The sequence below is a fragment of the Oerskovia sp. USHLN155 genome, assembly GCF_037145535.1.
GTDB classification, from domain to species: domain Bacteria; phylum Actinomycetota; class Actinomycetes; order Actinomycetales; family Cellulomonadaceae; genus Oerskovia; species Oerskovia rustica.
In genome coordinates this window covers 113827-170829 of the sequence record NZ_JBBCXG010000006.1, presented here as the reverse complement: position 1 = coordinate 170829, position 57003 = coordinate 113827, and the positions used below count along the sequence as shown (strand labels likewise).

At 73.1% G+C, this 57003-nt stretch carries 53 protein-coding genes and 1 riboswitch (2 of these 54 cut by a window edge); of the genes, 17 read left to right on the top strand and 36 right to left on the bottom strand.

What is annotated here, in order from left to right; genetic code table 11:
- The 5 genes from WFH32_RS10380 to WFH32_RS10360 form a co-directional block, all read right to left on the bottom strand.
- Positions 1-1321: the 5' portion of a DUF58 domain-containing protein gene (locus tag WFH32_RS10380; RefSeq protein ID WP_191796869.1), read on the bottom strand. It extends 17 nt beyond the left edge of the window; 1321 of the gene's 1338 nt are visible here — the first part of the coding sequence; it begins with the start codon at positions 1319-1321; its stop codon lies off the left edge, out of view.
- The gene (locus tag WFH32_RS10375; RefSeq protein WP_336707299.1) at positions 1318-2307 is read right to left on the bottom strand and encodes an AAA family ATPase; all 990 of its coding nucleotides are present in this window, start codon (positions 2305-2307) and stop codon (positions 1318-1320) included. Before WFH32_RS10375 ends, WFH32_RS10380 begins: the two co-directional genes overlap by 4 nt.
- 71 nt (positions 2308-2378) lie before the next feature.
- Positions 2379-2918, bottom strand: coding sequence for a hypothetical protein (locus tag WFH32_RS10370; RefSeq protein WP_336707298.1), 540 nt, complete (start codon positions 2916-2918; stop codon positions 2379-2381).
- The gene (locus tag WFH32_RS10365) at positions 2915-3679 is read right to left on the bottom strand and encodes a DUF4129 domain-containing protein (protein ID WP_336707297.1); all 765 of its coding nucleotides are present in this window, start codon (positions 3677-3679) and stop codon (positions 2915-2917) included. Before WFH32_RS10365 ends, WFH32_RS10370 begins: the two co-directional genes overlap by 4 nt.
- Positions 3676-4848, bottom strand: coding sequence for a DUF3866 family protein (locus WFH32_RS10360; protein WP_336707296.1), 1173 nt, complete (start codon positions 4846-4848; stop codon positions 3676-3678). The genes WFH32_RS10365 and WFH32_RS10360 overlap by 4 nt, the downstream gene beginning before the upstream one ends.
- Before the next feature lie 119 nt (positions 4849-4967).
- Here WFH32_RS10360 and WFH32_RS10355 point away from each other — a divergent pair, with 119 nt between their 5' ends.
- From WFH32_RS10355 to lnt, 9 genes are all read left to right on the top strand, one after another.
- Positions 4968-5942: a helix-turn-helix transcriptional regulator gene (locus WFH32_RS10355; protein ID WP_225228276.1), complete on the top strand. Its 975-nt coding sequence runs from the start codon at positions 4968-4970 to the stop codon at positions 5940-5942.
- Positions 5935-6966 carry a helix-turn-helix transcriptional regulator gene (locus WFH32_RS10350; RefSeq protein WP_336707295.1) on the top strand — a complete coding sequence of 344 codons (1032 nt, stop codon included), beginning with the start codon at positions 5935-5937 and terminating at the stop codon, positions 6964-6966. The genes WFH32_RS10355 and WFH32_RS10350 overlap by 8 nt, the downstream gene beginning before the upstream one ends.
- Before the next feature lie 10 nt (positions 6967-6976).
- Positions 6977-7303 (top strand): hypothetical protein, encoded by a 327-nt coding sequence (locus WFH32_RS10345; protein ID WP_191796876.1) that lies wholly within the window; start codon positions 6977-6979, stop codon positions 7301-7303.
- Between the two features lie 46 nt (positions 7304-7349).
- Positions 7350-7547 (top strand): Sec-independent protein translocase subunit TatA, encoded by a 198-nt coding sequence (gene tatA / locus WFH32_RS10340; protein ID WP_036571710.1) that lies wholly within the window; start codon positions 7350-7352, stop codon positions 7545-7547.
- A 3-nt stretch (positions 7548-7550) separates the two neighbouring features.
- On the top strand, positions 7551-8339 hold the full coding sequence (tatC, locus tag WFH32_RS10335; RefSeq protein ID WP_404822042.1) for a twin-arginine translocase subunit TatC: 789 nt from the start codon (positions 7551-7553) through the stop codon (positions 8337-8339).
- Entirely contained in the window at positions 8332-9378 is a 1047-nt protein-coding gene (locus tag WFH32_RS10330) for a diacylglycerol/lipid kinase family protein (protein WP_336707291.1), read from the top strand. Before tatC ends, WFH32_RS10330 begins: the two co-directional genes overlap by 8 nt.
- Positions 9379-9426: 48 nt before the next feature.
- Complete coding sequence (locus WFH32_RS10325; protein ID WP_336707290.1) at positions 9427-12453, top strand: DEAD/DEAH box helicase; 3027 nt, start codon at positions 9427-9429, stop codon at positions 12451-12453.
- A 75-nt stretch (positions 12454-12528) separates the two neighbouring features.
- Entirely contained in the window at positions 12529-14193 is a 1665-nt protein-coding gene (locus WFH32_RS10320) for an amidohydrolase (RefSeq protein WP_336707289.1), read from the top strand.
- 363 nt (positions 14194-14556) lie between these two features.
- On the top strand, positions 14557-16164 hold the full coding sequence (gene lnt, locus WFH32_RS10315) for an apolipoprotein N-acyltransferase (RefSeq protein ID WP_191796880.1): 1608 nt from the start codon (positions 14557-14559) through the stop codon (positions 16162-16164).
- 204 nt (positions 16165-16368) lie between these two features.
- On the opposite strand, the gene WFH32_RS10310 is transcribed toward lnt, so the two are convergent.
- On the bottom strand, positions 16369-16713 hold the full coding sequence (locus WFH32_RS10310) for an RNA polymerase-binding protein RbpA (RefSeq protein ID WP_138824427.1): 345 nt from the start codon (positions 16711-16713) through the stop codon (positions 16369-16371).
- A gap of 428 nt (positions 16714-17141) precedes the next feature.
- Between WFH32_RS10310 and WFH32_RS10305 the strand changes: the two genes are divergently transcribed.
- Both WFH32_RS10305 and WFH32_RS10300 read left to right on the top strand, forming a co-directional pair.
- A complete protein-coding gene (locus WFH32_RS10305; RefSeq protein ID WP_191796881.1) occupies positions 17142-18227 on the top strand; it encodes a site-specific integrase in 1086 nt (361 codons plus the stop codon).
- A 377-nt stretch (positions 18228-18604) separates the two neighbouring features.
- The gene (locus WFH32_RS10300; RefSeq protein WP_336707287.1) at positions 18605-18871 is read left to right on the top strand and encodes a DUF1905 domain-containing protein; all 267 of its coding nucleotides are present in this window, start codon (positions 18605-18607) and stop codon (positions 18869-18871) included.
- An 84-nt stretch (positions 18872-18955) separates the two neighbouring features.
- Here the strand turns inward: WFH32_RS10300 and WFH32_RS10295 are convergent, their stop codons facing one another.
- Complete coding sequence (locus WFH32_RS10295; protein ID WP_336707286.1) at positions 18956-19894, bottom strand: patatin-like phospholipase family protein; 939 nt, start codon at positions 19892-19894, stop codon at positions 18956-18958.
- Positions 19895-20370: 476 nt separating this feature from the next.
- On the opposite strand from WFH32_RS10295, the gene WFH32_RS10290 reads away from it, so the two are divergent.
- From WFH32_RS10290 to WFH32_RS10275, 4 genes are all read left to right on the top strand, one after another.
- Complete coding sequence (locus tag WFH32_RS10290; RefSeq protein ID WP_336707284.1) at positions 20371-20817, top strand: iron chaperone; 447 nt, start codon at positions 20371-20373, stop codon at positions 20815-20817.
- 751 nt (positions 20818-21568) lie between these two features.
- Positions 21569-21901, top strand: a complete 333-nt coding sequence (locus tag WFH32_RS10285; RefSeq protein ID WP_336707283.1) for a hypothetical protein — start codon at positions 21569-21571, stop codon at positions 21899-21901.
- 201 nt (positions 21902-22102) lie between these two features.
- A complete protein-coding gene (locus tag WFH32_RS10280) occupies positions 22103-23248 on the top strand; it encodes a tyrosine-type recombinase/integrase (RefSeq protein WP_336707281.1) in 1146 nt (381 codons plus the stop codon).
- Positions 23249-23329: 81 nt separating this feature from the next.
- Entirely contained in the window at positions 23330-24583 is a 1254-nt protein-coding gene (locus tag WFH32_RS10275) for a phospholipase D-like domain-containing protein (RefSeq protein WP_318244187.1), read from the top strand.
- A gap of 17 nt (positions 24584-24600) precedes the next feature.
- Here the strand turns inward: WFH32_RS10275 and WFH32_RS10270 are convergent, their stop codons facing one another.
- Positions 24601-25440 carry an MBL fold metallo-hydrolase gene (locus WFH32_RS10270; protein WP_336707279.1) on the bottom strand — a complete coding sequence of 280 codons (840 nt, stop codon included), beginning with the start codon at positions 25438-25440 and terminating at the stop codon, positions 24601-24603.
- A 71-nt stretch (positions 25441-25511) separates the two neighbouring features.
- Entirely contained in the window at positions 25512-26072 is a 561-nt protein-coding gene (locus WFH32_RS10265; RefSeq protein WP_336707277.1) for a TetR family transcriptional regulator, read from the bottom strand.
- Between the two features lie 53 nt (positions 26073-26125).
- Here WFH32_RS10265 and WFH32_RS10260 point away from each other — a divergent pair, with 53 nt between their 5' ends.
- Complete coding sequence (locus tag WFH32_RS10260; RefSeq protein WP_336707275.1) at positions 26126-26938, top strand: SDR family NAD(P)-dependent oxidoreductase; 813 nt, start codon at positions 26126-26128, stop codon at positions 26936-26938.
- Positions 26939-27049: 111 nt separating this feature from the next.
- Here WFH32_RS10260 and WFH32_RS10255 read toward each other — a convergent pair whose 3' ends face one another.
- The 9 genes from WFH32_RS10255 to WFH32_RS10215 all read right to left on the bottom strand — a co-directional run bounded on the left by WFH32_RS10255 (position 27050) and on the right by WFH32_RS10215 (position 37032).
- On the bottom strand, positions 27050-30448 hold the full coding sequence (locus tag WFH32_RS10255) for a pyruvate carboxylase (RefSeq protein WP_336707445.1): 3399 nt from the start codon (positions 30446-30448) through the stop codon (positions 27050-27052).
- Positions 30449-30719: 271 nt separating this feature from the next.
- Entirely contained in the window at positions 30720-31310 is a 591-nt protein-coding gene (locus WFH32_RS10250; RefSeq protein ID WP_138824416.1) for a MerR family transcriptional regulator, read from the bottom strand.
- A gap of 243 nt (positions 31311-31553) precedes the next feature.
- A complete protein-coding gene (locus WFH32_RS10245; RefSeq protein ID WP_371415754.1) occupies positions 31554-32072 on the bottom strand; it encodes a bifunctional nuclease family protein in 519 nt (172 codons plus the stop codon).
- A 107-nt stretch (positions 32073-32179) separates the two neighbouring features.
- Entirely contained in the window at positions 32180-32989 is an 810-nt protein-coding gene (gene ftsR / locus WFH32_RS10240) for a transcriptional regulator FtsR (protein WP_318244188.1), read from the bottom strand.
- Positions 32986-33477 carry an FHA domain-containing protein gene (locus tag WFH32_RS10235; protein WP_191796890.1) on the bottom strand — a complete coding sequence of 164 codons (492 nt, stop codon included), beginning with the start codon at positions 33475-33477 and terminating at the stop codon, positions 32986-32988. The genes ftsR and WFH32_RS10235 overlap by 4 nt, the downstream gene beginning before the upstream one ends.
- Positions 33478-33660: 183 nt before the next feature.
- The gene (locus WFH32_RS10230) at positions 33661-35097 is read right to left on the bottom strand and encodes a DUF881 domain-containing protein (RefSeq protein WP_336707272.1); all 1437 of its coding nucleotides are present in this window, start codon (positions 35095-35097) and stop codon (positions 33661-33663) included.
- 8 nt (positions 35098-35105) lie between these two features.
- A complete protein-coding gene (locus WFH32_RS10225) occupies positions 35106-35438 on the bottom strand; it encodes a small basic family protein (RefSeq protein ID WP_030151349.1) in 333 nt (110 codons plus the stop codon).
- Entirely contained in the window at positions 35435-36370 is a 936-nt protein-coding gene (locus tag WFH32_RS10220; RefSeq protein ID WP_336707270.1) for a DUF881 domain-containing protein, read from the bottom strand. The genes WFH32_RS10225 and WFH32_RS10220 overlap by 4 nt, the downstream gene beginning before the upstream one ends.
- Positions 36371-36432: 62 nt before the next feature.
- The gene (locus WFH32_RS10215; protein WP_318244189.1) at positions 36433-37032 is read right to left on the bottom strand and encodes a CDP-alcohol phosphatidyltransferase family protein; all 600 of its coding nucleotides are present in this window, start codon (positions 37030-37032) and stop codon (positions 36433-36435) included.
- A gap of 477 nt (positions 37033-37509) precedes the next feature.
- On the opposite strand from WFH32_RS10215, the gene WFH32_RS10210 reads away from it, so the two are divergent.
- Entirely contained in the window at positions 37510-39432 is a 1923-nt protein-coding gene (locus tag WFH32_RS10210) for a DEAD/DEAH box helicase (RefSeq protein ID WP_191796894.1), read from the top strand.
- Between the two features lie 145 nt (positions 39433-39577).
- Here WFH32_RS10210 and WFH32_RS10205 read toward each other — a convergent pair whose 3' ends face one another.
- From WFH32_RS10205 to WFH32_RS10120, 18 genes are all read right to left on the bottom strand, one after another.
- Positions 39578-40054, bottom strand: coding sequence for a PH domain-containing protein (locus WFH32_RS10205; RefSeq protein ID WP_336707269.1), 477 nt, complete (start codon positions 40052-40054; stop codon positions 39578-39580).
- Between the two features lie 191 nt (positions 40055-40245).
- The gene (gene hisG, locus WFH32_RS10200) at positions 40246-41100 is read right to left on the bottom strand and encodes an ATP phosphoribosyltransferase (protein ID WP_191796895.1); all 855 of its coding nucleotides are present in this window, start codon (positions 41098-41100) and stop codon (positions 40246-40248) included.
- Between the two features lie 193 nt (positions 41101-41293).
- Positions 41294-41557: a phosphoribosyl-ATP diphosphatase gene (locus WFH32_RS10195; RefSeq protein ID WP_056651951.1), complete on the bottom strand. Its 264-nt coding sequence runs from the start codon at positions 41555-41557 to the stop codon at positions 41294-41296.
- Between the two features lie 129 nt (positions 41558-41686).
- Positions 41687-42154, bottom strand: a complete 468-nt coding sequence (ribH, locus tag WFH32_RS10190; protein ID WP_191796896.1) for a 6,7-dimethyl-8-ribityllumazine synthase — start codon at positions 42152-42154, stop codon at positions 41687-41689.
- A complete protein-coding gene (gene ribB, locus WFH32_RS10185; protein ID WP_191796897.1) occupies positions 42151-43545 on the bottom strand; it encodes a 3,4-dihydroxy-2-butanone-4-phosphate synthase in 1395 nt (464 codons plus the stop codon). The genes ribH and ribB overlap by 4 nt, the downstream gene beginning before the upstream one ends.
- Positions 43546-43553: 8 nt before the next feature.
- Positions 43554-44264, bottom strand: coding sequence for a riboflavin synthase (locus WFH32_RS10180; RefSeq protein WP_191796898.1), 711 nt, complete (start codon positions 44262-44264; stop codon positions 43554-43556).
- Complete coding sequence (gene ribD, locus WFH32_RS10175; RefSeq protein WP_336707265.1) at positions 44264-45532, bottom strand: bifunctional diaminohydroxyphosphoribosylaminopyrimidine deaminase/5-amino-6-(5-phosphoribosylamino)uracil reductase RibD; 1269 nt, start codon at positions 45530-45532, stop codon at positions 44264-44266. The genes WFH32_RS10180 and ribD overlap by 1 nt, the downstream gene beginning before the upstream one ends.
- A 113-nt stretch (positions 45533-45645) precedes the next feature.
- Positions 45646-45771, bottom strand: a riboswitch (FMN riboswitch).
- A 238-nt stretch (positions 45772-46009) separates the two neighbouring features.
- Positions 46010-46672: a ribulose-phosphate 3-epimerase gene (gene rpe / locus WFH32_RS10170; protein ID WP_191798318.1), complete on the bottom strand. Its 663-nt coding sequence runs from the start codon at positions 46670-46672 to the stop codon at positions 46010-46012.
- A gap of 99 nt (positions 46673-46771) precedes the next feature.
- On the bottom strand, positions 46772-48391 hold the full coding sequence (locus WFH32_RS10165) for an RsmB/NOP family class I SAM-dependent RNA methyltransferase (RefSeq protein WP_336707264.1): 1620 nt from the start codon (positions 48389-48391) through the stop codon (positions 46772-46774).
- Positions 48388-49341, bottom strand: coding sequence for a methionyl-tRNA formyltransferase (gene fmt / locus WFH32_RS10160; protein ID WP_336707263.1), 954 nt, complete (start codon positions 49339-49341; stop codon positions 48388-48390). Before fmt ends, WFH32_RS10165 begins: the two co-directional genes overlap by 4 nt.
- Before the next feature lie 86 nt (positions 49342-49427).
- Complete coding sequence (locus WFH32_RS10155) at positions 49428-50087, bottom strand: HAD family hydrolase (protein WP_336707262.1); 660 nt, start codon at positions 50085-50087, stop codon at positions 49428-49430.
- Entirely contained in the window at positions 50084-52369 is a 2286-nt protein-coding gene (locus WFH32_RS10150; RefSeq protein WP_336707260.1) for a primosomal protein N', read from the bottom strand. The genes WFH32_RS10155 and WFH32_RS10150 overlap by 4 nt, the downstream gene beginning before the upstream one ends.
- A 52-nt stretch (positions 52370-52421) precedes the next feature.
- A complete protein-coding gene (metK, locus tag WFH32_RS10145; protein WP_191798328.1) occupies positions 52422-53618 on the bottom strand; it encodes a methionine adenosyltransferase in 1197 nt (398 codons plus the stop codon).
- 65 nt (positions 53619-53683) lie between these two features.
- Positions 53684-54919 carry a bifunctional phosphopantothenoylcysteine decarboxylase/phosphopantothenate--cysteine ligase CoaBC gene (gene coaBC / locus WFH32_RS10140; protein WP_336707259.1) on the bottom strand — a complete coding sequence of 412 codons (1236 nt, stop codon included), beginning with the start codon at positions 54917-54919 and terminating at the stop codon, positions 53684-53686.
- Positions 54920-54995: 76 nt separating this feature from the next.
- Positions 54996-55268, bottom strand: coding sequence for a DNA-directed RNA polymerase subunit omega (rpoZ, locus tag WFH32_RS10135; protein WP_030151367.1), 273 nt, complete (start codon positions 55266-55268; stop codon positions 54996-54998).
- Positions 55269-55432: 164 nt separating this feature from the next.
- On the bottom strand, positions 55433-56047 hold the full coding sequence (gene gmk, locus WFH32_RS10130) for a guanylate kinase (protein ID WP_191798333.1): 615 nt from the start codon (positions 56045-56047) through the stop codon (positions 55433-55435).
- A 1-nt stretch (position 56048) separates the two neighbouring features.
- Positions 56049-56360: an integration host factor, actinobacterial type gene (gene mihF / locus WFH32_RS10125; protein WP_030151369.1), complete on the bottom strand. Its 312-nt coding sequence runs from the start codon at positions 56358-56360 to the stop codon at positions 56049-56051.
- Positions 56361-56488: 128 nt separating this feature from the next.
- Positions 56489-57003 carry the 3' portion of a tyrosine-protein phosphatase gene (locus WFH32_RS10120; protein WP_336707257.1) on the bottom strand. The gene runs 376 nt beyond the window's last position, so 515 of the gene's 891 nt are visible here — the last part of the coding sequence; its start codon lies off the right edge, out of view; its stop codon occupies positions 56489-56491.

Genomic DNA, 57003 nt, shown 5'->3' with positions numbered 1-57003 from the left:
GCTGGCTGTGGCGTTGACGGCGGGCCGCGAGCTCGAGCGCGGCACGGGCTCCACCCCTGTCGTTCGTCGAGGAGGTCCAGGGGACCACCAGGACGCCCTCGCGTCGGATCGCCTCGAGTCGCTGCTCGCGTTCGAGTCGCGTGATGCGCCACGCGAGCACCACTCCCGGTTCGTCCCGGGGGACGTCGACGGTCGGCAGGATGTCGACCGCGACCACGGGGTGTCCCGTCGCTCGCCAGGTCTGGGCGATCATGGCGCTCTCGTCGTCGAGGAAGGTCGAGAACATGTACACCAGCGCCGACGCCGGGATCTGCGGCGGGCGCGTGCGCCGTCGAGGCTCACCGATCGGGTGGGCAAGGGCGAGGGCGTGGACGATCCGCTGGAGCTGACGCTTGCCCGCAGCCGGCGGGAGCGGGCGACGGATCCACCCGAGGTCCTCGAACCCCACCCGGTCCCCGCCGTCGAGCGCGGTCTGGGCGACCGACGCCGCGGCGTGCCGGGCGATGTCCAGAGACGTCGGCCGGTCCATCGGCAGCGGGCCGCGCCCTCGCCACGTCGTGACGTCGGGACCCACCTCGTCCCGCGAGTCCAGGACCAGGACGATCGTCGCCTCGGCCGTCGCCTGGGTACGCCGGACGTACAACGTCTCGAGCCCGGGGGACCGGCGTGCGGTCGCCCGCCAGTCGATGCGGCGCAGGCGGTCCCCGGGGGCGAACGGGTGCACGTCCCGGAGCTCGGTGCCGTCTCCGAGGCGACGGGTCGTGTGCGGACCCGTGAGCCCGGCGAGCTGGCGCGGCAGGGGGAGGAGACCGAGCGGTTGGGCGGTCGGCAGGACCAACGTCCCCGGGGACCGGACCGCGTCCGGGACCGACTCGACGACGCCCTCGGGTCCCGACGCGACGTGGTCGACCCGGAACATCCGGTGCGGTCCGGTCCTCGCCGAGTGCGTCGTGAGGTCGAGGGTCCGGGACCGGTCGACCAGCACCGTGACGTCCGCGTCCTCGTTCCCGGGGCTGGTGACGCGCAGGCGGACCGGTGTGGCGCCGTCGGGCACGTCGAGGCGGAGCCGCGACCTGAGCTCCCCGGGACGCGCGTCGACGTCCACCGCCGGCTCGAACGTCGCGACCACGGCCTCGCCCCGCGGTCTGGCACTCCACCCCCACACCGCACCGAGCAGCGCAGGAGCGCCCAGGACGGCGATGTCCGCGCGACCCGCGAGGAGACCCGTGCCGAGGAGCGCCAGACCGAGAACCACGCCCGCGGCGAGGCTCGTCGTCTGCTGCCAGCGCGTCGGACGCGAGCCCGTGGCGAGGGAGGTCATCGCGTCGCGGTGGCGACCGCAGCAGGGCCGGGGACGCGGTCGAGGATGGCGCGGACGATGGACTGCGGCTGCGCGTTCGAGGCCCAGGCGGTCGGGGTCAGCGTGAGGCGGTGCGCGAGCACCGGGACCGCGACCCGCTTGACGTCCTCGGGCAGCACGTAGTCCCGGCCGTCGAGGGCGGCCACGGCGCGAGCGAGCAGCACCAGGTTCTGCGACCCACGGGGAGACGCCCCCACCTCGAGCTGGGAGTCGGCGCGCGTGGCCGCGACGAGGTCCACGCAGTACGTGAGGACGTCGGGGTCGACGTCGGTCGCCTCGACCCCCGCCTGCATCGCGAGGACGGTCCGTGCGTCGACGACCTGGCGCACCTCGGCCTGCTCCTGGCGACGGTCGAGACGCCGCCGCAGGACCTCGCGCTCCTCGTCACGGCCGGGGTACCCGACGCCGAGGCGCACCATGAACCGGTCGAGCTGGGCCTCGGGCAGCGGGTAGGTGCCCTCGTACTCGACGGGGTTCGACGTGGCGAGGACGTGGAACGGGCGCTGGAGCGGGTACGTGCTCCCCTCGATCGACACCTGCCGCTCGGCCATGGCCTCGAGGAGCGCCGACTGCGTCTTGGGCGCCGTGCGGTTGATCTCGTCCGCCAGGAAGATGCCCGTGAAGACCGGCCCGGGGCGGAACACGAAGTCGGTCGTGGCCGGGTCGTACACCGAGGACCCCGTGATGTCCGCCGGCAGGAGGTCCGGGGTGCACTGGAGCCTCGCGAAGTCGAGCCCCAGGGCGGTCGCGAGGCTGCGCGCAGCGAGGGTCTTGCCGAGGCCGGGCACGTCCTCGAACAGGACGTGGCCGCCCGCGAGGATCGTGGCGAGCGCGAGCTCGAGCGAGTCCCGCATGCCGACGACGGCCGTACCGACCTCGTCGAGGATGCGGCGGCCGTGAGCGGCCACCTCGGGGATGCTGAGCGCGGGGGCAGGGGAGTCCGTCATCGGGTTCGCCTCTCGGTGCGGGTGTCTACGGATGCTGGGGATGTGGGCAGCGGTGCCGACGGCCGTGCTGGTCAGGCGTCGCTTCGGGTCTGCTGCCGGCCGGCGCTGCGGCCGCCCTCGCCGACGGGCGGGCCGTCGGCGAGGTGCTCGATCGCGCTGACCCACGAGCGCAGGACCTTCATGGTCGGGGGGCGCGGGTCGGAGGTCATCTGCTGGTGGACCTGCGTACCGAGCCTCGCCGCGGCCGCGCGCACCTGAGCCGGGTCGGTGCTGTGGAGGTCGATGCCCTCGTCGGCGAGAGCCGTGGCCGCGAGCGCCCGCACGCGTTGGTGTGCGCGTTCGCTGACGCGTCCGTGGCTTCCGTGCATGGCCCAGGTGAGGTCGGAGAGGTCGCGGCGTGCGCCGTCGCGGTTGGTGTCGGGCAGTGCGCGGTGCTGGGGGTCGTGTCCGGCGTCGATGCGTCGGGAGAGGACGAGGGCGATGAGGAGGGCGACGGTGAGGGCGATGGTGTGGGGGAGGTCGAGGCCGAGGTACGCGAGGGCGATGCCGGTGACGACGAGGAGTGCGGCCTGGGTGAGGATCTTCTTGTCGGTGGTGACCCGGAGCTTCATCGCGTCTGCCTTCGGGGGGCCTGTGTGCCGGGGGTTGCTTGGTGCTGGGGTTCGTCGCTGTCGTCCGTGTCGGGTGGTGCGAAGGCGATGGCGAGGCGTTCGAGGCAGTCGCGGGCTGCGTCGACGTCCTGGGGGGTGAGGGGGTGGGTGGTGAAGCGTGCCCGCTGGTAGAGCTTCAGGAGCGTGGTGACGGCGTCGGGGTCGGCGGGGGTGGCGTCGAGGACGGTCGTGGTGAACTCGGTGGGGGTCTGTGCGGGGTGTCGGCGGTGGCCGGTGTCGGCGGTGGCGTCCTCGAGCGCTATCCAGGCGGCGGTGACGGCGTCGCGGGGGGTGGCGGCGGTGTCGAGGAGCTGCCGGGCGTGCCGGACCCCGCGGCGTAGTTCGGGGAGCTGGACCGTGAGGGTGGGGGTGGCGATGCTGGCGCCGACCGTGACGTGGTCGTGGGGGGTGGGGGCCTCGGGGGCGGGTTCGCGGGTGCGGCGGCGCAGGCGCACGATCGCGATGACGGTGAGGACGACGGCGACCAGGATGGCCAGGTAGGTCATGTACTCGCCGATGCTGAGGCCGGAGGCGCGTTCGTCGAGGCCTTCGAGGAAGAGCGCGGTCTCTTCGGTGCGTTGCACGGGTGGGGTGGGGGCGACGGTGCTGGGTCTGGTGGTGACGGGCTCGAGCCGGAAGCTCCAGCGGTTTCCGGCGGCGGCGCCGACGAGGACGAGGGCGATCAGGACGACGACACCCCCTAGTCGCGTCCGGTTGCTCATGCGGGTCGGTTCCTCTCGGCGTACAGGCCGGCTGCGGCGGCTGTCAGGAAGGCGGCGGGGTCGTCGTCGAGCCCGCGGCCCATGGTGGAGAGTCCGACGGGTGTGGCGCGCAGGGCTCCGAGGAGCGGGGCGTCGGCGTCGGCGTGGACGAGGTGGTGGCGCCCGTGGGGTGCGGCGAGGTGCGCGGCTTGCTCGGTGATGCGTGCGGTGAGTGCGGCCCCCCACCCGGGGAGGGCTTCGACGTCGGCGCTGGGGCGGGGCACGACGACGTCGCTGGCCGCGAGCGCCACCCGGCCGTAGGCGGTCAGGGAGTGGTGGGAGATGCCGAGGTGGCGGTCGCGGGGGTCTGCGCCGGAGACGCGCAGGGATGCGACGGGGCGTCCGCCGAGGGTTGCGGCGGCGTTGAGGGCTTCGCCGGCGGCGACGCCGGAGAAGCCCCAGCGGGTGCCGGTGCCGAGGTTGCCGGGGCCTTGGGTGACGATGGCGAGGTCGGCGCCGGTGACGTGGCGGGCGGCGAGGAGCCCGGTGTGGACGGTGACGGCTTCGTGGTCTCCGCCGTAGGCCTGGCCGACGGTGAGGCAGGTGTGGAGCCAGTCGGCGTCGCGCAGTGCGGCGATGGTGCGGGAGAACGCGGCGGGCAGGGCGCCGCCGTCGGTCATGACGTAGGCGATGCGGGGGGCGGGGCGTCCGTCCTGGGCGGCGGCGAGGCGGGCGCCGGCGGCGATCGCGGGCAGGGCGGAGTGGAGGTCGGCGACGACGACGGGCATGCCGTGGAGGTCGTCGGCGTCGCGCAGGGTGTCGTGGTGGGGGGACTCCTGCTCGTCGACGCCCAGCACGAGGGCCTGCAGGGGGGTGTAGCGGGCCTTGACGAGGTGCCCTGGCCCGGGGGCCGGGTCGGGGGGCAGTGCGCCGGGCAGGGCGACGACGAGGGCGTATCCGCCGGTGCCGAGGCCGCGGGCGAGCGCGGAGACGTTGAGGAGGGCCTGGTCGCCGACCTGGGGTTCTCCGACGAGCTGCGGGTAGGCGAGGGCGCGCACGGTGCGGGGGCGTTCCTCGGCGCCGGGGGCGGTGCTGGCGGGCAGGGGCTCGTCGAGCTCGACGGTCACTTCTTGCGCGCCTTGCCAGGCCCGGCCGCGGGAGATCACCCTTGCACTACGCCACGTCATCACACGGGTGAGGATAGCGTTCGTTAGCGTGGGTGCCGATGCCTGATCAGACGAGTCAACCAGTCAACCCTGCCACGAGGCTCTTGAACCTCGTGATCGCCCTCGTGAACACGAGCGTGTCGATGACGAAGCAGCAGATCCGTACGAGTGTCGCGGGGTATGCCGACGCGCCGTCTCCGGAGGCGTTCGAGCGGATGTTCGAGCGCGACAAGGACTCGTTGCGCGACCTCGGGATACCGATCGTGACGGTCGACGCCGGGGGGCACAGCGACGACGTCGGGTACCGGATCGACCAGGACGCGTACGCGTTGCCTGCGGTCGACCTGACCCCGGCGGAGTTCGGGGTGCTGTCCTTGGCGGCGCAGTTCTGGCAGGACAAGACGTTGCGCACGGACATCTCGCGCGCCTTGACGAAGCTGCGGGCGGCGGGGGCGGGCGAGGTCGCGAACGACGCGGTCGCGGGGCTCGCCCCGCGGGTGCGGGCGGTGGGCGACGCGTACGGTCCCCTCTTGGACGCGATCGAGGCGCTGCGTCCGGTGTCGTTCACGTACCGGGCGGCCTCCACGGGCGAGGTGCGGGACCGCACGGTCGAGCCGTGGCGCATCGCGGCACGCCGCGGCGGGTGGTACCTCCTCGGGTTCGACCGCGAGCGCCAGGCACCGCGGGCCTACCGGTTGAGCCGTATCGAGGGCCGGGTGCGTCTCCTGGGGCGCGCGGGGGCGTTCGCCATCCCGGACGGGGTGGACGTGGACGCGCTCCTGGGGGCGCGGGCCGGGCAGGAGCAGCTGGCGGCCCTGGCGATCGGACCGGAGCGGGCCGAGGCGTTGCGGGCGCGCGGTCGCAGCGACGGCGACGGGCCGGGCTCGGGGCCGCGCGCGGACGGGCGCGACGTGGTGCACGTGTCGTTCACGAACCCGCACGCGTTCGCGGACGAGATCGCGGGGTACGGGGACGCGGTCGTGGTCCTGAGCCCCGCGGGGCTGCGGGACGCGGTGGTGCGCCGGCTGGCGGCCGCGGCGGGCCTGGGGCAGGCACCGGGCACGACGTCGCAGGACCACCCGAACGGCACGACGAGCACGGAGGAGCAGCGTGGCTGAGCGCGCGGACGACCGGTTGGTGCGCCTGCTGGGCATCGTCAGCTACCTGGACGGCGCGGGCGGGGTCCCGGTCGAGGAGCTCGCGACCCGCTTCGGGGTGACGACCCGGCAGATCGTGGAGGACGTCGACGCCCTGTGGGTGTCCGGCACCCCGGGGTACTGGCCCGACGACCTGATCGACTTCGACGCGGACTCCCTCGAGCGGGGCGTGGTGCGGCTCACGGAGGCGCGCGGCATGACGAGGCCCCTGCGCCTGGGCACGCGCGAGGCGGTCGCGCTCATCGCGGCCCTGCGTGCCATGGGGGAGACCCCGGCGGTGCGTTCGGACCGGGCACGGGCCGACGTCGTCGCGTCCGTCCTGGACAAGCTCACCGGGGCGACGGGCGAGGCCGCCGCGGCCCTGGACGTGCGCCTGTCTCCCGACGGCGCCCCCGAGGTCGTCGCCGCGGTGTCCTCGGCGCTGGCGAACCGGCACCGGCTGCGCGTGCGGTACGTGACGAGCTCCGACGTCGTGTCCGAGCGCGAGATCGACCCCGTCGCCCTGCACACCCAGGACGCGTACTCCTACCTCCTCGCGTGGTGCCACCGCGCGCAGGGGCAGCGCACGTTCCGCCTCGACCGGCTCCTGGCCGCGACCGAGCTCGACGTCCCCACGAGCGACCACGACCTGCCGACGGAGGTCGACTTCACGCCCACGGGCGACGCACCGCTCGCGACGATCACGTTCGCGAGCCCGGCCCGCTGGGTCGCGGAGCAGGTCCCCGTCGAGAAGGTCCGCAACCTGCCCGACGGCGCGTTCGAGGTCTCCCTGCGCGTCACCAACCCCGTGTGGTTGCGCCGCCTGCTCCTCGAGCACGCCCGCCACGTCCTGGCCGTGGCCCCCCAGGAGGTCGCCGACGACGTGGCGCAGGCCGCGAGCGCCGCCCTGGCCGCGTACGGGGCCGAGGGCGGTGGCCCGTACGAGCCGGGCGACCCGTCAGCGACGGCGGGGACGACCGGGCCCGCCGGCGGCCCGGCGAACTAGGCTGGGTCGTATGTGGTTCACCATCTGGTCCGTCCTGGTCGTCGGTACGCTCGTCGGCGCCTTCTTCCTGGGGCGCGACCTGTGGCGCAAGGCCAGGGCGCTGTTCGCGCAGATGTCGGAGTCGGCGCTCGTGATGGACCGGTTCGCGCAGCGCACGGACGAGGTCACCGCGGCGCTGGCGACGTCGCAGCCCAGCACGGCGCCCACCCTGTTCGACGACCCGGTCCTCCTGCACGAGCGGGTCGAGGAACTGCGCGCGCAGCGGGCCGAGCGCCGTGTGGAGCGCAGGACCCGCAACAAGGTGACGTGGGACCGGTGGCGTCGATTCAACGCGTAGGATCTGCGACAACAAGACTTGCGTCCGACTCCAAGGGAGCCATCTCATGGGCATGCTGAAGCCCTGGCACATCATCGTTCTTGTCGTCGTCGTCCTGCTCCTGTTCGGGGCGAAGCGACTTCCCGACCTGGCCCGCAGCGTGGGCCAGTCCCTCAAGATCTTCAAGAGCGAGGTCAAGGACCTGCGCGACGACGACAAGCCCGCGGAGCCTGCCGTCAAGGATGACGACGCCCCCAAGGCCTGATCCGTGGCCGGTTCGACGAAGACGGCCAGGTCCTCCGAAGGGCGCATGCCGCTGCGCGAGCACCTGCTCGAGATCCGCAAGCGACTGTTCCTGGTCTCGTGCGGGCTCGTCGTGGGCGCGATCGGCGGCTGGTTCCTCTACGAGCCGCTGCTGGCCGCGCTCCAGGCGCCCCTCGAGGCGGCGGCGGCCGCGCAGAACAAGGTCATCAACCTGAACTACTCGGGCATGGCGACCGCGCTCGACATGAAGATCAAGGTCTCCCTGTTCCTCGGGGTGCTCGTGACCTGCCCGTGGTGGCTGTACCAGCTGTGGGCGTTCATCACCCCGGGCCTGACCCGCAAGGAACGCCGCTACGCCGTGGGCTTCCTCGGGGCGTCGGTGCCCCTGTTCCTCGGCGGCGTCGCCCTGGCCTGGTGGGTCCTGCCGCACGCGGTCGACATCCTCGCGGCGTTCGTCCCCGAGGGCGCGACCAACCTCACGGACGCGCAGGGCTACCTGAGCTTCGTGATGCGCCTCGTCCTGGCGTTCGGGCTCGCGTTCGTCCTGCCCGTCGTCCTGGTCGCCCTGAACTTCGCGGGCCTGGTCCGGTCCACGGCCCTGCTCGCCGGGTGGCGCTGGGCCGTCCTCATCGCGTTCGTCTTCGCGGCCGTCATGACCCCCACACCCGACGCGCTCACGATGATCTTCGTCGCGCTGCCCATCTGCGTCCTGTACTTCGGCGCCGTCGGGATCGCGATCCTGCGCGACCGCAGCACCGACAAGCGCGCCGCCGCCGCGCTCTCCGGTGCCTGACCGGGCACAGCCCCGCCCCGCCCGCCTCGCCGTCGTCGTCAACCCGACGGCAGACCGCGGGCGCGGGCGAGGCGACGGCGCGCGCACCCTCGCGCTCCTGCGCGAGGCCGGGCACCACGTCCTGGACCTGAGCGCCCCCAACGCGCCCCTCGCCCTCGAGAACGCCCGCGACGCCGTCGCCTCGGGCATGCAGGTCGACGCGCTCGTGGTCGTCGGCGGGGACGGCATGGTCCACCTCGGTGTCAACGCGGTCGCCGGGACCGGGATCCCCCTCGGCGTCGTCGCCGCCGGCACGGGCAACGACTTCGCCGCGGCCCTCGACCTGCCCGTGCACGACGTCCCCGCCGCCGTCGAGATCCTCCTCGACGCCCTGTCGGCCCGCCGCGCCGGCACCGGGGGAGTGCGGGTCGTCGACGCCGCCCGCGCCGAACCCCTCGACGCCCACCTCGCCCCGCGCCCCGGGCGCGGCCGCTGGTTCTGCGGCGTCCTGTCCGCAGGCCTCGACGCCGCCGTCAACGCCCACGCCAACGCGTTGACGTGGCCGCGGGGCAGCGCCAAGTACGTGCGCGCCGTCGCGAGCGAGCTCGCCCGGTTCCGCCCCTACGGGTACCGCATCACCGCCGACCTCGCCCCGGGCACGGCGCCTGACATGCCCGACGTCGCGCACCCCTTCGTGTGGACCTCGCCCGGGACGCTGGTCGCCGTGGCCAACGGGTACCGCTTCGGCGGCGGCGTCCAGATCGCGCCCGACGCCCGGATCGACGACGGCCTCCTCGACCTCGTCACCGCCGGGCCCCTGACCCGGCTCGGTGCCGCACGCATCTTCCCCGGCATGTACCAGGGCAAGCACGTGCACCACCCCGCCGTCGACCTGCGGAACGTCACGTCCGTCCTCCTCGAGGCCACCGACGCCGGTCGCCCACCGCCCCCGGCCTTCGCCGACGGGGAACGCATCTCCCACCTGCCCGTGCGCGTCACGGTCGTCCCCGGCGCCCTGCACGTCCTCGACGGCCGCGTCACCGGGTCTCCGCCCGCCTGACGACGAAAAGCCCCCCGGACCGACACACCCGGACCGTAGGGTGGTGGCATGACCGCAGCACCCCGCACCGCCGGCAACGCAGGACACGACGACACAGCCGGCCAGGCGAGCCCCGCGGAGCGGTACGCGGCCTCGCGCGCCCTCCAGGCATCCTCCCGCACCCAGCTCGCCGCGTTCCGCGAGGTCGTCGGCTTCCCGTTCGACGACTTCCAGGTCCGCGCCTGCCAGGCCCTCGAAGAAGGGCGCGGCGTCCTCGTCGCCGCGCCCACCGGGGCCGGCAAGACCGTCGTGGGGGAGTTCGCCGTCCACCTCGCGCTCGCCGGCGGCCGCAAGGCCTTCTACACGACGCCCATCAAGGCCCTGTCCAACCAGAAGTACGCCGACCTCGCGCGCCGCCACGGACCCGACCAGGTGGGCCTGCTCACGGGCGACACCTCCATCAACGGCGACGCCCCGATCGTCGTCATGACCACCGAGGTCCTGCGCAACATGCTCTACGCGGGCTCGCGCGCCCTCGACGGCCTCGCGTTCGTCGTCATGGACGAGGTCCACTACCTCGCCGACCGTTTTCGGGGACCCGTCTGGGAAGAGGTCATCATCCACCTCGACGACGACGTCCAGCTCGTGTCCCTGTCCGCGACGGTGTCCAACGCCGAGGAGTTCGGCGACTGGCTCGAGATGGTGCGCGGCGACACCGCCGTCATCGTCAGCGAGCGCCGCCCCGTCCCGCTGTGGCAGCACGTCCTCGTCGGCTCCCGCCATCGCGGCCCCCGCACCCCCGGGGAGGTCGTGCGCCCCGGCACCGGTGCGGACCTGATCGACCTCTACGCGGGGCACGTCGACCCGACCGACCCGGGCGTCAACCCGCCCATCAACCCCGACCTGCTCGCGGCGTTCCGCAGCGGCGCCCGTGACGGCGGCTACCCGGGCCGGGGCGGACGCGGCGGGGACCGCGGCTACCGAGGGCGCGGCGGACGCCAGCCCTCGGGCGGGTTCCGGGGAGGATCGGGCGACGGGGGCGGGCGCCGCACCCCGCCACGCTTCGCCGTGGTCGACGCCCTGGACGCCGACGGGCTGCTGCCCGCGATCTTCTTCATCTTCTCCCGCGCCGGGTGCGAGGCCGCCGTGACCCAGTGCCTGGCCGCCGGGCTGCGCCTGACCACGCCCGCGCAGGAGGCCGAGATCCGTGCGACCGTCGAGGCGCGCAGCGCGACCCTGCCCGCCGAGGACCTCGACGTCCTCGGGTACTGGACGTGGAGCGAGTCCCTCGCGCGCGGCGTCGCCGCCCACCACGCGGGCATGCTGCCCATCTTCAAGGAGATCGTCGAGGACCTGTTCAGCCGGGGCCTGGTCAAGGTCGTGTTCGCGACCGAGACCCTCGCCCTGGGCATCAACATGCCCGCCCGGTCCGTCGTGCTGGAGAAGCTCGTCAAGTGGGACGGGACCTCGCACGTCGACATGACCCCGGGGGAGTACACCCAGCTCACGGGCCGCGCCGGGCGCCGCGGCATCGACGTCGAGGGGCACGCCGTCGTCGTCGACCACCCCGGGCTCGACCCCGTCGCCCTCGCGGGCCTCGCGTCCAAGCGCCTGTACCCGCTCAAGTCCTCGTTCCGTCCCACCTACAACATGGCCGTCAACCTCGTCGCGCAGGTGGGCCGCGAGCGCGCCCGCGACGTCCTGGAGACGTCGTTCGCGCAGTTCCAGGCGGACCGGGGCGTCGTGGGTCTCGCCAAGCAGGCGCAGGCGCACGCGGAGGCCCTCGAGGGGTACGCGCAGGCCATGACGTGCGACCGGGGCGACTTCGGCGAGTACGCCAGGCTCCGGCGGGCGATCGCGACCCGTGAGGCCGACCTGTCGAAGTCGGCGCAGCGGGCCCGGCGCGCCCAGATCGTCGCGGACTTCGAGAACCTGCGCGTCGGCGACGTCGTCGAGCTGCCCACGGGCCGACGCGCCGGGTACGTCGTGGTGCTCGACCCCGGCAAGGACGGCGGCTTCGACGGCCCCCGCCCCACCGTCCTCACCGAGGACAAGCACGTCAAGAAGCTCACGGTCGCCGACGCCCCCTCCGGGATCCGCACGGTCGGCACGGTCCGCATCCCCAAGACCTTCAACCCGCGCGTGCCCGCCGCCCGCCGCGACCTGGCCTCCTCGCTGCGCAACGCGCTCGGCGCCTTCGTCGACACCCCCGGCGCCCCGTCGCGGGGCAAGGCGCCCACCGTGCGGTCGGCTGCGGCCGACGACAAGGAGCTCAGCCGCCTGCGAGCAGCCCTGCGCGCCCACCCCTGCCACGACTGCCCCGAGCGGGAGGACCACGCGCGCTGGTCCGAGCGGTGGGCCAAGCTCAAGAAGGAGCACGACGCCCTCGTGCGGCGCGTCGAAGGACGCACCGGCTCGATCGCGCGCGTCTTCGACCGCATCTGCGACATCCTCACCGGCCTCGGGTACCTGGAGGTCGACCCCCACCCGGCCGGCGGAGGCGAGCTCGTGGACGCCCCGGTGGACGGTGCGCCGCCCGCCACCACGCGCCCCCGGCCCGGGCGTACCCCTGCCCCCGACGTCAGGATCACCGACGCCGGGCAGTGGTTGCGCAGGCTGTACGCAGAGAACGACCTGCTGCTCGCCGAGTGCCTGCGCCGCGGCGTGTGGGACGACCTCGACCCCGCCGGGCTCGCCGCGGTCGTCTCGACGCTCGTCTTCTCGGCCCGCCGCGACGAGGCGGGGGAGCCGTACGTGCCCGGCGGCCCCCAGGGAAAGCTCGCGCGCGCCCTCGACGCGACCGTCGTCGTGTGGTCCGAGGTCGACGACCTCGAGGAGGCCCACCACATCGACGCGACCGGCACCCTCGACCTCGGCATCGTCGCCGCCGTGCACCGGTGGGCCAGCGGCCGCAGCCTCGACGCCGTCCTGCGCGGCTCCGAGCTCGCCGCCGGGGACTTCGTGCGCTGGTGCAAGCAGATCATCGACGTCCTCGACCAGCTCGCGACCGCAGCCCCCACCCCGGCGATGCGCAAGACCGCGGTCCGGGCCATCGAGGCCGTCCGCCGGGGGGTCGTGGCCTACTCCAGCGTGTGACCTTCGCGTCACGCACGCCCGGCGCACCCCGCGAAAGGGGCGCGCCGGGCACGGCGTGGCATATCGTGTGGTTTCGTGGCCTCCACCCTGTACCGCAACGGTGTCATTCACTCCTCGACCGACCCCTTCGCCGAGGCGATGCTCGTCGACGGCGGGGTGATCACCTGGATCGGCGCCGACGACACAGCCGCCGGGCTCGCCGCCCGAGCCGACCGCGTCGTCGACCTCGACGGCGCCCTCGTCGCCCCCGGGTTCGTCGACTCCCACGTCCACGTCCTCGAGACCGGTCTCGCCCTCGCGGGTGTCGACCTGTCCGCGAGCGCCGGCGTCACGTCCCTGGCCGACGCGCTCGACGCGCTGCACGCCGCGGTCGAGGCCCGCCCGGCCGCCGAGGCGGACGACGTGGTGCTCGCGTTCGGGTGGGACGAGCAGGAGTGGCCCGAGCACCGCGCCCCGACGCGCCACGAGCTCGACGCGGCGTGCGGGGGAGCGCTCGTGTACGCGGCGCGCGTCGACGTGCACTCCGCCGTGGTCTCGACGTCCCTCGCGCAGCGGGCGGGCCTCGAGGGGCGCCCGGGCTGGACGGAGAGCGGCTGGGTCACGCTGGACGCCCACCACGCCGCCCGGGACGCGGCCCGTGCGATGACCCCCGAGCGGCGCACCGCGGTCTACCGTGCGGCGCTGGACGCGGCCGCGCGGCGGGGCATCGTGTCGGTGCACGAGAACAGCGCCCCCTCGATCGACACCCGGGACGGGCTGCGCGAGCTCATGGACCTCACGGGGGACCCGCAGGGCGCCCTGCCGCACCTCGTCGCGTACCGGGGCGAGCTGTGCGCCACCCCCGACGACGCGCGCGCCCTCCTGGCCGACCTGCCCGGCCTGGCCGGCATCGCGGGAGACCTGAACGTCGACGGGTCGCTCGGCTCGCGCACCGCGGCGCTGCGGCACCCGTACTCCGACCTCACGGGCACCCCCGGCGAGGCCGGGCCCGACGGGCGCGGCAACCAGTACCTGTCCGCCGAGCAGATCGCGGCCCACCTGTCCGCCGTCGCCGCGGTGGGCACCCAGGGCGGGTTCCACGTCATCGGGGACCGGGCCATGGACGAGTTCCTCGTGGGGCTGCGCGCCGCCGCCGAGGCGGACGGGGCGGCGGCGCACCGCCGTGCCGCGCACCGCGTCGAGCACGCCCTGTTCGTCGACACCAACGCCCTCTCGACGCTCCTGCTGTTCGGGGTGTCGCTGTCCATCCAGCCGGTGTTCGACGCCGCCTGGGGTGGCCCCGACGGCATGTACGCCTCACGCCTGGGTCCCACGCGCGTGGCCGGGCTCTCGCCCTTCGCCGACCTTGCCGGGGCGGGGGTCCCGCTCGCCTTCGGTTCCGACTCTCCCGTGACCGCGATGGACCCCTGGTCCGCGGTCCGGGCCGCGATGTCGCACGCCGACCCCGACCAGCGCGTCTCCGCGCGGGCCGCGTTCCGGGCGCACACGCGCGGGGGCTGGCGCATCGCCGGGCTCGACCACACGGGCGCGGGCCAGCTGCGCGTCGGCGCGCCCGCCCACCTCGCGGTCTGGCGTGCCGAGCACCTCGCCGTGCAGGGCACGGGGACCTCGGTGTCCTCCTGGAGCACCGACGCCCGCTCCGGCACGCCGCTGCTGCCCGACCTCACCGACGACGCACCCGACCCGACGTGCCTGCAGACGGTGCGTGACGGCGTCGTGCTGTACGACACGTTCGACTGAGCCCCGGTTCGACCCGGCCGGGCCACCGGCGGGTCGTCCGCCGCGCCCTCGCGCGGGTGAGGCCGGTCGCGCCGCCGCAGGTCACCGGGGCGCGACCGGCGGCACCGCCTGCCAGGGCGCGCGTTCGGATTGACACCTCCGTGAGGGGCGGTAAGTTCGATGACGTGTTCCGGCCGTCAGCGCCGCAGGGGTTCGAGCCACCATCTCACCGTCCGTCCTGCGTGCTCTGACGTGCATCGGCTCGACCCGCGCGTTCAGTAGACAACACGGCCTCACCGGTGGCGGTGCGACGTGGTCCGAAGGACGCGCGGGTCGGCCCACATCTCCCGGCCGACCTGCAGGTACGTGGCGTACCCTGCACTGGTGTCGACCCGTGAGCCGAGCCGCTGGCTGCTGATCCTTCTCGCCGCCGGTGGTGGCTTCCTGACGAACACCGCCTTCCCCGACCGTGGGTGGTGGCCCATGGCGTTCGTCGGGGTCGCAGCCCTCTTCCTGGCCCTGCGTCGTGACCGCGTCTGGTGGAACGCCCTCGTCGGGCTCGTGTGGGGCCTCGCGTTCTTCCTCCCGCACATCCAGTGGGCTCAGATCGCGACCGACACCGTGCCCTGGCTCGCCTTGAGCGTCCTCGAAGCGGTCTTCCTCGCGCTGTTCGGCGCGATGTGGACCTGGGCCCGGCGGATCGGGGCCGTCGCCCGCAACCTCGCGTGGCAGGTCGTGACGTTCTCCGTGCTGTGGGTCGCGGTCGAGCAGTGGCGCTCCGAGTTCCCGTTCGGCGGGTTCCCCTGGGGGCGGCTCGCGTTCTCCCAGGTCGACTCCCTGCTGGGGCGCACCGCCTGGCTCGGCGGAGGACTGCTCGTCTCCCTGCTGACCGCCGCGATCGGGGTCCTGCTCGCCGTGTTCGTGCTCGAGGCCCGGAAGGTGCGCGCCCTGCCCGCCCTGTGCGCACTGGGTACGGCCGCCGTGCTCCTCGGCGCGGGCCTCGTCGTCCCGCTCGACACCCGCGCCGAGACCGGGACCCTGAAGATCGGCGCGGTCCAGGGGAACGTCGGGGAACCGGGCCTCGGGTCCTTCGCCAACCGTGGCGAGGTCCTGCAGAACCACGTCGACGGCACGCTCGCCCTGCTCGACGAGGTCGACCCCGGCGAGCTCGACGTCGTCCTGTGGCCCGAGAACGGCTCCGACCTCGACCCGCAGACCACCCCCGACGTCGCCGCCGACATCGACGCGGCCGCGACGACCGTCGGCGCGCCCATCCTCGTCGGGGCGCAGGAGTTCCCCGAGACCGGCGGGCGGTACAACGTGTCGCTGCTGTGGGCCCCCGGGCAGGGTGTCATCGACCGGTACGCCAAGCAGCACCCCGCACCGTTCGGCGAGTACATCCCGATGCGCAGCTTCGTGCGCATCTTCTCCGACCAGGTGGACCGCGTGACCACGGACATGATCGCGGGCGACGAGGTCGCGGTCGTCGACCTGCCCTCCGAACGCCTCGGGCGCACCGTCCCGCTCGGCACCGTCATCTGCTTCGAGGTCGCGTACGAGGAGCTCATCCGCGACGCCGTGAACGCCGGCGCGGAGCTCCTCGTCGTGCCCACCAACAACGCGTCCTTCGGGTACAGCGCCGAGTCCACCCAGCAGCTCGCCATGTCTCGCCTGCGCGCCGTCGAGACCGGGCGCGCGACCGTGCAGATCTCGACCGTCGGCGTCAGCGGCATCATCGCCCCCAACGGCGCGCTCCTGCAGAGCACCGAGCTCTTCACGGCCGACCAGATGGTCGCGACCTTGCCCCTGCGCGACTCCCTGACCCCGGCCGTACGGCTGGGGTACTGGCCCGGGTGGATCGCGGGCGGGCTCACGGTCCTGCTCGTCGTCGCGGGCGTCGTCGCCCACGTCTCCCGTCCGGCCGCGAGCGCCAAGGCCCCTGCGCGCAAGCCCACCGCCAAGCGCCCGACGTCCAAGCCTGCACGCCGCTAGTCGTCCGACCGCGCGGTGCGCACCCCGGGAAGGCCCGTCCTGCCCGACGGCGAGGTTCGCCCGGGTGCGACGGCCCCGGTGGGTGCGCGGCGCCGTCGGGCGGACCGGACACCTGTCGGTGAGCGGGGGAGAGCCCGGCCGAGGCCCCAGGGACGACGAAGGGCCCGGAGCTCCGAGGAGTTCCGGGCCCGACGCGTCAGACGATCAGGCGCTGCGGCGCAGCTTGCCGGCACGCAGGAGACCGAGGCGCTCGTCGAGCAGCTCCTCGAGCTCCTTGATCGTGCGACGCTCGAGCAGCATGTCCCAGTGCGTACGGGCGGGCTTGCCGGCCTTGGGCTCGGGGCGCTCCGCGTCACGCAGGAGGGCCTCCTCACCGCAGCGACACTCCCACACCGCGGGCACCTCGGCCTCGGTCGAGAACGGCAGGATGATGGTGTGACCGTTGGGGCAGTCGTAGTGCGCCTGGAAACGAGGGGCGAAGTCGACGCCCGCGTCGGACTCCATGCTCTTCGCACCGATGCTCATTCCACGTAGGGACCGGTCTGGCATGTCGTCCTCCAAGGGGTAGCGGCAGGGGTTGTCTATGGGGGTCAACGTCCGACCGGATGCGCGTGTTCCGGCGGGGCGTGAAGGTCCGGTGAACGCACGTGGCACGCCGAACCCACCCGTCGAGGCTGCCCAGCAGACCGCACGCATCGGGGAGGACGCGCACACCCGCGAGACCACCGACCAGGTTTCCGGTTTTCGCAGGTCGGCGCAACTCCACACGCACGATCGACGGTGTGATGTTGCCCGGGGCACTGCCTGTACCGCACGTCAGGGGACCGGCCAGAGCCCACCGGTGGGACGCGGACGTGACCGTCGATCCGCCGGTGCCGCCGCTCGACGACCTGTCCGGATCGTCGCTGATGCGACGGATCGCGGTACCGTTCGTGCTGTGAGGAACCAGGCAGACCACGCACAGTGGACGGATCGTCATGGCGACCGTTGAGGCGTACGAGACGACGGCCGGGCGACGGTACATGGTTCGTTACCGCACCCCCGAGCGCAAGCAGACCAAGAAGCGTGGCTTCAAGACCAAGCGCAGCGCCGAGGCCTTCGCGTCCTCGCTCGAGGTGTCCATCCTGCGCGGCGAGTTCATCGACCCGACGGCAGCCCGGTCGACCGTGCACGAGCTCGGGGGAGCGTGGCTCGGGCGCCAGACCCACCTCAAACCGTCGACCGCCCGCGCGATCGAGAGCTCGTGGCGGCTGCACGTCACGCCCCGGTGGGGGAGCGTGCCCGTCGCGGAGATCCGGCGCACCGCGGTGCAGGCCTGGGTCTCCGACCTGAGTGCCACCTACAGCGCGACGACGGTCGCCCGCGCGCACGGCGCCCTCGCGTCGCTGCTCGACGACGCCGTCGACGACCGACGCATCCTCACCAACCCGGCCCGCGGGGTCAACCTGCCCCGCAAGGTCCGGCGCGAGCACACCTACCTCGACCACCAGCAGGTCGCCGCGCTCGCCACCGCGGCCGGCCGGCACGAGACCCTCGTCCTGGTCCTCGCCTACTGCGGGCTGCGCTGGGGCGAGGCCGCGGGCCTCCGTGTCCGGGACCTCGACATGCTCCGCCAGCGCCTGCGCATCAACCAGAACGCGGTCGAGGTCGGCTCCGAGATCGTCGTCGGGACGCCCAAGACCCACGAGCGGCGCTCCGTCCCGTTCCCCGCGTTCCTCTCGCTGCCCCTCGCCGCAGCGTGCGAGGGCAAGGGGCGCGACGACGTCGTCTTCCACGGCGACCGCGGCACCTACCTCAAGCGGTCCAAGTCGGGCACCGGCTGGTTCTCCCGCGCGGCTCGTGTCGCGGGCATCGACGACCACCTCACTCCGCACGACCTCCGCCACAGCGCCGCGAGCCTCGCGGTGTCCGCGGGGGCGAACGTCAAGGCCGTCCAGCGCATGCTGGGACATGCCTCCGCGAGCATGACCCTCGACGTCTACGCGGACCTCTTCGAGAAGGATCTCGACGGTGTCGCGGTCGCGCTGGAGACGGCGCGACTGCGTGCGGTCTCGCCCGGCTAGTGCCCAGGGTGTGCCCACGAGGTTCGATCCAGCCGCGGGCAGACGTGCTCGATCGTTGATGTTGCAACGGTTCACGGGGGAGTGGTGACTCCTGCCCCGTGGGTCTAGAACTCACGGGGCATCGACCTTCCAGGCGCACGACGGACATTCACGACCGGTTCCGTACCTGCGGCGACGTGTCCGAGATGCGCCGAGCGCGACAAGGACGCCGACGCTCTCAGGGCTTCCTGGAGAAGTCTGTCGACATCAAGAGACTTCGCTCCGGCGAGGGCGGGCGCGTGCCCGGCGCCGCTCGATAGAGTCGGACGACGCACGACGGACGCACACGGCGCCGTTGACGACGAGGGGGTCACGTGGTGAGCACGAGTCCAGGTCCGATGGACGTCACATTCTCTGCGCCGATCGGCGTGACGGTGCGCGACGACGTCTGGTCGTGCGTCGAGGTGCCCGACTCGGTGGAGCTCCTGGGCACGGGGAAGGCCGTACGCGTGGTCGCGACCGTGGACGGCCACGACCTCACGGCCGGGCTCATGCCGACCGGGTCCGGTGGCCACATGCTCTCGATCAGCGCAAAGCTCCGTAAGAAGCTCGGCAAGGACATCGGAGACACGGTGACGGTCCATCTTTCGGAACGACTGACCTGAATTCCTGACGACTGCTCCGCATTCCCCGGTCGCGTGGCGCGAAAAGCACCACACGACCGGGGAGGTGACATTCTTGTCGCGGGGTCAGCGCCAGAACTCGGTCAGGCGATCGGCCACAGCCAGGCCCTGCTCGTACCCGGTTCGAGCGGCCGTCGGGCGGAGCGAGAGATCCATCGCGTTGGCACCGAACAGGTGCTCGGAGTCGGCGTCCGGGAAGATCGACACGACCTCGCTGCCACGCGCGCGGAGCTCGTCGGCCTGCGTCGCCAGCTGCTGTCCCCATGTCGGCGGGGTGAGGGACCGGCCGCCGAACGGGGACAGCACGAGCACCCGCCCGTACCCCGCGGCGAGGTCGGCGTTCTCGTTGCGCCGGTAGCCCCCGTCGATGTACCGGCGACCGGCGATCTCGTAGGGAAGACCGCTCGAACAGCTCGCGGCGACGGCGTCCACCAGGTCGACCCCGCTGTCGCGGTCGAAGACCGTCGGCTCCCCGGTCTCGGCATCGACAGCCGTGAGGAGGACCCGTCGCAGCAGCGGCCACGTCTGACCCGGAAGCCGTGACGCGACCGTGGACCGCCACCGTTCCTGCCAGGAACCGTCCGACGTCGACTCCCGCTCGAGCGCTGCGGCGCCCACACGTCTGCGCAGGTCAGCCTGGTCGTGGGCCGAGGCGATGAGGGCGCGCATCCGTTCGAGGTGGTCGTCGACAGGCCTGCGGGCAGCTCCCTCCGGAGCGCGTCGCCCCGAAGGGGTCGAGGCAAGGGCCGCCGCCAGCAGGTCGGCCGGGGCCGCACCCGCCAGCTGGGCGGCAGCGGTCGAGCCAGCCGACGTCCCGACGGTCACGTCGGGGGTGGTCACGTCCACACCGGCCTCGAACAGGCCGGCGACGACGCCGATCAGCCAGGCGTTTCCTGTCGAGCCCCAGCCACCGAGGACCACGGCCCGGCCACCGGCAGGTCGTGCCTGCGGGCCGGGGTCGGGCGTCACGGGGGAGTGCACGGGAGAAGAGGGTGAGGTGTTCATGGGACTCGCCTTTCGCGAAGTAGCTGGCAAGCGCTCCCGGTGGCGACTAGCGCCGTCGCGTGATCGTGGGCTGCGGGGGAGCGCCCGGTACGGATGCTGCGTTCACGGGTCTCACCTCCTCGACGGGTCGCGATCACCGCGACGCTAGCACGACGCCACCGAGCATGAGCAGGGGATTTTGCCGAACGTCGCTCCGCCACCGCGTCCTCGGCATGGTCGACCCGCTCGTCACGGCGATCCGGAGAATCCGGGAGCGGATGTGTTGCGGCATTCCGAACGGCGCACCGTGGATTCCTCGGCGACTTTCTTCTCCGTTCACCGACGCTCTCGAAAAAGACCGACGGCACGATTCTCCCGCCGCCGGGAACAGGCCGCTGCGCCACCCCGGCAAGATCGAGCAGATCTGGAGAAGCGCGCACTGTCGCCCCTCAGTAGCGTCGAACCCGACGGCAGACACACCACGAAGGGGAATCGCGATGACCGGCACCACGAAGTCGACGACAACCAGCAAGGCCTACGAAGGCTTCTCGGCCGAGGAACGTGCGGCGATGAAGGAGCGCGCCAAGGAGCTCAAGGCGTCCGCGAACCGGGCCGAGGCGGAGAAGGCCCAGCTCGAGAAGATCGCGGAGCTCTCCGAGCCGGACCGTTCGATGGCCTCGCGGATCCACGAGCTCGTCGCCGAGCACGCGCCCGCGCTCGCGCCGAAGACCTGGTACGGGATGCCCGGCTGGGCCAAGGACGGCAAGATCCTCTGCTTCTTCCAACCCGCGGAGAAGTTCGGTGCGCGTTATCCGACCTTTGGCTTCAACGACGTGGCACAGCTCGACGACGGCACCCTGTGGCCCGTCGCGTACGCGCTCACGGAGCTGACGCCGGAGAACGAGGCGACGATCGCGGACCTCGTCAAGAGGGCGGCGGGCTGAGTCGAACGGTCACGGGCGCCGCGGCGAGGGCATCGGTGCAGGTCAGGAGCCTCAGAAATGGCCTCTGACCTGCAACGATGTCCTCAACGAGCGGTTGGTCCGGGGGAGTGGCAGGCAGGATTCGGGCGACGGGCGCGCACCGTACGGGCCTGCTGCAAAGCCTCCATGCCTCTCGACATCGCTCTGGTCGAGGTGACGCAGCGAGGAACGAGATCGCGCCACACGACCCGGACGGCCTTGGCCACGGCCTGTGGCGATGGCAGCGGGCCCGTCCGGCGGTGCGTGGCGAGCCGACGGCCGATGCAGGCCGAGGTCGCCCCGTACGCAGGTCTCGTGCTGACGTAGTCGGAGAGCAGCTGAGCGACGAGCTGCGTTCGTCGTACGCGGCGCGGCGCCGCATGTCACACCATCGACGAGATCCTCGGGCGCGCTGCCCACTGGGCGGCAGCGCGACGCCGGAGCCGTGCTTCGCGGGTGACCAGCACGCGGGTGCACCAGCGCGTCCTCAGCCACTCTCAGCCCCTCCGAAGCAACGCCGATAATGTATATTATGTCATTACGACGTTCGGACCACACCCCTCTCGACTGCGCACGGCCCGTCGGAAGCGGCTGATCTCGCGCAGATTCGGAGTCGTCACGCCACCCCAGAGCCGCCCACGTCTCGCCGGCGCTGCATCACAGGAGCCGGTCGCAGGCTCCCTCCATCGCAAGGGCGTCAGTCAGGAGCGCCCGCCGAGACCTGGAGTCGAGAATGAGCTCAGGACCGTTCGTGGCGACGCGTCCCGTAGATCCTGCAGGAACCTTCGGTTCGCCCAGACGCCCTGTATGCAGCTCGGGCGCCTCGGCCGCTGCCCGTGCGGCACGTGCTGCGCTCGTGGTGACGCTCCTGGCGACCGTCCTCGCAGTCACGGCACTGACGGCCGTCCTCACGGCGGTCGTCGCTGTCGTCACGGCGCCGTGGTGGGCGTATCGCTTGTGGCTGGCCCCGCTTCTCGACCGGTCCCCCTCCAGGGCCGGCGCCCTGCCGCCCGCCATGACAAGGCGAGCCGAGCAGCGGGCCGTCGCGTCGCCGTCGGGCATCTGAGGACACGCGGCACGACCTCTTTCGTGATGCCGCAGCACTGCGATACGCTCCTTCAATTGGGACATACACGACAAACCATTGTGTTTAGCACAACACCGTGGTGAGACCTCGTGACCTCGACCCTCGACCGCTCGCGGTCGTGTCAGTGGCGCCCCCTATGCTCCGGATGTCCGGTCTCGTCCCGTCCTCAGGAGCTGTTCGGTGGTCGCCCCTCCCCGCCTACGCCGCGTCACCGTCGCCGAGGCGGTCTCCACGTACCTCTCCTCCGTCTCGGCGGAGACGCTCCGTGGCGTCCTCTCCCCCACGACCCAGCGCAACTACGAGCGTGACCTGCGGGAGTTCTCCTCCCTCGCGGGCCCCGAGACCGTCCTCGACGACATCACCGGTGCCGACATCGACGACTTCCTCCTGCGGTACCAGATCACTCCGGACGGGCGATACACCGACCCGCGGACCAAGCCCGACGGCCCGGGACGGTCGGCCGCGACCGTCAACCGGTTCCGCCAGTCGATCTCCCGGTTCTTCACGCACGCGGCCCGCGACGGGTGGGTCCAGGCCGACCCGATGCAGTGGGCCGCTCCCCCGGCCCGGCTCCGTGGCGGCCTGCGCGTCGCCCGCACCGCGCTGTCGGCGACGGCCGCGCAGGCGCTCCTCGTGACCGCGAGCACCAAGCCGCGACCGGCCGGCGCCTCGGCATCCACCGCGACGGGCAGCGCCGGGCACCCGCGTCCCGACCACGACCTCGCCGTGCGGGACCGCCTCATCATCGCGCTCCTGCTGATCCTTGGCCCACGAGTCTCGGAGGTCGCCCGCGCGGACGTCGACGACTTCGTCCGCGAACCCGACCAGACCCGCTGGCGCATCAAGGGCAAGGGCGGCACGGTGCGCACCGTCAGCCTGTCCGAGCCCCTCGCACGGGCGCTCGACGAGTACCTCGCTGCGCTCCGGCCCTCGCTCCTGGCACGCAGGCCGGGCGACGCCGATGCCGCCCGGGCCCTCCTGCTCACCTGGCGGGGCCGACGCATCGACGCCCAGGCGATCCGCGCGCTGCTCAACCGGTGCGTCGCCCGCATGCCCGAGGAGTACCGCCGGGCAGCGACCCCCCACGCCCTGCGGCACACGACCGCCACGCTCCTCGTCGCGCAGGGCTGGGACGTGAAGGTCATCGCCGAGCTGCTGGGGCACGCGTCGATCGCCACGACGGGCGTCTACCTCGACCGGATCGAGGGTGAGCTCGCGGCCGCGATCCGTTCCCACCCCCTGTCGACCGGGCTGCCAGCGGAGATGGGCAGCGAAGGACTCCTCGAAACGGACATAGACGGAGAAAACGTCGCTCCCAGGGCGTGACGTGACGGCCTGGTGACCGCAACGGGCAAAGTCACCCCATTTCTCCGGGTGCTCTCGGCGACCTGAGGCTACGGTGAGCAGGTGCGCCCCTCGAAGACCTCTCCCGTCCAGCTCGCCCGAACGGTGATGGCCCGCGCAGCAGTGCTCGCGGTCGCGGTCCCCGTGACCGTCGCGACCGGGCTGGTGATCGCCGACGCCATCCGCAAGCGACGCGTCACCGACCCCAGCAAGTTCCCCCGCTCCGCCCCGGCCGAGGCGAGCATCGGCGAGACGACGACGACGATCTTCACCTACGGTGACGACCTCTACCGTGAGATGCTCGCGGCGATCCGCGGGGCCAAGCGGCGCATCATGCTCGAGACGTACATCTGGAAGGGTGACGACCTCGGCAAGGAGTTCAAGGACGCGCTCGTCGAGGCGACCGAGCGCGGCGTCGAGGTCTTCGTGATCTACGACGGCTTCGCGAACCTCGTCGTCCCCCGCGAGTTCCTGACGTTCCCCGAGCCGATCCACGTGATCCGCTACCCGGTCTTCCGCCCCGGGGTCCTGGTGCTCAACGTCCGCAAGTCGGGCCGTGACCACCGCAAGATCCTCGTGGTCGACGACGAGATCGGGTTCGTCGGCGGGTACAACATCGGCGCCATGTACGCGACGCAGTGGCGCGACACCCACATCCGGCTCGCGGGGCCGTCGACCTGGGAGCTGCGCAACGCGTTCGTCGACTTCTGGAACTCGAACCGCAAGCCGGGCCAGCCGCGTCTCGAGGACCCGGGGTCACGGCTGTGGCTGCCCGAGCTCCGCGCGGCCCGCAACGCCCCCGCCCACCTGGTCTTCCCGATCCGTGGCATCTACCTGGACGCGATCGACCGGGCGTCCGACCACATCTACATCACGCAGGCCTACTTCATCCCCGACCGCGAGATCCTCGACGCCCTGCTCATGGCGGCCCAGCGCGGTGTCGACGTCCGCGTCCTGGTCCCCGAGCGCTCCAACCACGTCGTGGCGGACTGGCTCTCCAAGGGCCTCTACACGACCCTGCTGCGCGGCGGTGTGACCATCTGGCTCTACAAGGACGCCATGGTCCACGCGAAGACGGCGACGATCGACGGTCGGTGGACCACGATCGGCACGGCCAACATCGACCGTCTCAGCCTGACCGGGAACTACGAGGTCAACCTCGAGATCGTCGACGCCGGCATCGCGGCGCAGATGGAGAAGGTCTACGACGTCGACCTCAGCAACTGCCGCGAGCTCACGCTCGAGGAGTGGTCCGGACGGTCGCTCGCGGCGAAGCTCGGCGAGGTCGCGCTCGCGCCGCTGCGGCCGCTGCTGTAGGTCGGCTCCCGCACCACCTACTCCCGCGTGGCGTCCGCGACCTCCTCCTCGGGGCGCGGAGGGACGGTCTCGTCGACCTCGATGGTGGGCACCTCGTCGAACTCGGGGTGCTCGCGCAGGATCGCGTCGGCGACCGCCTCCGGGTCGCGGTGCGGGACGGGCTCGTGGGTCATGGTCTGCTCCTCGCCTCTCGGGGTGACGTCGAGATGCCCGCCCACCTCGAGCGGGCGGTAGTCGTAGGTGCCGCCGGTGCGTCCCTCGCCGAACAACCGGTGGACCAGGGCGAGGCCTGCCGGGGACAGGATCGCGTCGTGGATCGGGATCATGGTCCGAGGGTCGAGCGAGCGGACGAAGTCGATGCCCTCGGCGATCTTCATCCACGGTGCGGCCACCGGTGCGAGGAGGACGTCGAGGCGGTCGTCGGTCAGGGGCGGGCTGAACGAGTCACCCGGGTGGTACGTACGTACCCCGTCGCCGGCCACCAGGTAGGTGACGTTGGTGACCCGTGGCACGTCCGGGTGGATGAGCGCGTGCTGCCCTCCCCCGACCAGCACCGAGAACGGCCCGATCGTCAGGACGTCGCCTGGCTCGACGACCTGGAACCGTTCGCCGTCGGGCGTCTCCCCCAGTCGGTCGAACGCTGCCTCCGGTCCGACGACGCGCAGCTCGGGGTGCATCCCGAGTGCGGCGCGGACGGCGCCGACGTCGAGGTGGTCGGGGTGCGCGTGCGTCACGAGCAGCGTCCCGGGGCTGACGAGCGCCGCGGCGGTGTCCGCGAATGTCCCAGGATCGAAGGTCAGGGTGGTCGCCGCGTGCTCGAGCGCGACGCAGGAGTGGCCGTGGAACGTGATGCGCATCTGTCGCCTTCGGTGGGGTGGCTGAGGGTGGTTCCAGTGTGCCGCGCGGCGGGGCGTCGCGCCGGGCCGGGTCAGGGGGCGAGCAGGAGGTCGACCAGACGCTGGGCGGCCGCGTCCGTCCGCTCCAGGTCACCCGTGACGAGGCGGTCGAGCAGGAGCCCCTTGAGGCCGGACGTGAGGAGCGTGGCGTCGATGCGGGCGACGTCGGGCGAGCGCCCGTCGGCGACCAGGAGGCGCTCGACGTGCTCGACCCACGTGGTCACGGCGTCCTGGGCGATCGCGTGGTGCGGGCTGCCGTCCTCGAGGGACGTCGTGAGCACCTGGAGCATGAGCGTGAAGTGTCCGGTGTGGGCGGGGTCGGTCATGCCGACCCACGCCGATCGCGCGGTGATGCGCGGGTCGGTGGTCTGGACGGCGTCGAGCGCCGCGATCATGCGTCGACGGTGCTCGACGAGCACGGCCTCGAGCAGGGCGTCCCGAGTCCCGAAGTAGTGCACGAGCATCCGGGCGCTCGTGCCGAGCGACGGAGCGAGGGATCTCAGCGTGAAGCCGCTGAGGCCCGTGGCCTGGAGGTGGTCGAGCGTGCCGGAGACGAGCTGGGCGCGTCGCTCTTCGTCGGGGGTGCGTGACACGGTGACTCCGGCTGGGGGTTGACGACGGGACGGTGCGAGCCTACGTTGACCACATGAGTGTAACGCGTGTTACAGGTAAGGCGAACGCCTCGACCCGCACCAGGCACGGCTCCCCCGCCCCCCGCTGGACCGCAGCCCTCGTGACCGGCGGAAGCTCCGGCGTCGGGCTGGCGCTGGCCCGCCGCCTCGTCGCGGACGGCACGACCGTGCTCGTGTGCGGGCGCGATCCCGGCCGCCTCGCGGACGCTGCGGCCCAGGTCCCCGGCCTGCGCACCCTGGTCGCCGACCTCTCCCACCCCGACGACGTCGCCCGCCTCGCACGCACGGCGGCCGACCTGCCCGGCCTGGACCTCGTCGTGCACAACGCGGCCGTCCAGCTCGACCGCGACTGGGTCGTCACGCAGCGTCCCGGGGCGACGGGCCCCCTCGTGCGGGATGCTGCCGCCGAGCTCGCCGCCGACCTCGGTGCCCCGCTGCACCTGACCGCGTACCTCCTGCCGGTTCTCGCCGAGGCCCCGCGCGCGGCGGTCGTCGCCGTCACGTCGGCGCTCGGGACCGTCCCCAAGCGCTCCGCGCCCGTCTACTGCGCGGCCAAGGCCGGGCTGAGCGCCTTCACCACGTCGCTCGGGTACCAGCTCCGTGCCACGGCCCCGCACGTCCGCGCGATCGAGGTCGCGCTCCCCCTCGTCGACACCGCGATGACAGCGGGCCGCGGGGCACGCAAGATCACGCCCGACGCCGCCGCTACCGCCATCCTGTCCGCCCTCGCCGGGCGCAGGGACAGGGTCCACGTCGGGGCCGTGAGGCACCTGCTCGCCATCCATCGCGTGGCACCCCGCCTTGCGGCGCGGATCGTCGCCGACTGACGACTCGCCCACGGACGACGGCGGGGGGGGGGGGGGGGGGGGGGCCCCCCCCCCCCCCCCCCCCCCCCCCCCCGACTGCTGCGCCTCCAGGCCGTCGCCCGGGCACGTTCGTCACACGATGACGAGCACCAGGTCCCCGCCCTCGAGCTGCTGGACCGCGGCGATCGCGACGCGCTGCACGGTCCCGCCCACGGGGGTCGTGATCGCGGCCTCCATCTTCATGGCCTCGACCGTCGCGACAGTCTGCCCCGCCTCGACGACATCCCCCTCGTGCACGACGGGCGTCACGGCGCCCGCGAAGGGAGCGGCGACCTGGCCCGGTGCGGCAGGGTCGGCCTTCTCGGCGAGCGACGCGTCGACCTCGATCGAACGGTCCCGCACCTGGAGCGGACGGAGCTGACCGTTGAGGGTGAACATGACGGTGCGCATGCCCCGCTCGTCAGGGACACCCACGGCCTCGAGGCCCACGAGGAGCTTGACGCCACGCTCGAGCGAGACCTCGACCTCCTGGCCGGGCGTGAGCCCGTAGAGGTAGGCCTGGGTGCCCAGGACGGACACGTCGCCGAACGCCGCGCGCGTCGTCTCGTAGTCCTTGGTCGGGCCGGCGAACAGCAGGTGGTTGAGGCGGTTGCGGCGAGCGGCCGAGTCGCCGTCGAGGTCCGCCTGGTCCTCCTCGCCGAGCGGCGTCACGGGTGTGCGCACGACGCGCCCCGCGAGAGCCTTGCTACGGAACGGCTCGGGCCACCCACCGGGCGGGTCTCCGAGCTCCCCGCCCAGGAACGCGATGACCGAGTCGGGGATGTCGTAGTCCTGGGGGTTCTCGGCGAAGTCCGCCGGGTCTGCGCCACGGGCCACGAGCTGCAGCGCCAGGTCACCCACGACCTTCGACGACGGGGTCACCTTCACGAGGCGACCGAGGATGCGGTCGGCCGCGGCGTACGTGGCCTCGATCTGCTCGAACCGGTCGCCCAGTCCGAGCGCGATGGCCTGCTGGCGCAGGTTGGAGAGCTGCCCGCCGGGGATCTCGTGCTCGTAGACGCGACCCGTCGGGCTCGAGAGCCCCGACTCGAACGGGGCGTAGAGGCGGCGCACGGCCTCCCAGTACGGTTCCAGGTCGCACACGGCGCGCAGCGACAGGCCCGTGTCGCGCTCGGTGTGCTCGAGGCCTGCGACGAGTGCGGACATCGACGGCTGGCTCGTGGTGCCCGCCATCGCGGCGCTCGCGACGTCGACCGCGTCGACACCAGCGGCCACGGCAGCCATGAGCGTGGCCATCTGCCCGCCCGACGTGTCGTGCGTGTGCAGGTGGACGGGCAGGTCGAACCGCTCGCGCAGCGCCGTGACCAGGCGCGCTGCGGCAGCAGGGCGCAGCAGACCAGCCATGTCCTTGATCGCCAGCACGTGTGCGCCGGCGTCGACGATGCGGTCGGCGAGCTCGAGGTAGTAGTCGAGCGTGTACAGGGACTCTGCCGGGTCGAGAAGGTTGCCCGTGTAGCACAGCGCGACCTCGGCGACGGCGGTGCCGGTCGCACGGACCGCGTCGATCGCCGGGCGCATCTGCTCGACGTCGTTGAGGGCGTCGAAGATCCGGAAGATGTCGACGCCCGTGGCGGCCGCCTCGCGGACGAACGCCTCGGTGACCTCGGTCGGGTACGGCGTGTAGCCCACCGTGTTGCGACCGCGGAGCAGCATCTGGAGGGCGACGTTGGGCATCGCCTCGCGCAGCGCTGCCAGGCGCGCCCAGGGGTCCTCGCCGAGGAAGCGCAGCGCGACGTCGTACGTCGCTCCGCCCCAGGCCTCGACCGAGAGCAGCTGCGGCGTCAGGCGAGCGACGTACGGGGCGACGGCGAGCAGGTCGTGCGTACGGACCCGGGTGGCCAGCAGGGACTGGTGGGCGTCGCGGAACGTGGTGTCGGTGACCCGGACGGCGGTCTCGGAGCGCAGCGCGCGAGCGAACCCCTCGGGTCCCAGCTCGAGCAGCTGCTGGCGGCTGCCAGGGATCGGCGCCACCGACAGGTCGAGGGCGGGGAGCTTGAGGGCCGGGTCGATCGCCCCCGTACCCGGCCCGTGCGGCCTGTTGACGGTCACGTCGCCCAGGTAGCTCAGGAGCCTGGTGCCACGGTCGGCGCTCTCGCGGGCGGCGAGCAGCTCGGGGCGCTCGTCGATGAACGACGTCGACAGGTTCCCCGCGATGAACTCGGCGTCCGAGAGGACTGCCTGCAGGAACGGGATGTTCGTGCGGATGCCACGGATGCGGAACTCCGCCAGGGCACGCCGGGCACGGCGCACGGCCGTCGGGTAGTCGCGCCCGCGGCACGTGAGCTTGACGAGCATCGAGTCGAAGTGGCCCGAGATCTCCGACCCGGCGGTCGCGGTCGCGCCGTCGAGCCGGACGCCGGCGCCCCCCGGCGACCGGTAGGCCACGATGCGGCCCGTGTCGGGGCGGAACCCGTTGGAGGGGTCTTCGGTCGTGATGCGGGACTGGAGGGCCGCGCCGTTGACGTGCACGTCCTCCTGGCGGATGCCCAGGTCCTCCAGGGTCTCCCCGGCCGCGATGCGCATCTGCGACGACACGAGGTCGATGTCGGTGACCTCCTCGGTCACGGTGTGCTCGACCTGGATGCGCGGGTTCATCTCGATGAACACGTGCTGGCCGGCCCGCTCCCCCACGGTGTCGAGCAGGAACTCGACCGTGCCCGCGTTCTGGTAGCCGATCGACCGGGCGAACTTCACCGCGTCGGCGCACAGGGCGTCGCGGATCGCCGGATCCAGGTTCGGCGCCGGGGCGATCTCGATGACCTTCTGGTGACGTCGCTGGACCGAGCAGTCGCGCTCGTACAGGTGGACGACGTTGCCCTGGCCGTCGGCGAGGATCTGCACCTCGATGTGGCGCGGGCGCAGCACGGCCTGCTCGAGGAACATGGTCGGGTCGCCGAACGCGCCGTCGGCCTCGCGCATCGCGGCGGCCAGGGCTTCAGGCAGGTCCTCGCGCCGGTCGACGCGGCGCATGCCGCGCCCACCACCCCCGGCGACGGCCTTGGCGAAGATCGGGAAGCCGATCTCGTCCGCGGCGGCGATGAGCTCGTCGATGTCGGCAGAGGGCTCGCTCGACGCCAGGACCGGGATCCCCGCTTCCTTGGCAGCCTTGAGCGCGCGCACCTTGTTGCCTGCGAGCTCGAGCACCTCCGGGGGCGGCCCGACGAACGCGATGCCCGCCTGCTGGCAGGCCCGGGCGAGGTCCGGGTTCTCGGACAGGAAGCCGTAGCCGGGGTAGATCGCGTCGGCGCCCGAGTCCTTGGCGACGCGCACGATCTCCTCGATGTCGAGGTAGGCGCGGACCGGGTGGCCCTCCTCACCGATCCGGTACGCCTCGTCCGCCTTCAGACGATGCTCGGAGTTCCGATCCTCGTAGGGGAAGACGGCCACCGTCCGGGAGCCGAGCTCGTACGCCGCGCGAAACGCTCGAACCGCGATCTCCGCGCGGTTGGCGACCAGAACTTTCGAGAACACCAAGTACCCCATCCGTCATCGTGGGTCGAGCACGGGACACTCGCGAGAAGAGGTCCACGCACCCGCTCGTCACGGGCGCCGCTCCGGCGCGAGCCGGGGACGTCCAGAGGCGATCTTCGCACGGCCACCCGCGCAGGACGTCACCGGAAGGGGGCGAGCGGGAGAAAAGGTGCTCATCGCCACGGGCCGGCCGGCCGCGAGCCCGGACAGGAGGGGACCTCGCTGAGGGCGGGGTCCTGTGGTCTCGGGCGCCTCTGCGGCGCGGGGTGCGTCAGCCTGCGCTTCGTGCCCGACGGCGGAGCTCGAGCTCGTCCTCGGTCGGGGCCCCCGGGGTCTCGTCGTCACCCAGGGACTCTGCCGGCATGTCGCTCAGCGTCCCCTCGACCTCGCGCCAGACACGGCCGACCGCGATGCCGAACACTCCCTGGCCACCCTGGACCAGGTCGACGACCTCGTCCGGGGACGTGCACTCGTACACGCTCGCACCGTCGCTCATGAGCGTGATCTGCGCGAGGTCGTTCACGCCGCGCTCACGCAGGTGCTCGACCGCAGTGCGGATCTGCTGCAGGGAGACCCCGGTGTCGAGCAGTCGCTTGACGATCTTGAGGACGAGGATGTCCCGGAAGCCGTAGAGCCGGTGCGTCCCCGAGCCGGAGGCGGAGCGGACGGTCGGCTCGACGAGGCCGGTGCGGGCCCAGTAGTCCAGCTGCCGGTAGGTGATGCCCGCGACGCGGCACGCCGTGGGGCCACGGTAGCCGGTGGTGGTGTCGTGCTCGGTGATGTCCTCGCCGAACAGCAGTCCCTGGGCCGCGTGGGAAACAGGAGCCCCCGGCTCCGCTCCAGCTCTGCCGCTGCTGTTCACTGTGCCTCCAAGGATGATGTGGACTCCACGCTAGGCCCGGGGCCGGGGAGCGTCAACGACCGGGACCTCGGGAGGGTGAGCGTGTCGCGTGAACCACCCGCCGTCGTCCCCTGCGGCCCCCCTGACAACGGCGCCCTACCACTTGTCCCAGTTTAGTCCGAGATGACCCCTTTGCCATCATGGGCGACGGGCACGCACGACCTGCGTCCGTGACACGGCACTGCTCGGAGCATGATCGCACGGCTACCGCTCCCCCGGCCCCTCGCCGGGTTCCGGCGGCCCGAAGTCCTCGGGCGAGACATGCTCGAGGAAGTCACGAAACTCTGCCACCTCCCGCTGCTGCTCGGGGTCGACGATCTCCACCCCTGCGAGGGCGATGATCTCCGCCGAGCACATGACGGGACTGTCCGTGCGCACAGCCACGGCGATCGCGTCCGACGCCCTGGCATCGACCCGGACCCCCGTGCTCAGGACCATCTCGGCGAAGAAGATCCCGTCGTCCAGTGCCACGATCTCCACCCGCAGCAGGCCCACGTGCACCGCTTCGAGGACATCTCGGAGCAGGTCGTGCGTCATCGGCCGGGGTGCCGTCAGGTGCGCCTGAGCCATCGCGATCGCGCTCGCCTCACGAGGGCCGATGATGATCGGGACGACCAGCTCGGCCGCGGGATCGAGGAGCAGCACGACGATCTCCTGCCCTGCTCCCTGCTGCTGGCGCACGCCGAGCACCTCGACCGGGACCATCGGCACCTCGTTGCTCACCCGTCCACCGTACGACGGCGGGCGCCGTCCGTCAGGAGGAGGCGCACGGAGGGTCCCGCACCACCTGTCCGCAGGGCCGAGCCGTCCAAGGGACGTGCGGGCGCGACTCAGGTCGTGAGGTCCCCCACGCCCTGGCGGAGCCACACGGTGTGCAGCTTCGCGAAGAGCTCCCCGACCTCACCGGCGAGGGCTCCCGCATGGGCGCGCGCCGACGAGGACTGCTGGCTGCGCCACGGGGCGACGACCTGCTCGACCAGGCCCACGTGGCGGTCCGCCGACGTGCGCAGCAGGCGAAGGTGGCGCGGCTCGATCCCGTACTCGCCGAGCGCTGCCGCGAGCTGGACGACCTCGAGGGACCACGCGTCGAGCTGTCCTCCCGGGGCCTGACGAAGGACGCCGGCCGAGATCAGCCCCTCGACCAGCGAGACGTCCACCCCCGCAGCGCTCGCGAGCGACTCGACGGTGTATCGCTGCCGAACCGTCGTGGTCTCGGTCTCGCCGTCGCTCGCAGCCAGCCGGAGGGCCGGGTTCTCGACCACCTCGCCCGCGTCGAGCGCCGCGAGGTTCTCCTTGATGACCTTGAGCGGGAGGTATCGGTCGCGCTGCTCGAGCAGGACGTACCGCAGCCTCTCGACGTCCGCCGGGCAGTACTGCCGGTACCCGGACGGCGTCCGCTCGGGGTCGATGAGCCCCTGCTCCTCGAGGAACCTGAGCTTCGAGTGGCTCACGCTGGGGAACTCCGTGCGCAAGGCACGCAGGACGTCCGAGATGCGCATCGTCGCGCGCCGCGAGATGCCCTGAGGCCAGGGTTCGGCGGACTGCTCGACGTCGTCCTCGTCGGTCGATCGTGCGGTCAGCGCACCTGTGCCGTCGAACCGGTTCTCGTGCCCCCACGGGGAGCGTGCCGGCTGGTTCACGGGTGCTCTGCCGCGCCTTCCGCCGACCCCACGGTCTGCCCGAGGACCGGGCTCGTGTAGAAGGTGAGGCGGTACTTGCCGATCTGCACCTCGTCGCCGGTGACCAGGGCCACGGCGTCCACGCGGTTGCGGTTGACATAGGTCCCGTTGAGCGAGCCGATGTCACGCACGACGAACTGGTCGTTGTCCCGGACGAACTCCGCGTGCTTGCGCGAGACCGTGACGTCGTCGAGGAAGATGTCCGCGTGCTCGCTCCGGCCGGCGACGGTCCGCTCGGCGTCGAGGAGGAAGCGCGAGCCGACCGAGGGGCCACGCTGCATCACGAGCAGCGCCGAGTGGCGGGGCAGTGCCGAGATCGCTGCCTGTTCCTCGGCGGTCAGACCACCGGGCTGCGCACCCTCTTCGATCGGCAGCTCGATCCGCCCGAACGTGACGGTCGTGTCGCTGCCTCCCCGGCGTGGCTCCGCAGATTCACCTGGAGTGGTCATCTCGCCTCCTCGGGAGTTCTTTGACGCATTCAGAGCAAAATGCGTGGGTACGGAAAGGTGCTGCACGCTCTCCCGCGCCCTCTTGAGGGTGGGGGATGCGGGCAATACCCGTCCAACCCGTCCAACCTACCCCGCCGGGTGGCTCGGAGAAAAGTATCCGCCCACGTCACGAGCCCCGAAGGGTCAGTTTCCGCCCTCCGCGGGCACGGGCGTCGCGAACTCGGGGGCCTCCGGCTCGCGCGTCGACGAGATCGTGATCAGGTCCTCCTGGGTGATCTTCGGATTCGCGCCCTCGTTGCGGACCGACGACATCGCACCGCCGGGAATCTCGAGCGCGGTCTCGAGAGTCGACGGGTCACCGATGGCCTGCCACTGGTAGGGGGACGAGATCTTCTGCCCGTCGACCACCATCCCCCGACTCGTCTCCTCGAAGTAGCTGCTCGTGACCAGGCGGATCCCGTTGACCTCGACGACCTCCACGCCGGCGTTGCGGAGCTCCTCGAGGATGTTGAAGAGCTTGCTCGCGGGGATCCGCTGGTCGGTCTCGGTGATCGTCAGGGTGATCCCCGGCCCCTCGGCGGGCAGTCGACCCGAGAGGATCCCCTGCGTCTGCGACTGACGTTGCGCGAGCTCGAGGGCGGCGCGCTGCTGTCCTGACCCCGAGCTCAGCTCGTCACGAGTGTCCTGGAGCCCCTGCACGCGGGACTCGAGATCGTTCGCGCGCTGGGTGACGTCGTCCAGGAGGCGGACCAGGTCGCTCTGGCGCAGCGACGAGAGCTGCTGCTCCTGCGTCTGGCTCACCTGCACGGCCAGTGCGAACCCGAGCAGGGCGCACAGGAGACCGGCGAGGAGCTGGGAACGGGTGACCGTCGGCCTCATGGCGCGACCGAGCTTCGCCCAGCCGCCCGAGGAGTCGGTGCTCGCCCCCGTGGGGATGGCGGGAGCGCCTCCGGTCGCCTCGTGGCGCCCGTGCGGCCGGTCCGGGTCCGGGAGCGGAGGCGTCGCGGTCGGGGAAGGAGCAGAGGTCTCGGTTCCGGCACCAGCACCGAGACCGACGCCCGTGGCCGTGGGTGTGCCTTGCGGCTGGCCCTCGGTCGGGGTCGCACCCGCTGCCGACGCGTCCGTCACCGTTGCAGGCTCGCCGCTGTCGCCCGGCTCGTCGGCGACGTCCCACGGCACGTCGGACGCGGTCCGGCTGTCACCGCTGTCGGCCGTGGCGGATGCCGTGTCGGCCGTCTCGCCGGCCTCGGGCGTCTCGACCGTCGCGTCGACGGTCAACGGTCTGCCGTCCAGCGTGCCCTCTGCGCGTCCCGCCTCAGGAGCGGCGTCGTCAGTGTCGTCGTGTGCCTCGGGATCCACCGGAGGGGCGACAGGCGCAGGAGGCGCGTCGGGCCGGGCAGCATCGGGCGCGCCGGGCACCTCGGCCACGGCGTCGACGGCGCCAGGCTCGGCCGGGTCGCCGGGAGAGGTCTCGTCCGCGTCCGCGGTGGGTCCGGTCGGCACCGCGGCGTCCTCGTCGGGACGCTCCGTCTCCCCGGCGGCGACGTCGGCCTCATGGGGTGGAGCGGTTTCAGGGTTCTCGGGGTCCACGGGACCGCTGGGGGTCGAATCCGTCGTCATCGCTTCACCTAGGCCTTGAACAGGTGCCGACGAATGGCGGCGGCGTTGGAGAAGATGCGGATCCCGAGGACGACGACGACGCCCGTCGAGAGCTGCGTGCCCACTCCGAGCTGGTCTCCGAGGAACACGATGAGGGCCGCGACGACCACGTTCGAGAGGAACGAGACGAGGAAGACCTTGTCGTTGAAGAGCCCGTCGAGCATGGCGCGCAGACCGCCGAAGAGCGCATCGAGCGCCGCGACGACCGCGATGGGCAGGTAGGGCTGCAGGGCGACGGGGACGGTGGGTTGGAGCACGAGCCCCGCCACGACTCCGAGGACCAGTCCGACGACTGCGATCATTCCGTGCTCTCCTGCCCTGCGAGTGAACTGTCGGCTCCGGTGGGACCGGTCGTCGACGCGGGGCTCTCCGTCTCCCCCGTCGACGCGCCGTCCTGCCCGGTCGGCGCCTCAGGCTCGTCACCTGTGGCTGCCGTGGAGTCTACGGCGTGCGCGTAGAACAGACGTTGGATCCCGTTGCCCGGCAACGAGAGCTTGCTCTGCGCGATCCGGCTGTACTGGATCCCCCACGTCGAGCTGATGGTGCTCAGGTACCCGGGGGCCGCCGAGCGGGCGAACTCGGTCTCGAGCGTGGCTGGGTCCCCGATCGCCTCGACCCTGTAGGGGGCGATCAAGGGCTGGAGGTCCACGAGGATCGCCTCGCCCGCGCTCCGGACGGCGCTGAGCGGCGTGAGACGCTGCCCGTTGATCGCGATGGCCTCCGCGCCGGAGGCCCAGAGCGAGTTCACCACGCGCTGCAGGTCACCGTCCTGCACCTTCTTGTTGTGGGACTGGTCGTCCGCGCCGACCCCCTCCGCGGCGTCGTTGAGCGTGATCACGAGCCCCGGACCGGTGACCGCGATCGACCCGTTGGAGACGCCGTCGGTCTGGAGCGTCTCGAGCAGGAGGGGGTCGACGTCGGCGAGGGCGTCCGTCTGCAGGGTCTCGATCTCCTCGCTCAGGGCCGTGGCCTGCGCGGACAGCGCGTCGACGTCGTCCCGCCGGCTCACGATCTCCTTCTCGAGCACCTTGCGTGCCTCGATCGCGGCACCCTGAGGCGCGCGCAGGTCGATCGTCGCGGCGGCCGTCACGAACCCCAGCAGGATCGCGAGCGCGGCGACGAGGATCCAGGTGCGGGTCTTGCGGGGTGGTTCGTCCCCGGCCGCGCGTCGTGCGGCAGCCTCGGCGTATCCGGCGTCGAGCGGGCGGTCCATGACCTCGGTGAGGAGGGTCATGGAGGCGTCAAGGGCCGGCTTCCCGTGTCGGGAGCCGTGCGCGTCGTTGCGGGGGGCGGAGGTCATCCTGCGGCCGTCTCCTGGGGGTCGGTGCGGGGTGCGACGAGCTGACGGGTCTGGCGGATGTACTGGACGCCCGCGAGCCAGTAGAGGCCGACGCCCCATCCGGTGAAGGCCCAGCCGATGATGGAGGCGGTCGCGCCCAGGGCGCCGGGGGCCTCGGCCAGCAGGAGGAGCGGGAAGGCGTAGAGGAGTGCGAAGGTCGCCGCCTTGCCGACGAAGCTCACGGGGAGCGGGCCGTACCCGTGACGGGTGAGGACGGGCAGGAGGCACAGGAGGGTGACGTCGCGGAGGAGGATCACGACGAGGACCCAGAGGGGGACGACGTCCCTCCAGGCGAGGCCGACGAGGGTGACCAGGATGAAGAGCCGGTCGGCCGCCGGGTCGAGCATCTGGCCGAGCTTGGTGACCTGGTCCAGGCGTCGGGCGAGGATGCCGTCGAGCCAGTCGGAGGCTCCGGAGATCGCGAGGACAGCGAGCGCCCATTCGTCGTTGCCGCGGACGATGAGGACCGCGAAGACGGGGACGAGGGCGAGCCGGAGCAGGCTGATGACGTTGGGGATCGTGAGGATGCGTGAGCTGACCTCTTGATCTGCTGCCACGCCCACCGTCCGTTGCTCCGTGCGTCTCGCGCGTCCTGTTGCTGTCTTCATCCTACGGTGGGCCATCCTAGGGCCGGGCGGGTGCGGGGCGCTGGCATTTCGCGGTCCCGGCGGGGCGTTGTGGCCGGTTCTTCCGGTTCGTGCGGTATGGCCGGTGGGTGGCGTGCGCGACAGGTGCCATGGGGAACCTGGTGGGAAGCCGGAGCGTTCGGTTCTGCGCTCCCCCGTCAGGCAGGGGCGCGAGGCCTCTGTGCTCGACGTCACCGGGTGCCCGTTCCCCCTCGGGGGCGGGCGTCGCGTAGACTGGCGGCACAATCTGGAGTTCGTCGCTGTTCCCGCGTGTTCGTGTGAGTGTGGCCCGCCGCTGTTTTTGCGCGGGCGAGTCACCGGTGTGTGTTCGGGAGTGCGGCCAGTGGAGAGCCGACTTGGCGACCACGCGTAACTCCCACCCTCAGCGAAACGGTTGAACACATCTCCATGTCTCTTGACACCTCTGCGCCCTCGCACGCCCTCGACCAGGTCGAGGCCGCCCAGACGCCGGCTCCCGCCGAGCAGTCGGGTCCCACGTTCGCAGACCTGGGTCTGCCCTCGAACATCCTGAAGGCCGTGACGGACCTCGGCTTCACGATCCCCTCCGCGATCCAGGAGCGCGCGATCCCCGCGCTGCTCTCCGGGCGCGACATCACGGGCGTCGCCCAGACCGGTACGGGCAAGACCGCCGCGTTCGGTCTGCCGATGCTCGCCGCGATCGACCCGAACCTGGGTCGCGTCCAGGGCCTGGTCCTCGCTCCGACCCGTGAGCTCGCGATGCAGGTGGCCGAGGCCATCGAGTCGTTCGCCAAGCACGTGCCGGGCATCGAGGTCGTCGCGGTCTACGGCGGTTCCCCGTACCAGCCCCAGCAGCGCGCGCTGCAGCGCGGCGCCCAGATCGTCGTCGGTACCCCCGGTCGCGTGATGGACCACCTGGAGCGTCGCAGCCTCGTGCTCGACGACATCCGCTACCTGGTCCTGGACGAGGCGGACGAGATGCTGCGCATGGGCTTCGCCGAGGACGTCGAGAAGATCTTCGGCCAGGCACCCAAGGAGCGTCAGGTCGCGCTGTTCTCCGCGACGATGCCGGCCCCGATCCGTCGGGTCGCCGCCCAGCACCTGAACGACCCGGTCGAGATCGCGGTGACGCGCCAGTCCTCGACGGTCACCTCGGTGCGCCAGACGTACTCCGTCGTGCCGTTCCGTCACAAGACCGGCGCGCTGGTGCGTGTTCTCGCGACCTCGGACGCCGATGCGGCGATCGTGTTCACCCGTACCCGTGGTGCGGCCGAGGAGGTCGGGTCGGCTCTCGTCGAGCGCGGCATCTCGGCGGCCACGATCTCTGGTGACGTGGCGCAGAAGGACCGCGAGAAGATCGTCGAGCGTCTGCGCTCGGGCGCTCTGGACGTCCTGGTCGCGACCGACGTCGCGGCGCGTGGTCTGGACGTGGACCGCATCGGCCTGGTCGTGAACTTCGACCTGCCGGGCGAGCCGGAGGCGTACGTTCACCGCATCGGCCGCACGGGTCGTGCCGGTCGTACGGGCGAGGCCCTGAGCTTCGTGACCCCGGGCGAGCGCAACCGTCTGAAGTTCATCGAGAAGACCATCCGCGCGAGCCTCGAGGAGGTCGACGTGCCCTCCCCCGCGGACGTCTCCGCGCACAAGGCTCGTCGCATCCTCGGGCAGGTCGCCGAGCGCCAGGCCGCCGGTCGCCTGTCGATGTACCGCGACCTGGTCGCGGCGCACGTCGCGGAGTCGGGCATCGACCCGATCGACCTCGCGGCCGTCCTGGTCGCCCTGTCGGTCGGTGACGACGGCCCCAAGGCGCGCGAGGAGCAGGAGCTCTTCGAGGCTCAGCGTGCCGAGGCGAAGAACGCGCGCCGTGAGCGCGAGTCCCGCCCCTACGGTGACCGCGACTCGCGTGGCCCTCGTGAGGGTGGTCGTGGCGGTGAGCGCGGCATTCGTCGTGACGCCGTCGGGACCCGCTACCGTCTCGCCGTCGGGCACACGCACGGCGCCCAGCCGTCGGGCATCGTCGGCGCGCTGACGAACGAGGGTGGCCTGAACGGCAAGGACCTGGGCAAGATCGACATCTTCCCGAGCTTCTCGCTGGTCGACATCGCCACGCCGCTCGATGCCGCCACGATCGACCGCATCTCGCGCGCCCGGGTCGCGGGCAAGTCCTTGCGGATCCAGGTGGACCAGGGTGCGCCCCAGGGTGCCCGTGGCCCCCGTGCGGGTGGTTCGGCGCCTCGTTCGGGCGGCTACTCCGGTGGTCACTCGGGCCACGGCCCGGCCGGTCGCTACGACGAGCGCGGCGAGCGCGGCGGCGAGCGCAAGGCTCCCCGGTTCCGCGCCGGCGAGCGCTGAGCGCACCGACGGGTCCTGAGCAGGACCGCTGAGCACGACGTGAGGGCCCCCGGAACCACCAGGTTCCGGGGGCCCTCACTCGTTGCGGGGTCGGGCCCCTGGTGGGCGCTGGCCCGAGCAGGGCCCGGTGCCCGACGGCGCCGCGTCAGTCCTCGTGCGCCTCGCCGTGGGCCGCGACGAGTGCCGCCAGGCGCGCCGCCTCGCTCTCGCTGCGACGGGCCCCGTCCGCACGCTGGATGCCCATGACCGCGAGCGCCTTGCCGTCCGACAGGTCGAGGCGTACCCAGGGGTCGCCGGGGCCGAAGCGCACGGAGACGACCTGGGGCCAGTCGAGGCGGCGGGTGAAGACGATGTTGTGCACGGTGAGGTGTTCGGGGGTGACGGTGGCTCGTACCTGGCCGAGGCGCCACAGGACGAGGGCGCAGAAGGCGCCGACGCCGATCGTGGCTGCCTTGTTCCAGCCGGAGTCGGTGCCGGGTCCGGTGGCGACGAGGGCGACGAAGGTGCATCCGGTGAGGATCACGAGGGCGGCGGTGTAGGCGACGGCGGTGCCCCAGCGGGGGCGGAAGGGCGCGTAGGGGTCGCCGGGCAGGTGTTCGGGGGGTGCGACGTTGCTGCTCACGTTCCTATCCTCTCCCTGTCTGTCCTGCGGACGGCGTCGGCCGGTGCCGGGAGACGGCGCTGCCCGGGTGCCGGCGCGGTGGTGCGCGGCACCCGGGCAGCGTGGTGCTGTGTCCGGCTCCAGGGGCGTGCGGGGCTGCTCGGGTGGGTCTCCCCGGGCCTCCGGGCCTTCGGGTGCCCCTGGAGGGGGGCTCAGAGGCGGCAGGCGTGGATCGAGGTGACGAGGATGGCGCGCGCCCCGACCTCGTAGAGGGCGTCCATGAGCTTGTTGGTCTGGTCGCGGCGCACCATGGCGCGCACGGCTGCCCAGTCCCGGTCGTGCAGCGGCGAGACGGTCGGGGACTCGAGGCCGGGCGTGAGGGCCACTGCGGCCTCGACGAGGTGCGCGGGCACGTCGTAGTCCATGAGGACGTACTGGCGGGCTGTGAGGACGCCCAGCAGGCGGCGGGTGAGCGTCTCGAGGCCGGCTGAGACCTCGTCGTCGGTCACGGAGGCCGGGCGGATCAGGACGGCCTCGGACTTGAGGATGGGGTCGCCGAAGACCTCGAGGCCTGCGCCGCGCAGGGTCGTGCCCGTGGACACGACGTCCGCGACGACGTCGGCGATGCCGAGCTGGACCGCGGACTCGACCGCGCCGTCCAGGTGCACCACGGAGGCCGTGACGCCGTGGGTGCGCAGGTGGTTCTCCACCAGCACCTCGTAGGACGTGGCCACGCGCAGTCCTTCGACCTGGTCGAGGGATGTGATGGTGCCCACGGGGGCGGCGTAGCGGAACGTGGAGCCGGCGAAGCCGAGCTGCATGTGCTCGACGGCCTCGGCCCCCGAGTCGAGCAGGAGGTCGCGGCCCGTGATGCCGGCGTCGACCGTGCCGGTGCCGACGTACACGGCGATGTCGCGGGGGCGCAGGAAGAAGAACTCGACGTCGTTGTCCGGGTCCGCGAGCACGAGCTCACGGGTGTCGCGGCGCTGGCGGTAGCCGGCCTCGCGGAGCATGTCGACGGCGGGCTCGGACAGGGAGCCCTTGTTGGGAACGGCGATACGGAGCACGGGGTCCTCGCGTTTCTTGGGGGAGTTCGGGGACGGGGCGGTCAGGGTGACCGATCACCCGGTCGGCGCGCCGGCGACGGCGGGCGCGCAGGGACGGACGGTGGACGACTGCGGACGACGGACATGCGTGAGGGAAGCGACCCGGTGGCCTGAGCCTCCGTGCGCCTCCCCCTGGACCCGGACCTGGCCGGGTTCACAGATGCTTGTACACGTCCTGCAGGGTCAGGCCCTTGGCCAGGAGCAGCACCTGCACGTGGTAGAGGAGCTGGGAGACCTCCTCGGCCGTCTTGTCGTCACCCTCGTACTCGGCCGCCATCCATACCTCGGCGGCCTCCTCGACGATCTTCTTCCCGATCGCATGGACACCGGCATCCAGCTCCGCGACCGTGCCGGAACCGGCGGGTCGGGTGGTGGCCTTCTCGGTGAGCTCGGCGAACAGCCCTTCGAACGTCTTCACCCGACCAGGGTAGTCGCCCGGCGGTGGGTGGGCGGACCTGTCCCGCCCACCGGTCACCGCGCGACCGCGGCGCCCCCTCGGTGCGTGTGCGTCGAGGGGGCGCCGCGCCGTCGGGCCGTCAGCGGGTGCTCACAGGTCGCGCAGCGCCACGACCGTCGCGATGGCCGCCTCGGCGGCCTCCGCGCCCTTGTCCTCCCGGGAGCCGGGCAGCCCGGCCCGGTCGAGGGCCTGCTGCTCGTCGTCGCACGTGAGCACCCCGAAGCCGACCGGGACCCCGGTGCGCACCGAGACGTCCGTCAGGCCGGTCGTGGCGGCCGAGCACACGTACTCGAAGTGCGGGGTCCCGCCGCGAATCACGACGCCCAGCGCGACGACGGCGTCCGCGCCGTGCTCGGCGGCGCGTGCGGCCGCGACGGGCAGCTCGAACGAGCCCGGCACGCGGATCTCGGTGACGTGCGAGACGTGCGCGGCCGCGAGCGCCCGACGGGCGCCCGCGAGGAGGCCGTCCATGACCTCGGTGTGCCAGCTGGCGGCCACGACGGTGATCCGCAGCCCGGTGCCGTCGACGGTGATCTGGGGTGCTCCTGCGCCGCTCATCGGTCGCTCTCCTTCGTGGTGGGGGTGGTGTCGGGGGTGATCTCGAGGCTGTCGAGGAGGTGGCCCATGGCGACCTTCTTCGTCATGAGGTAGCCGTGGTTGTGCTGGCCGTGCCCGACCTCGAGCCGGTGGGCGTCGGCGACGTCGATGCCGTGCGCGGCGAGCCCGGTGACCTTGGCGGGGTTGTTCGTGAGGAGCGTGACGCGGTGGAGGCCGAGGTCGTGCAGGATCGCGGCCGCGGCCCCGTACTCGCGCCGGTCGACGGGCCAGCCGAGCTCGAGGTTGGCCTGGACGGTGTCGAACCCGGCGTCCTGGAGCTCGTACGCGCCGATCTTGGCGAGCAGGCCGATGCCGCGTCCTTCGTGCCCGCGCAGGTACACCACGGCGCCGCCCTGGGCGGCGACGCGTTCCATGGACGCCTGGAGCTGGGGGCCGCAGTCGCAGCGCAGCGACCCGAACGCGTCCCCGGTCAGGCACTCGGAGTGCACGCGCACGAGGGGCGCGACGGGGGCGCCGTCCGGCCCGGTGCCGGCGGGGGCACCTCCTCCCGCCGGGACGGCGACGGGCACGAGGGCCACGTGCTCCGCCCCGGTGCGCAGGTCGCGGTACCCGTGGACGCGGAAGTGGCCGTGCGCGGTGGGCAGGTCGGCCACGCTCGTGGCCTGCACACGGGGCACGAGCGTGGGCTGCGTGTCCTGCTCGGGGACGGCGGGGTCGTGCTCGCGGCGCCACGCGATGAGGTCGGCGATCGTGATGAGCACCAGCCCGGCGTCCTCGGCCGCACGGGCCGCGTCGTCGAGCCGCATCATGGTGCCGTCGTCGTTGACGAGCTCGGCGATGCCCCCGACCTCCCCCGCCCCGGCCAGGCGCACCAGGTCGACCGCCGCCTCGGTGTGCCCGGCACGGTGCAGCACCCCTCCCGGGACGGCACGCAGGGGCAGGACGTGCCCGGGGCGGATGAGGTCGACCGCGCCCGAGGCCGGGTCGGCCAGGACGTGCAGGGTCCTGGCGCGGTCCGCGGCGGAGATCCCCGTCGTGACGCCCGTGGCGGCGTCGACCGTGACCGTGTACGCCGTGCGCCGGGGGTCCTGGCTGTGGGGGACCATGAGCGGCAGGTCCAGGGCGTCGGCCCGCGCTGCCGGCATGGGTGCGCACAGGTAGCCCGAGGAGTGCCGGATGGTCCACGCGACCCACTCGGGGGTCACGGTCCCGGCCGCGAAGACCACGTCGGCCTCGTTCTCGCGGTCCGGGGAGTCGGCGACCAGGACGGGACGCCCGGCACGGATCGCGTCGAGGGCCTCCTCGATGGTGCCGGTCCGGACGCGCCCGGGGTGCTCGGGAGGGTGGGGGGTGGCGTCGCCAGGACGGTCGGCGTCGGGCTGGGAGGTCATGGCGGTGCTCATTCCTTCGCTGCGCTGGTCCGGAGGGCGTCCGCCGGGCCGGCGGCGACCGCGGGCGCGTCGGTGCCCGCGAGCGCCCGACCGTCCGGGTCTGCCAGGTGGGTGGCGGCACCGGTCGTGAGGAGTCGCTCGACGTACTTCGCGAGGACGTCGACCTCGAGGTTGACCCGGTCACCGGGGGCCAGGGAGCCGAGGATCGTGGCCTCGAGCGTCGTGGGGATCAGGGACACGCCGAACGAGGCATCGTCCACGTGGGTCACCGTGAGGGACACGCCGCTGACGGTGATCGAGCCCTTCTCCGCGACGTAGCGCGTCAGGCCCGGGGGCGCGGACACGACGAGGTCGTCCCACCGCTCCCCCGGGGCCCTGCTCACGAGGGACCCGACGCCGTCGACGTGGCCCTGCACGATGTGCCCACCCAGGCGCGTGTCGGCGCGCACCGCCCGTTCGAGGTTCACGGGCGACCCGGGGCGCAGGTCGCCCAGGGCGGTGCGGCGCAGCGACTCGGGCATGACGTCGGCCGTGAAGGTGCCGTCCTGCCCCACGCCCGTGACTGTCAGGCACACCCCGTCGACCGCGATCGAGTCGCCCAGGTGGGCGTCCGAGGTGGCGAGGGGGCCGTGCACGGTCAGGACGGCGTCGGAGGTCTCACCCCCGGGGAACGCGATCTCGCGGACCGTGCCGATCTCTTCGACGATTCCGGTGAACATCAGCTCTCCTGTTCGGGGGTGGTGCGGTGGGTGGTGCCGTGGGTGCGGGTCGGGCCGTCGGGCGTCGGCGGCCCCGGCGCGGGGACGTCCGGGGCGCGGGGGCCGGGTGCGGGAGGCGTCGACGACACGGCGGGAACGGTCCGGGCCACGACCAGGACGTCCTCCCCCAGTCGACGCACGTCGTGCGTGGCGAAGCGGGGGGCGCCCGCGAGCGTCGCCACGCCCAGGTCGCCCACGGCCCCCAGGCCCGCCCCCAGGAGAACGGGCGCGAGGTACGCGTGGACCTCGTCGACCGCGCCTGCCGCGAGGAACGCCGTCGCCAGCCCCGGGCCGCCCTCGACCAGGACGTGGCGCACCTCGCGCGCGGCCAGCTCCGCCAGGACCGCGCGGACGTCGTGCGTGCGCACCTGCAGCACCGGCCCGCCCCCGTCGGTCGTCCAGGTGCCCCCCGGCGCGAGCCGCACGTGCGGGGGAAGGTCGCGGAGCCCGACGACGACACGCAGGGGCTGGTGCCCGGCAAGCCCGGGCTCCCGCTCCTCGGCGGCGCTCGCAGGAGACGTCGTGCGCGCCGTGAGCGACGGGTCGTCCGCGACGACGGTCCCGGTGCCCACGAGGATCGCGTCGACCTGCGCCCGCACCCGGTGGGCGTGCTCGCGCGCAGCGGGCCCCGTGATCCACTGCGAGGTGCCGTCGGCGGCCGCCACGCGCCCGTCGAGGGTCGAGGCGAGCTTGAGGGTCACGTAGGGCCTCCCGCGCCGCACCGCGACCAGCCACGGCCCCAGGAGGCGCTCCCCCTCGGCCTCGCGCAGCCCGGCGGCCACCCGGACCCCGGCCGCGCGCAGGCGATCGCCTCCCCCGGCGGCGACGGGGTTGGGGTCGGCCACGGCGTAGACGACCTCGGCCACGCCCGCGTCCAGCAGCGCCTGGGCGCACGGACCCGTGCGTCCGGCGTGGTCGCACGGTTCGAGAGTCACCACGGCCGTCGCGCCCCGCACGTCCACGCCGCGCTCGCGGGCGTCGGCCAACGCTGCGGCCTCGGCGTGCAGGGTGCCCGCGCCGCGGTGGAAGCCCTCGGCGAGCACCACCCGGGGCGAGGCGTCCACGGGGCCGGGGGCGGCGGCGTCGGGCAGGGAGTCCGACGGGCGGGGCGCTGGGCCCAGCAGGACGGCGCCCACGCGCGGGTTGGGGCCGTGCGCGGGGCCCCGCGCGGCCAGCTCGAGCGCGCGCACCATCGCGGCGTCGATCGTGAGTGTGGGCCTGGCGCCCATGCGTCCTCCTCCCGGTGAGCACGACGCTCCGGGGTGAGGGGGTCGACGACGTCACGGGACCCGAGGGTCCACGGACGTCACGACACCACGGCACAGGGCTTCGCCCCGCGCCGCCACGTACTTCCTCCCATCCGGACTTTCACCGTCGGTCCTGGAGTTCCACCAGGTCAACCACGCCGAGGCGTGGGTCGCGGACTGTCACCGCCGGCTCGGAATTACACCGACCCCGGAGCACGTGTGTGCGTACTGCTCGTTCTGCTGCCGTCGAGCCCCGGGCCCGCGCTCCCTGAGGGGCGCTGCGTCCGGCGGCTCGTCTCCACCCAGCATGCCACACCGGCATCCCCCGGCAGGACCTCGATCCGGCCCGTCCCGCGAGCTGGACCGATGTGAACAGCTGTGAACAGCTGTGAACCGCTCAGGGATGCGGTGACCGCCCGGCGGTGCGCCGGGAGCGAGCCGCCGGACGGTCGGTGGCGGTCAGTGCGTGTGCTGGTCCGCGAGCGCCCGCAGGGCCGCGATCTCGCCGGGGACGTTCTCGGCCCCGTACACGGCCGAGCCGGCGACGAACACGTTGGCGCCGGCGTCGGCCGCACGCTCGATGGTGGCGCGCGAGATGCCGCCGTCGACCTGGACCCACACGTCGAGCCCTGCCTCGGACACGGCGTCGCGGATGCGGCGGACCTTGGGCAGGACGCCCTCGATGAACGACTGGCCGCCGAAGCCGGGCTCGACGGACATGACCAGGAGCATGTCGAACTCGGGCAGCAGGTCCAGGAACGGCTCGACCGACGTCGCGGGGCGCAGCGCGAGCCCGGCGCGCGAGCCCAGGCGGCGCAGCTCGCGGGCCAGACGCACGGGGGCCGTGGCGGCCTCGGCGTGGAACGTGACGGACGCGGCGCCGGCCTCGGCGTAGCCGGGGGCCCAACGGTCGGGGTCGGCGATCATGAGGTGCGCGTCGAGCGGCACCGGGGACACCTGGGCGAGGCGCTCGAAGATCGGCAGCCCCAGGGTCAGGTTGGGCACGAAGTGGTTGTCCATCACGTCGACGTGCGCGTAGTCGGCGGTCGCGATCGCGCCCAGGTCGCGCTCGAGGTTCGCGAAGTCGGCGGACAGGATGCTGGGGGCGATGAGTGCGGACATGGGCACCAGCCTAGAGGGCGCCCGCGCGCCGTGCGGAGGGCGCGCGACGGCCGGGCCGGGTGGCCTTCACCACCCTGCCCGGCCGCCGGCGGGGGCGTCTCAGGCCCGACGGCGCAGCAGCGTCAGGTGCATCGCGTCGGTCCCGTGGACGTGGGGCCACAGCTGTACGTCGGTGCGGTCCGCGAGCGGGATGTCGTCCCCCGCGACCTGGCGCACCGCGGCGGCCGCGTCGAGGACCTCGACGTCGTCGCGCCCGGCCAGGACGTCCTTGACCACGAGCTGGGTCTCCGCGAGGTGCGGGGAGCACGTGACGTACCCGACGACGCCGCCCGGGCGCACGGCGTCCAGGGCCGAGCCGAGGAGCTCGCGCTGCAGCGTCGTGAGGGTCGCGATGTCCCCGGGGGTGCGGCGCCAGCGCGACTCGGGGCGGCGGCGCAGCGCGCCCAGGCCCGTGCAGGGGGCGTCGACGAGCACGCGGTCGTACGCGCCGGGCTCTTCGACCCCCACCTGGCGCCCGTCACCGACCTGCACCCGCTCGACCGCGTCGGCGGGCACGGCCGCGAGCGCCTGCTCGACCAGGCGGGCCCGGTGGGGGGCGACCTCGTTCGCGACGATGCGTGCGCCCTGCTCGCCCGCGAGGGAGGCCAGGAGAGCGGCCTTGCCGCCCGGGCCCGCGCACAGGTCGAGCCAGCGCTCGTCGGGGTTCGCTGCGCCGCCGGACCGGTCGCTCGCCGCGGCGTCGCTCGTCGCGGGGAGCGTGGGCGTGCCCGCGAACGCGAGCGTCACGAGCTGGGAGCCCTCGTCCTGGACCCCGGCGGCGCCGTACCGGACCGCGGGGATGGCGGCGGGGTCCGAGCCCGACAGGACCAGGGCCGTGGGCGTCCAGCGCCCGGGGGTGGTCGTGGCGTCCCCGCGCACGTCGTGCGCGACCTCCCCCGCGAGGCGCTCGCGGCTGACCAGGCCCGGGCGGGCGACGAGCGTGACGCGCGGCGCGGTGTTGTCGGCCTCGAGGAGCTCGGCCAGGTCGTCGGCGGAGCGTCCCGTCCCGACGAGGGCCTCGCGCATCGCCCGGGCGATCCACACCGGGTGGGACTGGGTGGTCGCGAGGCGCGTGACGTCGTCGGGCGCGTCGAGCGTGATGGCCTCGAGCCACTCCTCGAGGGTCGAGCGGGAGATCTTGCGCAGGACCGCGTTGACGAACTGTGCGCTGCCGGCCCCGGCGCGCGCCCGGGCCAGGCCCACGGTCTCCGAGACGGCCGCGTGCTGGGCCACCCGCATGCCCAGGAGCTGGTGGGCGCCGAGGCGCAGCAGGTCGAGCACGTTCGGGTCGACCTGGTCGAGGGGGCGGTCCACGCACTGGGCGATGATCGCGTCGTAGCGCCCGCGCAGGCGCAGGGTGCCGTAGGCGAGCTCGGTCGCGAACGCGGCGTCGCGCCCGCGGATGCCGCGCGCGCGCAGCAGCGGGGGCAGGACCAGGTTGGCGTACGCGTCGGAGGTCGCGACCTCCTGCAGGACGTCGAACGCGACGTTGCGCGCCGGGTCGGCACCCTTGGCGCGCTGCGAGGGCGCCGCCTCCGAGCGCTGGCCGGCCCCGCGGGCGCGGGCAGCGCCGCGCTCGCGGCCGTGCGCGTCGCGACGGTCGAGGCTGCCGGAGCCGCCGCGACCGCCCTGTCCGCGTTCGTGCCCGGGGGTACCGCCGGTGCGTGCCTCGCCGCTCATGCCTGGTCCTTCGTCTCGTCAGGGGTGCCCAGGACGACGCGCTCGCCCAGGCGGGCGCCGCGGGCCCAGTCGGTCGCGGCCATGTGCTTCTTGCCCACGGGGGCCACCTCGCCGAGCGCGACGGCGTGCGTGCCGGTGCCCACCAGGACCTCGCGCTTTCCGGCCCGCAGCTCGCCGGGCGCCAGGTCGTCCACGTCGGGGCGCGGCGTCACGGGGCCCAGGCCCAGGCGGGCGCCGTCGGGCAGCGTGGTCCAGGCGCCGGGGGCGGGCGTGCAGCCGCGCACCTGGCGGTCGATCGCGAGCGCGGGGTGCGCCCAGCGCACGCGGGCGTCCTCGGGGGTCAGCTTCGCGGCCGTGCTGATTCCCTCGGCGGGCTGCACGACCGGGGACACGATGCCGTCCTCGATCGCGTCGAGCGTCGCCACGAGCAGGCCGGCGCCCGAGGTCGCGAGCCGGCCCAGGAGGTCGCCCGAGGTGTCGCGGGGGCGGATGGTCTCGGTCGCGGTGCCCAGCACGGGCCCCGAGTCCAGGCCCTCCTCGATGAGGAACGTCGTGGCTCCCGTGACCTCGTCGCCCGCGATGATCGCGCGCTGCACCGGGGCCGCGCCGCGCCAGGCGGGCAGGACCGAGAAGTGCAGGTTGACCCAGCCGAAGCGGGGCACGTCGAGGACCTCGCGGCGCAGGATCTCCCCGTACGCCACGACGGGCGCGCAGTCGATCTCCAGGGCCGCGAGACGGGCCACGAACTCCTCCCCGCGGGGACGGTCGGTGATGACCGGGATCCCGGCCTCCTCCGCGCGCACGCGCACCGGGCTGGGCGTCAGCCTGCGGCCGCGACCCGAGGGCGCGTCGGCGCGGGTGAGGACGGCGACCACCTCGTGCCGGGAGTCGATCAGGGCATCGAGGGCCGGGACGGCCACGTCCGGGGTTCCGGCGAAGAGCACACGCATGGGGCGAGTCTAGGCGGTGCGCCCCTCCCGGCCCGCGCCGGGATCCGCCCCGGGCGGTCCCCGGTGGGTGGGTGCCGGCCCCCCGCTCAGGCCTCGCGCACGCCGACGCCGAGGTCGCGCAGGGTCGCGCGCAGGCCCGCGGCGTCCTCGAAGTGCAAGGTCCGGAAGCCCAGCGCCCGGGCGGCCGTGACGTTCGCCACGGAGTCGTCGACGAACAGGGTGCGCGCGGGGTCCAGGGCGAAGCGCTCGGTCGCGGCCTCGAAGAGGCGCGGGTCCGGCTTGACGAGCCCCACGCGCCCCGAGACCAGGACGTCCTCCATGAGGCCGATCGCGGGCGCCGCGGGCTCGGCCTCGTGGAACATCTCCGCGGACCAGTTCGTCAGGCCGTACAGGCGTACCCCGAGTGTGCGCAGCTCGCGCACGATCTCCTGCGTCCCGGGAACCGGTCCCACGAGGCTCGCCGCGAAGTTCTCGGTGTACACGTCCAGCATGCTCACGTGCTCGGGGTGGTGCTCGGCGAGCGCGCGGCGCGCGTCGGCCCAGGACCGGCCCGCGTCCTGACGCGCGTTGAACGTGGGGAAGTCGACGGCGTCGAAGAACGCCTCGACGTCGGCCCTGGCCATGCGCCCGGCGTAGGCGGCGTAGGGGTCCCAGGTCACCAGGACGTTGCCGAAGTCGAACAGGACCGTGTCGATCCGGGTCCGGGCCGAGCTCTCGGACGGGGTCTCGCGCGGGACGGTGCTCACAACATCTCCTTGGGGTCGAGCTGGACGCGTACGCTCCCACCCTCGCGCTTCGCGGAGCGGACCGCCAGGGAGGCCGAGAGCTCGCGCGCGAGCCGGCGTCCCTCGCGCAGCGGGACGCGCACGATCGTGCGCACGGGAGGCTGCAGCGAGGGGTCTCGCCCGGCCCCGCCCCGTGCGGGGCGTCCCACGGCCTCGGGGACCTCGACGGGCCCCAGGGTCGTCGAGGGGTCCGCGAGGCCCACCCGGGCCACGACGGCGTCCACGGCCTGCCGGTCGCCCGTGATCGCCGCGACCCGCACCGCGGGCGGCAGGTCGAGCTCTCGACGCTCCGCGAGCTCGCGGTCCGCGAACCCGGCCGGGTCCCAGCGCACCAGGGCGTTGGTGGGTCCGGGGGCCGCGTCGCCCACGAGCAGCACCTGCCCGCCCTCGCGGGCAGAGCGCACCAGGCCCGCTGCCGCGAGCCAGCGGTGCAGGGCGTCCTGGGCGACCGCGAGCCCCACGTGCGCGGTGCTCAGGGCCGCGTCGAGCAGGAGGGCGGCGGCGTAGCCGCCCTCCGCGACGGGCTCGGCGCCCGGTGTCGCGACGATCACGGCAGGGCGCGGCCCGACGGCGGAGAGCACCCCGCCCGGCGCGCTCGCCCCCGAGACGCGCACCGTGACGCCCGGGAAGGCCCGCCCCAGCTCCTCGGCCGTGCGGCCCGACCCGACGCGCACCGAGCGCAGCCCCGTCCAGTGGCACTCGTCGCACGACCACGCCCCGGCCAGTGCCCCGCACCACGCGCACTGCGGTGGTGCGCCCGGACCGGGCAGCATGAGGGGACCGTGGCACGTGCCGCAGTGCGCGGCCGTCCGGCAGCGTGCGCACGCCACGACGGGCATGTACCCGGCCCGCGGGACCTGCACCAGGACGGGCCCGGTGCCCAGGGCGTCCCGCACGGCCCGCCACGCCGCGCTCGGCAGGCGGGCGGCGGCCCCGGCGCCCTCGGCCGCGAGCTCGACCGACGTCAGCGCCCGCACCCGAGGGGCACGCGCGCGCAGCACGTCGCGGGGGGCCGCGACCTCCCGGGCCCACCCCGACTCGAGGAGCGCCTGGGCCTGCACCGTGCGGCTGACCGAGCCGAGCAGGAACGCGGCCCCCTCCTGCTCGCTGCGCAGGGCCAGGACCTCCCGGGCGTGCGGGTAGGGCGAGCGCGGCTCGGCGAGGGTCTCCTCGCCGTCGTTCCAGCAGGCGACCAGGCCCAGGTCCTGGACGGGCGCGAACGCCGCCGCGCGCGTCCCGACGACGATGCGCACCTCGCCCCGCAGCGCCGCCAGGAAGCTGCGGTACCGGGGCGAGGGGCCCTCGTCGGCCGTCAGGCGCACGAACTGCCCCGCGCGGCGCGCGGTGTGCGGGGCGTAGCCCGCGAGCTCGAGGGCGAGGGACATCTGGTCGACGTCGCGCGCGTCGGGCAGCACCACGAGCGCGCCACGCCCGCCCGTGACCGCGGCACGCACGGCCTCGGCGAGCGCCAGGGCCCAGTGCTGGACGCCCTGCGCGGGGTCCTCGTCGCTCGTGCCGTGCCCACCCGCGGCCCGGGCGACCTGGACGGGCACGCCGTCGGCCACGCGGCCCGGCAGGGCCGTCCAGACCGCACGCGGCGCCGACCCGCCGACCAGGTGGTTCAGGAATGCCGCGCCGCCGCGGTAGGGAGCCCACTCGGAGGGGCGTGAGGGCGCGGCCTCCTGGGCGCCGGGGGCGCTCGCGCGCCCCTCGTCGTCGGTGCTCGGGTCCGCCGGTGCGCCCACGGCGATCGCCCCGCTGCCCGACGGCGCCGCCTCGGCGCGCGCGTGGCGCGGCGGGATCGCGAGGCGCAGCACGTCCGAGAGCGTGCCCGCGTAGTGGTCGGCGACCGTGCGGCACAGCTGCGCGACCTGCGGGGTGAGCACCCGCTCGGGCGAGACGAGGCGCTTGAGAGGGACGAGCCGCCCGTCGTGGTCGCTGTCCTCGGCCCGCGCCAGGACGAACCCGTCGACCTCCTGCGGTCCGAACCGCGCCTTGACCCGGACGCCGGGCTGCGCGCCGTCGGCCATCGAGGCCGGGACCAGGTAGTCGAACGTCTGGTCCAGGTGGTGCGGTACGAGGTCCAGGACGACGCGCGCGACCGGCAGGGCGCTCGCGATCTCGAGCGCGCCCACCGGCCGGGCGGGCCTGCCGCCCGTGCGGCTGCCACCCGGCGCCTCGGGCGCGGGGAGCAGCGTGAGCTGCTCCCCCGCGTCCTGGGGCACGGCGTCCTGGCTGGTCATGGCCCTATCTCAGCACGCGCCACCCACGCCGGGCGAACCCGTGCGACGTGGCTCAGACCGCGGCCTGGAGAGCCGCCACGCGATCCGTGCGCTCCCAGGTGAAGTCGGGCAGCTCGCGCCCGAAGTGCCCGTATGCCGCGGTCTGCGCGTAGATGGGCCGCAGCAGGTCGAGGTCGGCGATGATCGCCGCGGGGCGCAGGTCGAAGACCTCGTCGATCGCGGCACGGATGCGCTCGACCGGGACGGTCTCCGTGCCGAACGTCTCGACGTACAGGCCCACGGGGTGCGCCTTGCCGATCGCGTATGCGACCTGCACCTCGCAGCGGCGCGCGAGGCCCGCCGCGACGACGTTCTTGGCGACCCAGCGCGTGGCGTAGGCGGCCGAGCGGTCGACCTTCGACGGGTCCTTGCCCGAGAACGCGCCGCCACCGTGACGGGCCATGCCGCCGTACGTGTCGACGATGATCTTGCGGCCCGTGAGCCCCGCGTCGCCCTGGGGCCCACCGATGACGAACTTGCCGGTCGGGTTCACGAGCAGGCGGAAGTCCGCGACGTCCAGGTCGAGGTCCTCGACGACCGGGGCCACGACGAGCTCGGCGACCTGGGCGCGCAGCGTCTCCTGCAGGACGTCCTCGTCGTGCTGCGTCGACAGGACCACGGTGTCGAGGCGGACCGCGCGGTCGCCGTCGTACCCGATCGTGACCTGCGTCTTGCCGTCGGGACGCAGGCCCGGCAGCGACCCGTCCTTGCGGACCACGGCCAGGCGCTCGGCGAGGCGGTGCGCGAGGAAGATCGGCAGCGGCAGGAGCGTGGGGGTCTCGTCGCTCGCGTACCCGAACATGAGGCCCTGGTCGCCGGCGCCCTGGGCGTCGAGCGGGTCCAGGTCGGACGTGTCGTCGCGCTGCTCCAGGCTCTTGTCGACGCCTTGGGCGATGTCCGGGGACTGCTGGCCGATCGAGACCGAGACGCCGCACGAGTCGCCGTCGAAGCCGATCGCGGAGGACGTGTAGCCGATCCCCCGGACGACCTCACGGATGATCTGCGGGATCTCGACGTACGCGTTGGTCGTGACCTCTCCCGCGACGTGGACCAGGCCCGTCGTGACCATGGTCTCGACCGCGACGCGGGACGTGGGGTCCTGCTCCAGGAGGGCGTCGAGGATCGCGTCGGAGATCTGGTCACAGACCTTGTCCGGGTGGCCTTCCGTCACGGACTCGGACGTGAACAGGCGCAGGTCGTCAGAACTCATGTGGTCCAGCGTACTGTCCCGCCAGGTGATACCCGACATCCGACCACTGAGACGTGGACGGGATCTCAGTCCGTGGGCGACGAGATCGGGGGCGAGGCCTTGAGGACCGTGTCCCACACCGCGTCCGCGACCTCGCGCTTGGTGCCCTGGGCCTGGGCGACCGTCTCGCCGTGGGCGTCGACGATCAGGACCTCGTTGGTGTCCGTCCCGAAGCCCTTGCCGTGCCCCACGGGGTTGATCACCAGGAGGTCGGCGCCCTTGCGGCGGGCCTTGGCACGGCCGTGGTGCCAGACGTCGCCCGTGTCGTCGCCCGTCTCGGCCGCGAACCCGACGACGACCTGACCCGGGCGCAGGCGCTCGCGCGCGAGCTCCGCCAGGATGTCGGGATTCTCGACCAGCTCGATCGGGGCGGGCCCCTGACCGGGGACCTTCTTGATCTTCGAGGCCGGCGTGCGGGCCGGACGGAAGTCCGCGACCGCGGCCGTCATGACCACCACGTCGGCGTCCGGCGCCAAGAGACGCATCGACTCGCGCAGCTCGGCGGTGGAGCCGACCCGCACGACGTCGGCGATCCCGTCGAGCGGCTCGGTCAGGTTCGCCCCGACGAGCGTCACGTCGGCGCCCCGGTCCTGGGCGGCGCAGGCCAGGGCGATGCCCTGACGCCCGCTGGACAGGTTCCCGATGAAGCGCACCGGGTCGATGGGTTCGCGCGTGCCGCCGGCCGAGACGACCACGCGCAGTCCGGCGAGGTCCTGGGCCACCACGGGCGCGGCGGCCCGTGCGGCGACCTCCAGGGCGACCCGTGCGATGTCCTCGGGCTCGGGCAACCGGCCCGGGCCCGTGTCCTTGCCCGTCAGCCGTCCGCTGGCAGGCTCGATCACGTGCACCCCGCGCGAGCGCAGGGTCGCGACGTTGGCCACGGTCGCCGGGTGCTGCCACATCTCGGTGTGCATGGCCGGGGCCATCACGACCGGGCACGACACGGTCAGCAGGGTCGAGGTGAGCAGGTCGTCCGCGCGGCCCGCGGCCGCCCGGGCGAGGAGGTCCGCCGTGGCGGGGGCGACGACCACCAGGTCCGCGCCCTGGCCGAGCGCGACGTGCGCGACCTGCGGGACGTCGTCGAACACCTCGGTGCTGACCTTCTCGCCCGACAGGGCCTCGAACGTCGGCGCCCCCACGAAACGCAGGGCGGACGCGGTGGGGACGACCCGCACCTGGTGCCCCTGCTCACGCAGGAGCCGCAGCAGGAGGACGGCCTTGTAGGCCGCCACTCCCCCGGAGACCCCGAGAAGGATCCTCATCGGTACGAGCCCTCCCTCTGTGCCGTGCACGCCGCGCCCACCCGGACCGCGGAGCCGCCCGCAGGCGGCCCGGCGGTCAGGAGGCGGGTGCCTCGACGGTCTCGATCGTGAGCAGGCCCTCGTTGATCTCGCGCATCGCGATCGACAGCGGCTTCTCCTGGTTGCGGGTCTCGACGAGCGGGCCCACGTTCTCCAGCAGGCCCTCGTTGAGCTGCGAGTAGTACGCGTTGATCTGACGCGCGCGCTTGGCGGCGTAGATCACGAGCGCGTACTTGGAGTCGGCGCGCTCCAGCAGGTCGTCGATCGGCGGGTCGGTGATGCCCTCGGGGGCGGCGATGGTTCCAGACACAGTCTCACTCCGTGAGTCAGGGGGGCCTGCGGCGGCTCAGACGGTCGCCCGCAGGATGGTTCAAAGAGGTTGCGCGCGCTCATGACGCACACGCCTGACGACCAGTCTACTGGGCAGGCACAAATCGTCGTGGTGCCCACGCCCGGGGCGCGGCACCTCGACGGTCATGCGACGGGCGTCAGACCCATCGCCTCGACGAGCGCGTCGGTCGCCCGGTGCACCTCGTCGTTGACGATCACGACGTCGAACTCGGGCTCGGCCGCCAGCTCGACGCGGGCCGTGGCGAGGCGACGCTCGCGCTCCTCGGGTCCCTCCGTCCCGCGCCCGACGAGCCGACGCTCGAGCTCCTCCCAGCTCGGCGGGGCGAGGAACACGAACCGGGCCTCGGGCATGGACGCGCGCACCTGGCGTGCGCCCTGCAGGTCGATCTCGAGCAGGGCCGGGACCCCCGCCGCGAGCTTCTCCTCGACCGGCCGGCGAGGGGTCCCGTACCTGTTGCGTCCGTGCACCACGGCCCACTCCAGCATCTCGCCCGCCTCGACCAGCCGGTCGAACTCCTCGGCGCTGATGAAGTGGTAATGGACGCCGTCCACCTCGCCGGGACGAGCGGCACGGGTCGTCGCGGACACGGACAGCCACACCTGCGGGTACCGCGCGCGGATGTCCGCCGACACGGTCCCCTTCCCGACGGCGGTGGGCCCCGCCAGGACGGTCAGGCGGGCAGGGGTCGGTGATGCGGCAGGCGCCGGGGCGGCCTGCTCGGCGGGTGAAGCGGAAATGTCAGCCAAACCTCTCGATGAGCGCCGCGGACTGGTGGGGTCCCAGCCCGCGGACACGACGTGTCTCGGCGATCCCGATCTCCTCCATGATCGCCCGGGCCTTCACCTTACCCACGCCGGGCAGCGACTCCAGCAGCGCGACGACGCGCAGCTTGCCGATCACGTCGTCCGTGCGTCCCTGCTCGATCACCTCGGCGAGGGAGCCCTGGGAGTGCTTCAACCGGTTCTTGACCTCGGCCCGCACCCGACGGGCCTCGGCCGCCTTCTCGAGTGCCGCCGCGCGCTGCTCGGGGGTCAGGGATGGTAGTGCCACGCAAGTCACCTACTTGTCCTCAGACGGATGGGCCCACACGTGCACCGGGGCCGCCGACCGGATCTGATGCCCCCGGTGGCGACCTCGACACCCTCGAAACTAGCCACACCTGGCAGGTCAGGCAACGTTCACACGCCCTGAGCAGCGAACTTCCTCGCGATCTTCGCCCTGGTCGCAGGCCCGGCGCCGCACGCGTCGAGGTAGCCGTCGATGCTCCCGAACTCCGTCTCGGCGAGCGTCCAGGCGCCCTGGAGATACTCCGGCTCGACGCCCAGGAGGGGGGTCAGGGCGTCCTTGTCGAGGCCGGGGATCGGGGGGATCACGGCTGAGAGCCCCTCGACGGCCGCGCCGCTCGCGAGGTACTCGGCGAGCCGGTCCTCCTCGCTCACACCGCACACGTGCTGGACGAGCGCGACGATCCAACCGGTCCGGTCCTTGCCCGCCGAGCAGTGCACGACGACGGTGCCGTCGGCCTCGGCGACGTCCTCGAGGGCCTCCCCGACCGTCCGGCGGATGGTCGGGTCCGTGACGAACGTCGCATAGACGCCGTGCATCATGGCCCGTGCGAGCGCCTGCGGGTCCTCGGCGCCGAGGAGGCGTCCGATCATCGCGGCCGTGTCCGCGGAGCGCTCCTCGGTCGCGA

What these genes read in the sequence shown, in the direction of transcription:
- WFH32_RS10150 (WP_336707260.1), bottom strand. Translation starts at nt 52,369, where the DNA reads ATGACCAGCCAGGACGCCGTGCCCCAGGACGCGGGGGAGCAGCTCACG.
- WFH32_RS10210 (WP_191796894.1), top strand. Translation starts at nt 37,510, where the DNA reads ATGTCTCTTGACACCTCTGCGCCCTCGCACGCCCTCGACCAGGTCGAG.
- WFH32_RS10220 (WP_336707270.1), bottom strand. Translation starts at nt 36,370, where the DNA reads ATGACCCTCCTCACCGAGGTCATGGACCGCCCGCTCGACGCCGGATAC.
- rpe (WP_191798318.1), bottom strand. Translation starts at nt 46,672, where the DNA reads ATGTCCGCACTCATCGCCCCCAGCATCCTGTCCGCCGACTTCGCGAAC.
- WFH32_RS10365 (WP_336707297.1), bottom strand. Translation starts at nt 3,679, where the DNA reads ATGAGCAACCGGACGCGACTAGGGGGTGTCGTCGTCCTGATCGCCCTC.
- WFH32_RS10305 (WP_191796881.1), top strand. Translation starts at nt 17,142, where the DNA reads ATGGCGACCGTTGAGGCGTACGAGACGACGGCCGGGCGACGGTACATG.
- WFH32_RS10370 (WP_336707298.1), bottom strand. Translation starts at nt 2,918, where the DNA reads ATGAAGCTCCGGGTCACCACCGACAAGAAGATCCTCACCCAGGCCGCA.
- WFH32_RS10310 (WP_138824427.1), bottom strand. Translation starts at nt 16,713, where the DNA reads ATGCCAGACCGGTCCCTACGTGGAATGAGCATCGGTGCGAAGAGCATG.
- ribD (WP_336707265.1), bottom strand. Translation starts at nt 45,532, where the DNA reads ATGGGCGCCAGGCCCACACTCACGATCGACGCCGCGATGGTGCGCGCG.
- WFH32_RS10235 (WP_191796890.1), bottom strand. Translation starts at nt 33,477, where the DNA reads ATGACCACTCCAGGTGAATCTGCGGAGCCACGCCGGGGAGGCAGCGAC.
- tatA (WP_036571710.1), top strand. Translation starts at nt 7,350, where the DNA reads ATGGGCATGCTGAAGCCCTGGCACATCATCGTTCTTGTCGTCGTCGTC.
- WFH32_RS10285 (WP_336707283.1), top strand. Translation starts at nt 21,569, where the DNA reads ATGAGCTCAGGACCGTTCGTGGCGACGCGTCCCGTAGATCCTGCAGGA.
- WFH32_RS10295 (WP_336707286.1), bottom strand. Translation starts at nt 19,894, where the DNA reads ATGAACACCTCACCCTCTTCTCCCGTGCACTCCCCCGTGACGCCCGAC.
- metK (WP_191798328.1), bottom strand. Translation starts at nt 53,618, where the DNA reads ATGAGTTCTGACGACCTGCGCCTGTTCACGTCCGAGTCCGTGACGGAA.
- WFH32_RS10375 (WP_336707299.1), bottom strand. Translation starts at nt 2,307, where the DNA reads ATGACGGACTCCCCTGCCCCCGCGCTCAGCATCCCCGAGGTGGCCGCT.
- ribH (WP_191796896.1), bottom strand. Translation starts at nt 42,154, where the DNA reads ATGAGCGGCGCAGGAGCACCCCAGATCACCGTCGACGGCACCGGGCTG.
- WFH32_RS10260 (WP_336707275.1), top strand. Translation starts at nt 26,126, where the DNA reads ATGAGTGTAACGCGTGTTACAGGTAAGGCGAACGCCTCGACCCGCACC.
- WFH32_RS10180 (WP_191796898.1), bottom strand. Translation starts at nt 44,264, where the DNA reads ATGTTCACCGGAATCGTCGAAGAGATCGGCACGGTCCGCGAGATCGCG.
- WFH32_RS10230 (WP_336707272.1), bottom strand. Translation starts at nt 35,097, where the DNA reads ATGACGACGGATTCGACCCCCAGCGGTCCCGTGGACCCCGAGAACCCT.
- coaBC (WP_336707259.1), bottom strand. Translation starts at nt 54,919, where the DNA reads ATGAGGATCCTTCTCGGGGTCTCCGGGGGAGTGGCGGCCTACAAGGCC.
- fmt (WP_336707263.1), bottom strand. Translation starts at nt 49,341, where the DNA reads ATGCGTGTGCTCTTCGCCGGAACCCCGGACGTGGCCGTCCCGGCCCTC.
- WFH32_RS10300 (WP_336707287.1), top strand. Translation starts at nt 18,605, where the DNA reads ATGGACGTCACATTCTCTGCGCCGATCGGCGTGACGGTGCGCGACGAC.
- WFH32_RS10325 (WP_336707290.1), top strand. Translation starts at nt 9,427, where the DNA reads ATGACCGCAGCACCCCGCACCGCCGGCAACGCAGGACACGACGACACA.
- WFH32_RS10355 (WP_225228276.1), top strand. Translation starts at nt 4,968, where the DNA reads ATGACGAAGCAGCAGATCCGTACGAGTGTCGCGGGGTATGCCGACGCG.
- WFH32_RS10165 (WP_336707264.1), bottom strand. Translation starts at nt 48,391, where the DNA reads ATGAGCGGCGAGGCACGCACCGGCGGTACCCCCGGGCACGAACGCGGA.
- WFH32_RS10345 (WP_191796876.1), top strand. Translation starts at nt 6,977, where the DNA reads ATGTGGTTCACCATCTGGTCCGTCCTGGTCGTCGGTACGCTCGTCGGC.
- WFH32_RS10270 (WP_336707279.1), bottom strand. Translation starts at nt 25,440, where the DNA reads ATGCGCATCACGTTCCACGGCCACTCCTGCGTCGCGCTCGAGCACGCG.
- ribB (WP_191796897.1), bottom strand. Translation starts at nt 43,545, where the DNA reads ATGACCTCCCAGCCCGACGCCGACCGTCCTGGCGACGCCACCCCCCAC.
- WFH32_RS10225 (WP_030151349.1), bottom strand. Translation starts at nt 35,438, where the DNA reads ATGATCGCAGTCGTCGGACTGGTCCTCGGAGTCGTGGCGGGGCTCGTG.
- WFH32_RS10290 (WP_336707284.1), top strand. Translation starts at nt 20,371, where the DNA reads ATGACCGGCACCACGAAGTCGACGACAACCAGCAAGGCCTACGAAGGC.